The sequence below is a fragment of the Nitrosarchaeum sp. genome (assembly GCF_025699065.1).
Classification (GTDB): Archaea; Thermoproteota; Nitrososphaeria; order Nitrososphaerales; family Nitrosopumilaceae; genus Nitrosarchaeum.
The window spans coordinates 1-56312 of the sequence record NZ_JAILWF010000008.1 but is presented as its reverse complement, the minus strand read 5'-3'; the positions used below and the strand labels follow the sequence as shown (position 1 = coordinate 56312).

The 56312-nt window shown below is 31.6% G+C and carries 75 protein-coding genes, 1 tRNA gene and 1 pseudogene (1 of these 77 running past the window's edge); 47 read left to right on the top strand and 30 right to left on the bottom strand.

The window, feature by feature from the left end:
• Positions 1-120: the 5' portion of a hypothetical protein gene (locus tag K5782_RS09170; protein WP_007551290.1), read on the bottom strand. 57 nt of this gene lie to the left of the window's left edge; only the first 120 of its 177 coding nucleotides appear in the window; the start codon lies at positions 118-120; its stop codon lies beyond the left edge, outside the window.
• A gap of 62 nt (positions 121-182) precedes the next feature.
• On the opposite strand from K5782_RS09170, the gene K5782_RS09165 reads away from it, so the two are divergent.
• Positions 183-395 (top strand): hypothetical protein, encoded by a 213-nt coding sequence (locus K5782_RS09165; RefSeq protein WP_297465992.1) that lies wholly within the window; start codon positions 183-185, stop codon positions 393-395.
• A gap of 2 nt (positions 396-397) precedes the next feature.
• On the opposite strand, the gene K5782_RS09160 is transcribed toward K5782_RS09165, so the two are convergent.
• The gene (locus K5782_RS09160; RefSeq protein ID WP_007551288.1) at positions 398-658 is read right to left on the bottom strand and encodes a winged helix-turn-helix domain-containing protein; all 261 of its coding nucleotides are present in this window, start codon (positions 656-658) and stop codon (positions 398-400) included.
• 102 nt (positions 659-760) lie between these two features.
• Between K5782_RS09160 and K5782_RS09155 the strand changes: the two genes are divergently transcribed.
• Positions 761-1342 (top strand): hypothetical protein, encoded by a 582-nt coding sequence (locus K5782_RS09155; protein WP_297465989.1) that lies wholly within the window; start codon positions 761-763, stop codon positions 1340-1342.
• Here K5782_RS09155 and K5782_RS09150 read toward each other — a convergent pair.
• Positions 1339-1506: a hypothetical protein gene (locus tag K5782_RS09150; protein ID WP_297465988.1), complete on the bottom strand. Its 168-nt coding sequence runs from the start codon at positions 1504-1506 to the stop codon at positions 1339-1341. The genes K5782_RS09155 and K5782_RS09150 overlap by 4 nt on opposite strands.
• A gap of 159 nt (positions 1507-1665) precedes the next feature.
• Positions 1666-3417, bottom strand: a complete 1752-nt coding sequence (locus K5782_RS09145) for an AIPR family protein (protein WP_297465987.1) — start codon at positions 3415-3417, stop codon at positions 1666-1668.
• 75 nt (positions 3418-3492) lie between these two features.
• On the opposite strand from K5782_RS09145, the gene K5782_RS09140 reads away from it, so the two are divergent.
• Positions 3493-3906 (top strand): plastocyanin/azurin family copper-binding protein, encoded by a 414-nt coding sequence (locus tag K5782_RS09140; RefSeq protein ID WP_297465986.1) that lies wholly within the window; start codon positions 3493-3495, stop codon positions 3904-3906.
• Between the two features lie 124 nt (positions 3907-4030).
• On the opposite strand, the gene K5782_RS09135 is transcribed toward K5782_RS09140, so the two are convergent.
• Entirely contained in the window at positions 4031-4246 is a 216-nt protein-coding gene (locus K5782_RS09135) for a histone (protein WP_297465985.1), read from the bottom strand.
• A gap of 92 nt (positions 4247-4338) precedes the next feature.
• On the opposite strand from K5782_RS09135, the gene K5782_RS09130 reads away from it, so the two are divergent.
• From K5782_RS09130 to cgi121, 3 genes are read left to right on the top strand one after another with little or no spacing between them, the layout of a single operon-like run.
• Positions 4339-5094: a TatD family hydrolase gene (locus K5782_RS09130; RefSeq protein ID WP_297465984.1), complete on the top strand. Its 756-nt coding sequence runs from the start codon at positions 4339-4341 to the stop codon at positions 5092-5094.
• Between the two features lie 31 nt (positions 5095-5125).
• On the top strand, positions 5126-5443 hold the full coding sequence (locus K5782_RS09125) for a hypothetical protein (RefSeq protein WP_297465983.1): 318 nt from the start codon (positions 5126-5128) through the stop codon (positions 5441-5443).
• A 49-nt stretch (positions 5444-5492) separates the two neighbouring features.
• Positions 5493-6266, top strand: coding sequence for a KEOPS complex subunit Cgi121 (cgi121, locus tag K5782_RS09120; protein WP_297465982.1), 774 nt, complete (start codon positions 5493-5495; stop codon positions 6264-6266).
• On the opposite strand, the gene K5782_RS09115 is transcribed toward cgi121, so the two are convergent.
• The 4 genes from K5782_RS09115 to K5782_RS09100 all read right to left on the bottom strand — a co-directional run bounded on the left by K5782_RS09115 (position 6258) and on the right by K5782_RS09100 (position 8321).
• A complete protein-coding gene (locus K5782_RS09115; protein ID WP_297465980.1) occupies positions 6258-6779 on the bottom strand; it encodes a THUMP domain-containing protein in 522 nt (173 codons plus the stop codon). The genes cgi121 and K5782_RS09115 overlap by 9 nt on opposite strands.
• 221 nt (positions 6780-7000) lie before the next feature.
• Positions 7001-7288, bottom strand: coding sequence for a winged helix-turn-helix domain-containing protein (locus K5782_RS09110; RefSeq protein ID WP_007551274.1), 288 nt, complete (start codon positions 7286-7288; stop codon positions 7001-7003).
• Positions 7289-7412: 124 nt separating this feature from the next.
• Entirely contained in the window at positions 7413-8051 is a 639-nt protein-coding gene (locus K5782_RS09105; protein ID WP_297465979.1) for a hypothetical protein, read from the bottom strand.
• A gap of 60 nt (positions 8052-8111) precedes the next feature.
• Positions 8112-8321, bottom strand: coding sequence for a hypothetical protein (locus tag K5782_RS09100; RefSeq protein WP_297465978.1), 210 nt, complete (start codon positions 8319-8321; stop codon positions 8112-8114).
• 106 nt (positions 8322-8427) lie between these two features.
• On the opposite strand from K5782_RS09100, the gene K5782_RS09095 reads away from it, so the two are divergent.
• Positions 8428-8709 (top strand): Fe(2+)-trafficking protein, encoded by a 282-nt coding sequence (locus K5782_RS09095; RefSeq protein ID WP_048110517.1) that lies wholly within the window; start codon positions 8428-8430, stop codon positions 8707-8709.
• Here K5782_RS09095 and K5782_RS09090 read toward each other — a convergent pair.
• Positions 8706-9167 carry a hypothetical protein gene (locus K5782_RS09090; RefSeq protein ID WP_297465976.1) on the bottom strand — a complete coding sequence of 154 codons (462 nt, stop codon included), beginning with the start codon at positions 9165-9167 and terminating at the stop codon, positions 8706-8708. The two genes, K5782_RS09095 and K5782_RS09090, sit on opposite strands and share 4 nt — an antisense overlap.
• Positions 9168-9247: 80 nt before the next feature.
• Between K5782_RS09090 and K5782_RS09085 the strand changes: the two genes are divergently transcribed.
• Genes K5782_RS09085 through K5782_RS09075 form a run of 3 tightly spaced genes read left to right on the top strand, consistent with a single transcriptional unit; the run spans position 9248 to position 11698 of the window.
• The gene (locus K5782_RS09085) at positions 9248-10249 is read left to right on the top strand and encodes an adenylosuccinate synthetase (protein WP_297465975.1); all 1002 of its coding nucleotides are present in this window, start codon (positions 9248-9250) and stop codon (positions 10247-10249) included.
• 50 nt (positions 10250-10299) lie between these two features.
• The gene (locus K5782_RS09080; protein WP_297465974.1) at positions 10300-10977 is read left to right on the top strand and encodes a hypothetical protein; all 678 of its coding nucleotides are present in this window, start codon (positions 10300-10302) and stop codon (positions 10975-10977) included.
• Positions 10958-11698 (top strand): orotidine 5'-phosphate decarboxylase, encoded by a 741-nt coding sequence (locus K5782_RS09075; RefSeq protein ID WP_297465973.1) that lies wholly within the window; start codon positions 10958-10960, stop codon positions 11696-11698. Before K5782_RS09080 ends, K5782_RS09075 begins: the two co-directional genes overlap by 20 nt.
• Here the strand turns inward: K5782_RS09075 and K5782_RS09070 are convergent.
• The 4 genes from K5782_RS09070 to K5782_RS09055 all read right to left on the bottom strand — a co-directional run bounded on the left by K5782_RS09070 (position 11672) and on the right by K5782_RS09055 (position 14700).
• Positions 11672-12097 (bottom strand): NUDIX domain-containing protein, encoded by a 426-nt coding sequence (locus K5782_RS09070; protein WP_297465972.1) that lies wholly within the window; start codon positions 12095-12097, stop codon positions 11672-11674. The genes K5782_RS09075 and K5782_RS09070 overlap by 27 nt on opposite strands.
• Before the next feature lie 16 nt (positions 12098-12113).
• On the bottom strand, positions 12114-12887 hold the full coding sequence (gene uppS / locus K5782_RS09065; protein WP_366069615.1) for a polyprenyl diphosphate synthase: 774 nt from the start codon (positions 12885-12887) through the stop codon (positions 12114-12116).
• A 103-nt stretch (positions 12888-12990) separates the two neighbouring features.
• Positions 12991-14136, bottom strand: a complete 1146-nt coding sequence (locus K5782_RS09060) for a DUF373 family protein (protein WP_297465969.1) — start codon at positions 14134-14136, stop codon at positions 12991-12993.
• Positions 14137-14211: 75 nt separating this feature from the next.
• Positions 14212-14700: a hypothetical protein gene (locus K5782_RS09055; protein WP_297465968.1), complete on the bottom strand. Its 489-nt coding sequence runs from the start codon at positions 14698-14700 to the stop codon at positions 14212-14214.
• 252 nt (positions 14701-14952) lie between these two features.
• Between K5782_RS09055 and K5782_RS09050 the strand changes: the two genes are divergently transcribed.
• The 7 genes from K5782_RS09050 to K5782_RS09020 all read left to right on the top strand — a co-directional run bounded on the left by K5782_RS09050 (position 14953) and on the right by K5782_RS09020 (position 20292).
• Positions 14953-15096: a DUF5679 domain-containing protein gene (locus tag K5782_RS09050; protein WP_007551261.1), complete on the top strand. Its 144-nt coding sequence runs from the start codon at positions 14953-14955 to the stop codon at positions 15094-15096.
• Between the two features lie 68 nt (positions 15097-15164).
• Positions 15165-15587, top strand: coding sequence for a translation initiation factor IF-2 (locus tag K5782_RS09045; RefSeq protein ID WP_048110000.1), 423 nt, complete (start codon positions 15165-15167; stop codon positions 15585-15587).
• Positions 15587-15883 carry a DUF424 family protein gene (locus tag K5782_RS09040; RefSeq protein ID WP_297465967.1) on the top strand — a complete coding sequence of 99 codons (297 nt, stop codon included), beginning with the start codon at positions 15587-15589 and terminating at the stop codon, positions 15881-15883. Before K5782_RS09045 ends, K5782_RS09040 begins: the two co-directional genes overlap by 1 nt.
• A 112-nt stretch (positions 15884-15995) precedes the next feature.
• Positions 15996-16805 (top strand): serine protein kinase RIO, encoded by an 810-nt coding sequence (locus K5782_RS09035; RefSeq protein WP_297465966.1) that lies wholly within the window; start codon positions 15996-15998, stop codon positions 16803-16805.
• Complete coding sequence (locus K5782_RS09030; RefSeq protein WP_007551256.1) at positions 16802-17374, top strand: KH domain-containing protein; 573 nt, start codon at positions 16802-16804, stop codon at positions 17372-17374. The genes K5782_RS09035 and K5782_RS09030 overlap by 4 nt, the downstream gene beginning before the upstream one ends.
• Positions 17361-19199, top strand: a complete 1839-nt coding sequence (locus K5782_RS09025) for a DNA topoisomerase VI subunit B (protein ID WP_297465964.1) — start codon at positions 17361-17363, stop codon at positions 19197-19199. The genes K5782_RS09030 and K5782_RS09025 overlap by 14 nt, the downstream gene beginning before the upstream one ends.
• The gene (locus K5782_RS09020) at positions 19186-20292 is read left to right on the top strand and encodes a DNA topoisomerase IV subunit A (protein ID WP_297465963.1); all 1107 of its coding nucleotides are present in this window, start codon (positions 19186-19188) and stop codon (positions 20290-20292) included. Before K5782_RS09025 ends, K5782_RS09020 begins: the two co-directional genes overlap by 14 nt.
• Here the strand turns inward: K5782_RS09020 and K5782_RS09015 are convergent, their stop codons facing one another.
• Positions 20293-20748, bottom strand: a complete 456-nt coding sequence (locus K5782_RS09015) for an Hsp20/alpha crystallin family protein (RefSeq protein ID WP_297465962.1) — start codon at positions 20746-20748, stop codon at positions 20293-20295. It lies immediately after the preceding gene.
• A 70-nt stretch (positions 20749-20818) separates the two neighbouring features.
• On the opposite strand from K5782_RS09015, the gene K5782_RS09010 reads away from it, so the two are divergent.
• Genes K5782_RS09010 through K5782_RS08995 form a run of 4 tightly spaced genes read left to right on the top strand, consistent with a single transcriptional unit; the run spans position 20819 to position 22142 of the window.
• A complete protein-coding gene (locus K5782_RS09010) occupies positions 20819-21049 on the top strand; it encodes a hypothetical protein (RefSeq protein WP_297465961.1) in 231 nt (76 codons plus the stop codon).
• Between the two features lie 33 nt (positions 21050-21082).
• The gene (locus K5782_RS09005; protein ID WP_297465960.1) at positions 21083-21436 is read left to right on the top strand and encodes a hypothetical protein; all 354 of its coding nucleotides are present in this window, start codon (positions 21083-21085) and stop codon (positions 21434-21436) included.
• Between the two features lie 22 nt (positions 21437-21458).
• Positions 21459-21857, top strand: coding sequence for a hypothetical protein (locus K5782_RS09000; protein ID WP_179365295.1), 399 nt, complete (start codon positions 21459-21461; stop codon positions 21855-21857).
• A complete protein-coding gene (locus tag K5782_RS08995) occupies positions 21858-22142 on the top strand; it encodes a hypothetical protein (protein WP_366069604.1) in 285 nt (94 codons plus the stop codon). It begins immediately after the preceding gene.
• Here K5782_RS08995 and K5782_RS08990 read toward each other — a convergent pair.
• From K5782_RS08990 to K5782_RS08975, 4 genes are all read right to left on the bottom strand, one after another.
• Positions 22139-22930 (bottom strand): S-methyl-5'-thioadenosine phosphorylase, encoded by a 792-nt coding sequence (locus K5782_RS08990; protein ID WP_297465957.1) that lies wholly within the window; start codon positions 22928-22930, stop codon positions 22139-22141. The genes K5782_RS08995 and K5782_RS08990 overlap by 4 nt on opposite strands.
• Before the next feature lies 1 nt (position 22931).
• Entirely contained in the window at positions 22932-23444 is a 513-nt protein-coding gene (locus tag K5782_RS08985; protein ID WP_297465956.1) for an adenine phosphoribosyltransferase, read from the bottom strand.
• 39 nt (positions 23445-23483) lie between these two features.
• Positions 23484-25646, bottom strand: a complete 2163-nt coding sequence (locus tag K5782_RS08980; RefSeq protein WP_297465955.1) for a biofilm-associated protein — start codon at positions 25644-25646, stop codon at positions 23484-23486.
• Positions 25647-25745: 99 nt separating this feature from the next.
• On the bottom strand, positions 25746-27839 hold the full coding sequence (locus tag K5782_RS08975) for an AAA family ATPase (protein WP_297465954.1): 2094 nt from the start codon (positions 27837-27839) through the stop codon (positions 25746-25748).
• Positions 27840-27942: 103 nt separating this feature from the next.
• On the opposite strand from K5782_RS08975, the gene K5782_RS08970 reads away from it, so the two are divergent.
• Genes K5782_RS08970 through K5782_RS08960 form a run of 3 tightly spaced genes read left to right on the top strand, consistent with a single transcriptional unit; the run spans position 27943 to position 29728 of the window.
• Entirely contained in the window at positions 27943-28401 is a 459-nt protein-coding gene (locus K5782_RS08970) for a hypothetical protein (protein WP_297465953.1), read from the top strand.
• Between the two features lie 50 nt (positions 28402-28451).
• Positions 28452-29138, top strand: a complete 687-nt coding sequence (locus tag K5782_RS08965) for a transcriptional regulator (RefSeq protein WP_297465951.1) — start codon at positions 28452-28454, stop codon at positions 29136-29138.
• Positions 29135-29728 (top strand): RlmE family RNA methyltransferase, encoded by a 594-nt coding sequence (locus K5782_RS08960; RefSeq protein ID WP_297465948.1) that lies wholly within the window; start codon positions 29135-29137, stop codon positions 29726-29728. Before K5782_RS08965 ends, K5782_RS08960 begins: the two co-directional genes overlap by 4 nt.
• Here K5782_RS08960 and K5782_RS08955 read toward each other — a convergent pair.
• Positions 29701-30867: a tRNA (guanine-N1)-methyltransferase gene (locus K5782_RS08955; protein WP_297465946.1), complete on the bottom strand. Its 1167-nt coding sequence runs from the start codon at positions 30865-30867 to the stop codon at positions 29701-29703. The genes K5782_RS08960 and K5782_RS08955 overlap by 28 nt on opposite strands.
• 61 nt (positions 30868-30928) lie before the next feature.
• On the opposite strand from K5782_RS08955, the gene rnhB reads away from it, so the two are divergent.
• Positions 30929-31555 (top strand): ribonuclease HII, encoded by a 627-nt coding sequence (gene rnhB, locus K5782_RS08950; RefSeq protein WP_297465943.1) that lies wholly within the window; start codon positions 30929-30931, stop codon positions 31553-31555.
• Here rnhB and K5782_RS08945 read toward each other — a convergent pair.
• Positions 31547-32221: a fibrillarin-like rRNA/tRNA 2'-O-methyltransferase gene (locus K5782_RS08945; protein ID WP_297465941.1), complete on the bottom strand. Its 675-nt coding sequence runs from the start codon at positions 32219-32221 to the stop codon at positions 31547-31549. The two genes, rnhB and K5782_RS08945, sit on opposite strands and share 9 nt — an antisense overlap.
• Entirely contained in the window at positions 32208-33737 is a 1530-nt protein-coding gene (locus K5782_RS08940; RefSeq protein ID WP_297465938.1) for a ribonucleotide-diphosphate reductase subunit beta, read from the bottom strand. The genes K5782_RS08945 and K5782_RS08940 overlap by 14 nt, the downstream gene beginning before the upstream one ends.
• An 88-nt stretch (positions 33738-33825) precedes the next feature.
• On the opposite strand from K5782_RS08940, the gene K5782_RS08935 reads away from it, so the two are divergent.
• The 11 genes from K5782_RS08935 (at position 33826) to K5782_RS08885 (ending at position 42441) form a co-directional block, all read left to right on the top strand.
• Positions 33826-34737 carry a dihydroorotate dehydrogenase gene (locus K5782_RS08935; protein ID WP_297465936.1) on the top strand — a complete coding sequence of 304 codons (912 nt, stop codon included), beginning with the start codon at positions 33826-33828 and terminating at the stop codon, positions 34735-34737.
• Complete coding sequence (locus K5782_RS08930; RefSeq protein WP_297465934.1) at positions 34721-35533, top strand: dihydroorotate dehydrogenase electron transfer subunit; 813 nt, start codon at positions 34721-34723, stop codon at positions 35531-35533. Before K5782_RS08935 ends, K5782_RS08930 begins: the two co-directional genes overlap by 17 nt.
• Before the next feature lie 52 nt (positions 35534-35585).
• Positions 35586-37310: a radical SAM protein gene (locus K5782_RS08925; RefSeq protein ID WP_297465932.1), complete on the top strand. Its 1725-nt coding sequence runs from the start codon at positions 35586-35588 to the stop codon at positions 37308-37310.
• Between the two features lie 41 nt (positions 37311-37351).
• Positions 37352-37534: a 30S ribosomal protein S30e gene (locus tag K5782_RS08920; protein ID WP_007402857.1), complete on the top strand. Its 183-nt coding sequence runs from the start codon at positions 37352-37354 to the stop codon at positions 37532-37534.
• A gap of 85 nt (positions 37535-37619) precedes the next feature.
• On the top strand, positions 37620-38780 hold the full coding sequence (gene radA, locus K5782_RS08915; protein ID WP_297465929.1) for a DNA repair and recombination protein RadA: 1161 nt from the start codon (positions 37620-37622) through the stop codon (positions 38778-38780).
• A 127-nt stretch (positions 38781-38907) separates the two neighbouring features.
• Complete coding sequence (gene rlmN / locus K5782_RS08910) at positions 38908-39969, top strand: 23S rRNA (adenine(2503)-C(2))-methyltransferase RlmN (protein WP_297465926.1); 1062 nt, start codon at positions 38908-38910, stop codon at positions 39967-39969.
• Between the two features lie 43 nt (positions 39970-40012).
• On the top strand, positions 40013-40312 hold the full coding sequence (locus K5782_RS08905) for a 50S ribosomal protein L21 (protein ID WP_048109986.1): 300 nt from the start codon (positions 40013-40015) through the stop codon (positions 40310-40312).
• Positions 40313-40314: 2 nt separating this feature from the next.
• Positions 40315-40638 carry an RNA polymerase Rpb4 gene (locus tag K5782_RS08900; RefSeq protein WP_007551223.1) on the top strand — a complete coding sequence of 108 codons (324 nt, stop codon included), beginning with the start codon at positions 40315-40317 and terminating at the stop codon, positions 40636-40638.
• Positions 40639-40656: 18 nt separating this feature from the next.
• Positions 40657-41223 carry a DUF655 domain-containing protein gene (locus tag K5782_RS08895; protein ID WP_297465924.1) on the top strand — a complete coding sequence of 189 codons (567 nt, stop codon included), beginning with the start codon at positions 40657-40659 and terminating at the stop codon, positions 41221-41223.
• Positions 41220-41927, top strand: coding sequence for an rRNA adenine dimethyltransferase family protein (locus tag K5782_RS08890; RefSeq protein ID WP_297465922.1), 708 nt, complete (start codon positions 41220-41222; stop codon positions 41925-41927). Before K5782_RS08895 ends, K5782_RS08890 begins: the two co-directional genes overlap by 4 nt.
• Positions 41902-42441, top strand: a complete 540-nt coding sequence (locus tag K5782_RS08885; protein ID WP_297466008.1) for a methyltransferase domain-containing protein — start codon at positions 41902-41904, stop codon at positions 42439-42441. Before K5782_RS08890 ends, K5782_RS08885 begins: the two co-directional genes overlap by 26 nt.
• A gap of 8 nt (positions 42442-42449) precedes the next feature.
• Here the strand turns inward: K5782_RS08885 and K5782_RS08880 are convergent, their stop codons facing one another.
• Positions 42450-43481 (bottom strand): isocitrate/isopropylmalate dehydrogenase family protein, encoded by a 1032-nt coding sequence (locus K5782_RS08880; RefSeq protein WP_297465920.1) that lies wholly within the window; start codon positions 43479-43481, stop codon positions 42450-42452.
• A 108-nt stretch (positions 43482-43589) separates the two neighbouring features.
• Here K5782_RS08880 and K5782_RS08875 point away from each other — a divergent pair, with 108 nt between their 5' ends.
• From K5782_RS08875 to K5782_RS08865, 3 genes are all read left to right on the top strand, one after another.
• Entirely contained in the window at positions 43590-44336 is a 747-nt protein-coding gene (locus tag K5782_RS08875) for a metallophosphoesterase family protein (protein ID WP_297465918.1), read from the top strand.
• A 32-nt stretch (positions 44337-44368) separates the two neighbouring features.
• A tRNA-Ser gene (locus K5782_RS08870) sits at positions 44369-44455 on the top strand.
• Positions 44456-44663: 208 nt separating this feature from the next.
• The gene (locus tag K5782_RS08865; RefSeq protein ID WP_297465917.1) at positions 44664-45248 is read left to right on the top strand and encodes a hypothetical protein; all 585 of its coding nucleotides are present in this window, start codon (positions 44664-44666) and stop codon (positions 45246-45248) included.
• A 53-nt stretch (positions 45249-45301) separates the two neighbouring features.
• On the opposite strand, the gene K5782_RS08860 is transcribed toward K5782_RS08865, so the two are convergent.
• The 3 genes from K5782_RS08860 to K5782_RS08850 form a co-directional block, all read right to left on the bottom strand.
• A complete protein-coding gene (locus K5782_RS08860; RefSeq protein ID WP_297465915.1) occupies positions 45302-46585 on the bottom strand; it encodes a hypothetical protein in 1284 nt (427 codons plus the stop codon).
• Positions 46586-46666: 81 nt separating this feature from the next.
• The gene (locus K5782_RS08855; protein WP_297465912.1) at positions 46667-47650 is read right to left on the bottom strand and encodes a hypothetical protein; all 984 of its coding nucleotides are present in this window, start codon (positions 47648-47650) and stop codon (positions 46667-46669) included.
• Positions 47651-47664: 14 nt separating this feature from the next.
• On the bottom strand, positions 47665-47874 hold the full coding sequence (locus K5782_RS08850) for a hypothetical protein (RefSeq protein ID WP_297465910.1): 210 nt from the start codon (positions 47872-47874) through the stop codon (positions 47665-47667).
• Positions 47875-48006: 132 nt separating this feature from the next.
• Between K5782_RS08850 and K5782_RS08845 the strand changes: the two genes are divergently transcribed.
• Positions 48007-48852, top strand: coding sequence for a hypothetical protein (locus tag K5782_RS08845; RefSeq protein WP_297465908.1), 846 nt, complete (start codon positions 48007-48009; stop codon positions 48850-48852).
• On the opposite strand, the gene K5782_RS08840 is transcribed toward K5782_RS08845, so the two are convergent.
• Together K5782_RS08840 and K5782_RS08835 are read right to left on the bottom strand one after the other, a co-directional pair.
• A complete protein-coding gene (locus K5782_RS08840; protein ID WP_297465906.1) occupies positions 48849-49214 on the bottom strand; it encodes a response regulator in 366 nt (121 codons plus the stop codon). The two genes, K5782_RS08845 and K5782_RS08840, sit on opposite strands and share 4 nt — an antisense overlap.
• A gap of 32 nt (positions 49215-49246) precedes the next feature.
• The gene (locus tag K5782_RS08835) at positions 49247-51133 is read right to left on the bottom strand and encodes a sensor histidine kinase (protein ID WP_297465904.1); all 1887 of its coding nucleotides are present in this window, start codon (positions 51131-51133) and stop codon (positions 49247-49249) included.
• 103 nt (positions 51134-51236) lie between these two features.
• Here K5782_RS08835 and K5782_RS08830 point away from each other — a divergent pair, with 103 nt between their 5' ends.
• The 4 genes from K5782_RS08830 (at position 51237) to K5782_RS08815 (ending at position 52659) form a co-directional block, all read left to right on the top strand.
• A complete protein-coding gene (locus tag K5782_RS08830) occupies positions 51237-51566 on the top strand; it encodes a hypothetical protein (protein ID WP_297465902.1) in 330 nt (109 codons plus the stop codon).
• Entirely contained in the window at positions 51563-52039 is a 477-nt protein-coding gene (locus tag K5782_RS08825; protein ID WP_297465899.1) for a hypothetical protein, read from the top strand. The genes K5782_RS08830 and K5782_RS08825 overlap by 4 nt, the downstream gene beginning before the upstream one ends.
• 213 nt (positions 52040-52252) lie before the next feature.
• Positions 52253-52414 (top strand): hypothetical protein, encoded by a 162-nt coding sequence (locus tag K5782_RS08820; RefSeq protein ID WP_007551205.1) that lies wholly within the window; start codon positions 52253-52255, stop codon positions 52412-52414.
• A 74-nt stretch (positions 52415-52488) separates the two neighbouring features.
• Positions 52489-52659, top strand: coding sequence for a hypothetical protein (locus K5782_RS08815; RefSeq protein WP_297465897.1), 171 nt, complete (start codon positions 52489-52491; stop codon positions 52657-52659).
• Here the strand turns inward: K5782_RS08815 and K5782_RS08810 are convergent.
• Both K5782_RS08810 and K5782_RS08805 read right to left on the bottom strand, forming a co-directional pair.
• Positions 52656-53474: a transglutaminase-like domain-containing protein gene (locus K5782_RS08810; RefSeq protein WP_297465893.1), complete on the bottom strand. Its 819-nt coding sequence runs from the start codon at positions 53472-53474 to the stop codon at positions 52656-52658. The two genes, K5782_RS08815 and K5782_RS08810, sit on opposite strands and share 4 nt — an antisense overlap.
• 3 nt (positions 53475-53477) lie before the next feature.
• The gene (locus K5782_RS08805) at positions 53478-54692 is read right to left on the bottom strand and encodes a hypothetical protein (RefSeq protein ID WP_297465891.1); all 1215 of its coding nucleotides are present in this window, start codon (positions 54690-54692) and stop codon (positions 53478-53480) included.
• A gap of 59 nt (positions 54693-54751) precedes the next feature.
• Here K5782_RS08805 and K5782_RS08800 point away from each other — a divergent pair, with 59 nt between their 5' ends.
• The 3 genes and pseudogenes from K5782_RS08800 to K5782_RS08790 form a co-directional block, all read left to right on the top strand.
• Positions 54752-55648, top strand: coding sequence for a methyltransferase domain-containing protein (locus K5782_RS08800; RefSeq protein ID WP_297465889.1), 897 nt, complete (start codon positions 54752-54754; stop codon positions 55646-55648).
• A 129-nt stretch (positions 55649-55777) separates the two neighbouring features.
• Entirely contained in the window at positions 55778-55957 is a 180-nt protein-coding gene (locus K5782_RS08795) for a hypothetical protein (protein ID WP_297465887.1), read from the top strand.
• A 98-nt stretch (positions 55958-56055) separates the two neighbouring features.
• Positions 56056-56312: pseudogene (locus tag K5782_RS08790) on the top strand (hypothetical protein); the annotation flags it as partial.

Here is a 56312-nt window from a genome sequence, read left to right as displayed (position 1 = left end):
TGCCCCAGCAGCACATCCAAAAAATACTGGCCATCGTAACTCGTTTCCAATCATACCTATAGAAGAATAAATTGTTCCACCAATTAACCCAAATCCGATCAGTTCAAGAATTTTTATCATTGTTTTTCTATTATATCACAGTTAAATCAAAAAGATATATGGTTTTGTAAATCATACTAGTTATGGATAAGTATCTGATGGTTGTTATGATATTTTTAATTGTCACAATTCCTATAGCGTTTATCTCCCCTACCACTGGCACAATGTATGACCAACCCCTTATTCCATTATTTTATACTGCAATTGCAGGAATATCTATAATTGTAATTTATAGCTCATATAAAGAAAGAAAGCAAAAACAAAAAGATAAGTTAAATCGAAGAACTAAAAAATAAATTTAAAGTTCTAATCCAAAGGATTCTGCAATGCCTGCAAACTTTGCATAAGATTCCAAATACTGTCTTCCTTTTTCAGTTATCACAAATGTATTTTTGTTATCAAATTCTATTTTATTGATTAATCCAGAACCTGTTAAATTTTCTAAGAACTTTGATAATCTAGAATGTGATAAATTTGCCTTTGTTAGTAATGATGTTGTTTTAATGCCCTCTTGACCAGATTGCTGTGTGACCGTCAAAAGGTCTGCTACTATCTGCATGCTTGTCCTATAGGAAACCATATAGTTATAGGTATAAAACTGAGATATAAGGGTATTACCATTAATTCAGATCAGATAAATACGCTCTAATCTGGTTTTGTTATGTTGACATCATCTATTCCATGGTTTGATAATTTTATGGGCGTAGCCTATCGTTATTATGATCTCAGAATGAATATCGTTCCTTTATTTGATGATCGAAAAGAGGCTTCAGGTATTTGGCATGATATAATTCATTGGTGGTTAGATTCAACGATCAAAATTAGATTTGTTGAGATCGATGATGAATATTGGATAATAATTGGTTCAGATTCTCAGCGCCCAGAATCTAATATGTCTTTTTTTAAAGTATTACAAAAATCAGAAAATTATGAACGATTCAAAAAGGGACATGGTGGAGAAGCATATTTGAGATTGGGAATTTACACAAAGAAATCTCGTAAGGATGTAAAAAATGACGCATTATGTGATTGTGGACATGCAGCAGAAGATCATGATGAAGGTGACGGTGATGTATGCTTATACAACGATTGTAATTGTAAAACATTTTCAAGTTTTCAGGTAAATCTACTAAAAAGAAAAAAAACAATCACTGACATTATATTTCTTGAAGAAAAAGATGTCAAAGAAGATCCACTTGCTTGGAACTGTCTTTATGTTAACAAATATTCAAAATCAGACTAGTCTTTTTCTTTATTTACTCTAATATGATCTCCAGGATAATGCTTGTCGATCTTCTTTGAATAACAATCACCGCAAATAGGACCTTTGATTCCCCATTCTTCCATGGGGTTAAAACGTAAAGATATTTTGCTATTGCAAATTGTACATTTTTCTTTGATTCCCAAATCAATTACGCTCTCTTTGATCTATATAAAAAAGATTCTAGAATCTATTTGAAAAATCATGTTAAATAATACCGGTTTATATGAATTCTAGGTAGGTAGTCTGACCAGTGTAAACCTCCTGCAAATCTTTACTTGGTTAGACTTCTACCTTTTTAAAATCTAAAACAAGTTATTTGCAAGTTTTTTCAAGGCTAAGATTTCTTCCTCCTCTTGCCTTATTTTTTTATCTACTACTCTAAGCATTGAATCATTCCATACATGTTGTGAGAAGAAATTATGCTTTGTATTTGCTAACTCTATTTCATCGTCTACTACTGTATCTTCTAAAAATTTAGTTACAACCACATCTGCAATTTTCAGAATTCTAGAATTTAGTTTAAAACTACGAAATATTGGTTCCATCCTTCTCACATCACTCTTGAAATCTCCTTTAGTTTCTAGTATTTTTTTATGTAAAATTCTAAAATAAACTCCTACATAAAATAAAGTTGCATATCTTTTTGTTTTATGACCTCCTTGTTTTCCATACTTTAATGTCTTTTTTGCATATTCTTTTACTAAATATGGATATAACAAAATTCTGTAATCGTCTTTTAGATTATCATTGAATACATCATCGTATTTACTTCCTCTTGGAAGAAATTGAGCTGGAGAACTATATGCTTCTGTAGGTCTTTGTTCGATTCCGGCAACTAGAGCTTGTATGGCGTCTTTTGCAACAATAACTTTTTTGTGATTATCTGGAAGATATTCATTATATAGAGAATCTCCTTGATATTCTGATTGTTTTGATTTTGATTTTGTATCAAACGAACCTGCTTGAATCTCATAAAAATACCCACAATTTTTTAATTGTGATTTAATAGACTTATGAAAATCCATTAGCGATACAAGATCTTTCCCTCTGACTGAATTCTGTGAATTTCTGTATTTTGTAATATTGTTCTGTTCTTGTTCATCATCTGCCTTGATTATTGTTACTGTCATAGAACCATCCATGTTTTTTGTTCTCTTTGAATGATCAAGAATTGAGTTGGAAGTCTGTGCACCGTTTACAATTTGTGGTGCATGAAGTTCTATGAGATTATCTCCCAATTCTTCAAAATCACTAACTACAATTGTAATTCCGTTATTATAATAAAAAAATTTTCCTGGATTACTTTGAAGCGTTTCTCTCAATCCTTTGTTTACTGTTGTTTTAAATTGCATCCATTGTCTTATGTTTGATTCAAACACATAATCTCTGTTTTTACTAACAAATTCAGTTAATTCTCTTAATTTTAAAATTCCTAAAATTGTATTCTCATGTCTAAGCATTCTTTCTAATTTAATAGATGATCTTTTTCCAGCAGCAGGTTTTTTTATTCTCTCCCATAATTTTTGAACAATTTTTTCTATATCTATTATTTCTATTATATCATCTTGATACTCTACTTTTTGATCTGTAACATAGCAGCATTTTATTTTCAGATTTTTTTCTTTGATCTTTGTAACAAGCTGAGCTAATTCAGGCCTCATTTTTGAAACGTCTTTTCCGAGTAAACGTTTTGCATCTTCTTTGAATTTTGCAATTGCTTCAAATGAATGTGAAGTCCCGTATTTTGATTGAAATAGGCGAATAGTATTATCTGAAAAATCTACTGGTAGATATGCATCAATGCCAAGATCATTTGCACCATCTACAATTGCATCTGCAGCATCATCTTCTGTAGCCTCAAAAACTCGTGTAAGCACCCATTGAAGAAAATTATTGCCTTTTTCTACTTCACTTTTTGAATCTTCTGCATATTCTTGTATGCTAACTCTTACATTTTCTGAAAATCCTTCTAATGGCATGCTAGAATTTTTCTGAGCTAAAAGTGTATGTGAACCTGGTATGTATTCTAGTAAGCTATTTCCGTTTTGAGCCAATTGTTGTATCTATTATGTTATATATTTAGAGAATTTGGTAATTACATAATAACTAAGATCAATATGTGATGTAATTTGAAGAAAAAAATACTACTAGCCTCAATTTTTGCGATAATTATAGCCGTGATTGGCATTGTACTATTATCTCAAAATGAAAATTATGTTCAAAACACCGACGATTCAAAACCTACACTCAAAGCAGATGTTATCATGCCAACAAAAGTCTCACGTCCAGGATGTGAGAAAACTGATTCCTGTTACATTCCATCAAAAATTTCAATTAAATCTGGCGACTCAGTTACTTGGTTAAACGAAGATGCTGCATTTCATAGTGTCACTTCTGGTTATTATGGAAATCAAAGTGGACTTTTTGATAGTGAATATTTAGATCCTGAAGAATATTTTACATTCATTTTTGAAAATCCTGGTATCTATGATTATTTTTGCACTTTACATCCGTGGATGAAAGGACAAGTAATTGCTAATTGACATTAAAAGGTACCCGAGGGAGTCGAACCCCCTTGTATAAGCTTTGCAGGCTCACGCATAACCGTTCTGCCAGAGTACCGTTTTGAAAAACATGAATTGAATAATTAAACTCTTTAGATTAAAATCAAATAAATGGTTTTGATGCAAGTTTGATATCTTCTGCTTTGATCGTTTTTCTTCCTGCATGTAAAGCCATATCTACTGCACTTTTTGCAATTTTATTAGCCAATTCTTCAATTATTTCTCGTAGTTCTTCTGCTGATTCATCACTAACCCTCTCTGCACCTGATTTTTTTAAAATTCTATACATCGCTGAAATACCCAATTCTGATGATTTCATAACCTTCATTTTCTTTTTTCCGATAAAAGATTATGAGTTAAAAAATATCACCAAGGAATCGATTTATACAGACTATTTTCAAAGTTGAGGCAATGACTTGGTTATATGATTCTCATATTCATTTAACCGATTCATATTATCAAAATGATCTGGATTATATTATTCGGGGTATGGAAAATATGAAAATTCAAGCTTGCTGTGTCTCAATGGATACTATAACATCCCAAAAAACATTGGAGCTTGGAAACAAGAGTAATCTCGTCTTGCCCTTTATTGGCATTCATCCTGAGCGTATCGACGACGATCTAGAATTTATGATAGATCTAATTACTAAAAATCAACAAAATATTTCAGGTATTGGGGAGATTGGATTGGATCCTACTTATGTCAAATCTGATGAAGATAATAAAAAACAAATCTACTTTTTTGAAACCTTTCTATCCATCGCAGAAAAATTCAAAAAACCAATTTCTATTCATTCTAGAAAAAGTTTAGATCAGATTTTTTCTATAATGACTTCTTATAATACTAAACATGCATTACTTCATTGGTTTGATGGAAGTAAAAAACAGCTTCAAAAAGCAATGGATATGGAGTTTTTTGTTTCATATGGACCTGTAACGATTTATGCCAATGATAAACAAGCACTGCTATCTCAAACACCTGAAAACAAAATTCTAGTTGAAACTGACGGTCCTGTAAAATTCTCTCGGTGTTTTGAAATGAAATCTGGTCAGATTAGTTTCATACCAAGCGTTGTGTTTTGTGCCTCCAAAGTACTTGGTAAATCATATGATGAAATGGCTATGTTACTGGAAGTAAATACAAAATCATTCCTTCGAATATAGGTATAAAAAACCCCTATTCAATACACGAGGAGTGGATAGAATTAAGAGACTTTCATACGAAGTATTAGATGAGCACAAACAAAAATTTGGAGAAGATTTTGCTGATAACAAAAAAATCTTAGATCAAATAGCTATAATTCGTTCTAAAGGATTAAAAAATGAAATTGCAGGCTATATTACTAAATTTATCAAAAAAGAAATTCGTGACGAAAAAATAAAACAGTCTCAAATTGAGTCTTCTAAAGTCGAAAATCACACATTGCAAGAAAAAATTTCAGATGACGACTCTACTGAAGAACAAGTTATTGAAATTGTCTCAGAATCAAAAAGTACCACTACTGAAGAATAACTCTTAGCAAAACAGAAAATTAATCACTAGCATTTTTGATGATATCTATATGATTATGATTAAACTTGTAGGAGGTGCAAAAAAGTCATTTTTAACTGATGAGATAAAAATTGATAAATCTGATATAACTATTCAAGAACTCCTTGATTTATTACTAAACCTAAAACCCACAAATACTCCTAATCTTGATGTTGAAAATATTTTGATAGCAATTAACGGTGTTGATTCTTCTGCAATGGATGGTAAAAATACAGAAATTAAAAACAACGATGTAGTAAGTATAATTCCTATAATTCATGGCGGTTTGTCTAAAAGACTATTTTTCAATATATCAAATAAATTAATTCAAGTCGTTGAAATTAAAGGCAAAGACGACCTTACAGTTACTTTTGTTGATAATCTAAGGAAAAAATTTCCTAGTGTAAAACTTCAGGCTGTGTCCAGCAATTTTGTTTTAAACAGATATCATCTTAAAAAAATTATTTCATTATCTGTTTATTCTGAGAAGAATGATATTTTACTTTCAAATAAATTTGAAATGGATATTTTGATGCGCTTTGCTATTTCATCTCAAATTTCTACTGCAATTAATTCTGCTGGAATGAAACCAAAACAAAACTTTATGTTAATTGCGCTTGGAAATAGAAAAATATTAGACAAGCTTTACAATGAGATTGAAATTATTTCAATTCCGTTATTTTCAAAAGATCATACATTATTTTTAAAAAAATATTATAAAATAACAGATAAGCAACTTGATGCAGTTATCTCGAAAAATCCTCTTGAAGATATATTGATAGAAAAAGCAGCAATTTTACTCTGACATACTTCTCTTTGTTTTTTCTACGCTCAAAATATCTGTTTTTTTGACTATGGCAATTCCTGTCTTATTTCCCAAAATTTCAATTAATATGATTTTATCTGGAAATTCTAATGATACTTTATTTTTAACTTTATTTGCTATTCTTGAAATTAACTCCTGACTTGAAATGTCTGAATTTCTTTTTTGAATTGATATTCGGTATGAATCATGAGAAGAAATTAATTTAATTAAATCTGAAATTCCTTCTTCAATACTTTCAATCTTTGTTTCTGTAATTTTTTGAATTGGAATAATTCTTAAAGAATACCTAATACACCATGGTTCATCTAATATCATTTCTTTGATTTTATTTACTACATCAATTGGGTCTAGTTTTGTTTCCGCAGTCAATATCCCAGACATGTTTGTAATGATTATCTTTGGTTCTGAATCTCCTATTTTATCTAAAATATCTGATATTTCTTGTTTAGTTTCTAATTCTAAATGTCTGGCACACGTAATTATTAGATTCAAAGTATTTTCAGGATCTCCCCTCGTGTTAAAACTATATGTCTGTGGATTCTCAATTAGTTTACTATCTTTCTTTCTTTAATTATTCATTTACATTTGAATAAGTTTTTTAATTGACTGAATTTTCTTATCATAGATATGTCTAGTCCATCGTCAGAATATGAGGACAATGAATTTCAAGATGATTTTGATGATGATTTAGATGAATTTGAAGAAATTGAAGACTAGATAGTTAATCCAAAGTTATCTGCAAAAGATGTGAATGTATAATACGCTTGAAGAAATTCTCGTCCCGATTGACTAATTCTATATTTATTTGAACCAGTTGTACCATCTTGTTCTAATAATCCTTGAGATACAAGTGTCTTTAAAATTCTGGAAATTCTTGAATGTGAGACATTAGCTTTTCTAATGAGATAAGTTACTGAGGCTCCATCTTCATCTTGTAGGTCATCACGTGTAGTGGCAAGTATGTCGCCAATAATTTTCATATGCGTTCTGTACTCTGTCATTACTATCCCTGTATACTTTAATTGCATAATTTCTATGAGAGTCAGTTGATATTTTGCAATATACTAAAAAGATAAAAGAATTTGACAAATTTTGATTTTGAAAGTAATTTGAGCCTAATACTTGTTAATCCAGATCATCGAATTTTATCTTGGTTAGTGGGATTTTACTTACTGGAATAAACAATGCAATTAGACCTCCAATCTTGATTGCCATAGAAATTGAGTACAAAATAGATTCTGGAAATACAAATGAATACCATCCTAAAAACTCTCCAAGAGCTAATAATGCTAATCCCACAGCTACGGATATTGCTCCTTTGTTTTTGTTTTCAAAATATGATAACATTGTTTCAATTGCACCATAAGCCAATAAAATAAATGAAATAGATCTAAAGATATGTTCTATTTGTACAGATGACACTAAAAATAACGGAAAAATTCCAACTGATCTAAAGTATCTTGATTTTGGAAAAAATGATTTAATGCTATGTGAAAATGCTATAAAGAAATATCCTATTGTTTGAATAACAATTCCTAGAGTTTGAATCCATCTTTCTATGTTTCCTGATTTTGTTATAAAATCTTCCACCATATATCCTGCCCATATTACAAAAAATCCTGCACTTATTGAAAAAAATGCAATTGTTAATCGAAATAATGTAGGGCTACCGGTATTTCTAAATCCAACTAGTGACATTATCCCTATTGCAAGTCCCACTAAAAATCCAATTAAATTTAATATGTTTTCTAGTAGAAATTCCAATGATGATTAACAATTCATCAATCTAATTATTTTAATCTGCTGAATGATTTTACCATGTGGTTAATCCCATTCATCTAATGACCCTGCAGCCTGACCTTCAGTACTACCTGTATAGTCACCAAGAATATCTGAATACGTTGGTTCGTTATGAGCAACAAATTTAACATATTCACCGTAACTCATATCTAAATCACAGTTATCGCATTTTACAAAAGAAAAATCCATTGATAATTCTGCATTTTTCTTGCATTTTGGACATTTTATTTTCACAACTAATTTTGAATTTATTATTTATTATTACTTTACATTCGTAAAATGCATATCTGATGGTTTTCACTTGATAAAAGATAAAAGGAGTTCTATTTTGTTAGAATCTATGAGTCGAGCTTGTACAAAATGTAAGAACTCCATTCCAGATACAGAGCAACTTGATATGGTTGCTGAAAAATATCCAGTTTGCAACAAGTGTTGGGCTGAATGGAAGGAATACCGTGTAATGGTAATGAATGAAATGAGATTAGACATGTCCATGCCAGATCATAGAAAACTGTTAAAAAAACACGAAAAAATCTTTGCAGGCGTACTTACTCCTGAAGGAGAAATTGTAGATTATACCAATGAAGATAATAGAAAGCCTGACAAGCCACCTGGTGCTTAAAAATTCAAGTGTGTTTTAGCATTATCTGGTATGATTAGCATTAATTTTCTTTTATCTTCAACATCTAATTCACTTACTATCTTCTTAATTGATTGGACAAGGATTTCTTTTTCCTCATTCTTTAGTGTCAGGAAAATCTCTAGTATTCCATCTAAATTAAATTCAATTAATTTTTGAGGTGATTTTGAGACCTCATTGATGTACCCTGAGAATAATCCATTTCTTTGTTCTTCAGGTAGTGTAGTTAGAATTTCTAACCATGTTTTGAATAGTTTAGCAAAATTTGGAAATGGAATTGTAGGTCCAGCTTCAAGTGCATTATTTATGATCTCCATTTTTTCTACATCACTCATTGAAAAAAATTCAACCATTCTTTTTTTCAAAACAGGTATTCTGAGAAAATCTGGAAGATTTGCTAAAATTACTATGATATTTCCTGCATAATTAGGTCCTGCCAACGATCAACTCTGTTTTTAATTGAATATTAAATCATCTGACAACACTTTAGCTTAAATAAACGAAATTTGAGTTCGAGAATATGTCTTCTACTGTTGTTGTTGGTGGATTTTTTGGTGATGAAGGTAAAGGAAAGATTATTTCATATTTGGCAATAAAAGATAACCCAAAAATTATTGTTAGGGGTGGAGCAGGTCCAAATGCAGGTCATACAATTAGAGATGGTGATAAAACATACAAAGTCAGAATGTTGCCAAGCGGATTTTTAAATAAAACTGCAAAAGTAATGATTGGCCCAGGCGTTGTAATTAATCCAAGTGTTTTATTAAAAGAGATTCAAGATTTTGACGCATCTGGTCGTGCATTTATTGATAAACACTGTGGAATTATTGAAGAAAGCCATCTTCTTCGTGATTCTAAAGGAGAATTAAAAGAAAAAATTGGTAGTACTGGTTCTGGTACAGGCCCAGCAAATGCCGATAGAGCCATGAGAATTTTAAAACTTGCAAAAAATATTGATTCATTATCTTCATTGATTGTAGATGTTCCTGAAGAAATTAACACTGCCATTTCTTTAAATCAAAATGTTCTAGTTGAAGGAACACAGGGAACTTTCTTATCTTTGTGGCATGGGACATATCCTTTTGTAACTTCAAAAGATGTTACTGCATCAGGAATATGTGCGGATGTTGGGCTCGGACCAAAAAAAGTTGATGAAGTAATTGTTGTTTTCAAGGCATATGTTACACGTGTTGGTACTGGACCATTATCAAAAGAACTTTCTCTTGAAGAAGCTGAAAGAAAAGGCTGGTCTGAATTTGGAACTGTAACTGGACGACAGAGACGTGCAGCTGATTTTGATTTTGATTTAGCTAGGCGTGCAATTATGCTTAATAGTGCAACACAAATCGCTATCACAAAATTAGATGTGTTATTTCCAAATTGTGCAGGTAAAACCTCATTTGAGGAACTTTCTACTGATGCTCAATCATTTATAAAAAATATTGAAGAAAAATTAAACACGCCTGTAACTATAATTGGAACAGGACCAAACGTCAATGAAATTATTGACAGAAGAAAATAGCCTGAAAAATTTTAGGGTAAGTTTAATTTAGTATTACACAAAAATTATTTGTGGAAAAATTAATTGTGGATAAATTACCTCGTTACATTGAGGTTTCTTCTACGTTAGAATTTTCTAGGCTCGTTTGTGCACTTGAGCGTGCTCCACGTGTATCATTTCTTCATGAGCATAATGGAAAAAAAGTTTTATCAGTTCAAATGGATATACTAAAAGAAAAACCAATTGTGTATTACACTCCATTTGAGAATGATGGCCATTACATCTGTTATGGATTAAAAGGTGGAAAAGAGGAATCTGATATTGTAAATTCTACATCTGATGCAAGCAAACTATATTCTCCAATTGTTAGAATAAAATCACTTCCTGATGCATTAAAACCTGGAAATGGAACTGCTGATAGATATTTGCCAATTGAACTCGAAGATCTAGCTAGTCTTGCAAAGCTTACTTGGGGTTTTGAAGAAATACCATTTCCGTTATTTTTATTCCCACATGCAAATAAATGGCTAGTAGGAGTTTTTATGAATTTTAATGAAGAAGGTGCATCTTATTTTTGTCATGTTGTTCTTGCTTCAGATCCTGGAAAACCATTTTTAAAATTCACCACTAATAATGGATCTGAGCCTTCGTTTGTCGATAATCCTTCTGAACATGGTTATTCTTACATCAAAATTATAAAACTAAAAGAGACGCATCCCTTAGTTGATTATGGCCACCTTCAAAACTAGACTTTCTCAGATATCAAAAAAGAATGGCAAAATTATTCTTGCTAATGATTATGATTCATCTGAAAAAAATTTAATTACCAAAACCATACAAAATATCAAAACATTACATCCATATCTATGTGGAATAAAATTAAACTTTCATCTATTACTGCCATTAAGTTTTAAAGAAATTTCTAAAATAAATAAAACTGCCCATAATTATGGACTGCAAACAATTGCTGACATTAAACTAAATGATATAGGTAATACAAATAAAGTTACAACCGAGCATCTTTGGAATTTAGGTTTTGATGCAGTGATTGCCAACCCCATAATGGGATTAGATAGTCTAAAACAATTAGTGAAATCATCTCACAAGGAAAACAAGGGAGTAATCACATTATGTCATATGAGCGCACCTGAAGCAAAACTATCATACGATATGGAAATCAAAATGGGTAAATCTCAGAAACTATATCAATTATTTTTGGATTGGGCAATTACTTCAAAGGTTGATGGAATTGTAGTTGGGGCAACATTTCCGGATATTATTCAATATTGTCACAAAAAAGCAGGTTCTAAATTAGATATTTTTTCACCAGGAATTGGTACTCAGGGTGGAAGTGCAAAAAATGTGCTCTCTGCAGGTACTGACTATCTTATCGTTGGTCGAACTATAATCAATGATAAAAATCCTATATCTGTTTCTAAAGAATTACAACTGCAAAGTTTTTCCAAGTAGTTCTTTTGATTTAGTTAAAATTGATTTTGCATTGTCAAACGTTGTTTTCTCCATTGCAGTTTCATAATCTGCCCAAATATAGTCAAGGTGTTCATGAGAAATTATAACTTGTTCTGTTTTTGTTTCTGCCAAGAAAAAAACAACTTTCTTATTTACTAATTCCCCATGATATTGAAAATTATATTTTATCCATTCTTCAAAATCATCTAAAAATACAATGTCTGTAATTCCTGTCTCTTCTCGAGTTTCTCGTATTGCTGTCTGATGAGTTGTTTCACCCTCTTCCATCTTTCCTTTGACAAAATCCCAATGCCCAGATGGATAATTTAATAATAAAAATAAAATTTTTGAATTTTCTCTTCTAAATAATACTACTCCTGCAGAAGTTTCTTCAATCATTTCAATATTCTCCCAATTATTTACCTAATCTTCGTTTTCTTTCTTGAAATGTTCTGATGGCTCTCATCAAATCAATTTTCCTAAACTCGGGCCAAAATATATCCATGAAAATTAATTCGCTATATGCACTTTGCCACATTAAAAATCCACTCAATCTTTTTTCTCCCGATGTTCTTAAAATCATATCTGGTGATGATTGTGGTAAATGAGATGTGTATAAATTAGATTCAATTTCTTTTTTAGTTATATCATTTACATCAATTGAGCCATCTTTGATCTTTTCAGCTATTTTTTTAACAGCATCAACTAGCTCATTTTGTCCTCCATATGCTAGTGCAATATTTAGAAAGTGGTTATCATAATTTTTTGTTGCATCATCTAATCGTTTTAAAACATCTTTAATTGAATCTGGTAATAGTTCTATTCTTCCAATTCCTTTAACTCTCATTTTGTTTTTATGAATTCTTGAATCATTGTACAGTTTTTCCAATCTAATTCGAATTAATTCATAAAGATGGCTTAATTCTTCATCATCTCGATCTAAATTTTCTGCTGAAAGTGCATACAAAGTAATTATTTTTATATCAAATTCCTCACACCAGTCCAGAAGATTTTCTACTGCATCTGCTCCTTTCCAATGTCCTGTTTTAGGAATAGTTAGATGTCTTTTTGCCCATCGTCTATTTCCATCTAAAATTAAAGCAAGATGATTTGGTATATCTCCTCCACGTATTTCAGTTTCAAGTCTTTTTGAATAAATTCTATATAATCCTGATAATTGAAATACCATATCCTTTATTTTATTAATTTCCAATCACCATTCATAATCAATAACCCTAGATGATATCAGTGTTTTTCAGGAATAAATCTATTGTAAAGAATTTCTTACTTTTTTAGTCTACGATCATTTCTTGATGCTTATGTTTTCTATATTTTCTAAATAGAATTGTGGCTGATACTAATGTAGCTGCAAGTCCTGCTAATAATGGTGGCACTAGTGTGATTGATTGAACATCACCATTCATCATTATGAGGATAAATTGTGATGTTATGGGGTATAATGCTGCAAGAACTATGATTCTTAAAATATCTGTAATTTGTCTTGGAACTCCTCCAATCCAATTACTAAGTAATATTCCTGCAAAAATTGCTCCAAGACCCATCCATAGAATTGGTAAAGCTCCTGTGATGAATTGACCAATTATTATTTTATCGGTAACTATTCTGAGTATTTCTGTCTCATCACCTAACACTTCTGGATCAATAGAGCTTATTCCAGTTGGAATGGATGATAAGATTAACAATATACCTGCGACCATTGTAAAGATTCTGATAAAACCCATCGGCGTAGGTCTTGTCAAGTTCGACCATGCTCTATCTACGTCAAATGCTCTAATTAAAAATGAAATACCTAAAATACTAACTAACACTGCAAATATTTCTTCAGTATAGCCAAATACTGTTGCAACTCCACCAATTAGCAAAAGTATACCTGGAACTCCTAAGAAAAATTTAGAATACTTTGAATCATATGCTAACATTTTTAGATATTTTCCAAAAACTGCATAGGAATATTCTACACTTCTACTTACTTTCATTACAACTCTTTGTACTGAAACTACTGGTAATACATTTTGAATAACTGGAATTACACTCTCATCGTCTTCTCCATCGGATACAATAACTGCTCCATTTGCAGAAAATACTTCTAATATTTTTTTAATTTCTTTAAGGATTTTTTCATCAGCTTGAACTCCCCTTTCTTTTACTCCTGCAACAATTACTACTTCGACTTGGTAACCCTTACTGATCAAATCTTCATATGTTTTAATTGCAGCAAACATTGAATTTGAATCTGCATCTTCAGGATCCTCTAACGCTAGTCTTTGTGCAGCATCAATACAGGCATCTCTTCCAATTATTGGAGTAGTTATACCTGCCTTTTCACCCACATCATTGTCTCTATCTACACAAATTACTAATAATTTGTTTGAAGTTGAAGCATTGACATCTTTTTCTATGTCAGATCTCTGAGACATTCTTTTTCTAATCGTTGAATTGCTTTTTAACGATTTCCAACTTTTATAAATATTATAATTATGTTTTGAGCCTGACTATGGTCTTAACTCGTCTGATTTTTTGATTAACTCTTGTGTTTCTAATCTTAATGATTCAATGTTTTGTAAAGTTTCAGCATCTATTTGACCTGCTTTTAGCATATTTGCTGCAACCTTGGTTTCTATGATGTATTCATTAAATTTTTTCAGAGCTTCCATATATGTAATGTAGCTATTTTGCCATTCTTCTGTTGGTTTTGATGTTACAAACTCACTAATTTGAGCTGTAACTTGTGAAGTCGTTACTTCTGTTATGGAAATATACTCATCTGGAGAAGTATTTCCATCTAACAGATTTTGAAATTCAGTTTCTATAGATTCTTGTAATACTTGATGAATTTTCTTTACTCCTTCAAGATAGTTTTCATAGTCTGAAACGATCAAAGTTGCTGGATTTTCTTGAGGTACAATCCATAGGAGAAAACTGGCAGCTGTAATAGACACTAAAATGATTATTGTTACTATGATCCCTTTTTTAGATGCCATATTTTTTATTCTAGAATCATGGTGTTTATAACTGGTAAACCTTTCAAAATTTAGTCTAATGTTGAATAAATAGTAAAAAAAATCCATTCATGTATAATTATTATGATAAATATTAAAAAAATTACAATATTTCTTATTATTTTTTATAATCTTTGATTATTGATGTATGAGAAAATTTACGCCCATCTAGTCTATAGTTAAATAATTTTCACAGGCTCTTCCTAAATACCACCACGTGAGACATTTTTCATAATGGTAGAAGCATATTGCGTAAAATGCAGAGCTAAAAGACAAGTAAAGGATCCCAAAGAAACTAAACTAAAAAATGGACGCCCTGCTGTAAAAGGCACTTGTCCAACATGTGGAACTAACGTCTTCCGAATAGGAAAGATGTAGACCAACAAAATCCACACGATTTCTCTTTTTCAAAAACCAATATAGGGTACAGTATACACAAATTTTCAGTGGCTAAATCCGATTACGAAACATTGCTCAAGAGAATTCAAGATAAACTAGGCGATTCTAAAAAAGTATCTACTACTAGATTTGAGCTTCCTGTAGTAGACGTTATGTGGGAAGGCCAAAAAACATTTCTGCGTAATTTTTCAGAATTTCCTAAAGTACTTCGTCGGGATCCAGATAAAGTCTTACAATATCTTTCTAAAGAATTTGCAGTTCCAGCTGAGCGCCTAGGTGATAAGGCTATGTTTGTTGGGAGAAGAGCTCCTGATGACTTTACCCGTCTTTTCCAAATTTATGTTAAAGATTATCTTGAGTGTCATACTTGCAAAAGTCCTGATACAAAAATACTAAAAGAAAACAGAATCTCTTTTTTGATTTGTGAAGCTTGCGGTGCTAAATCTACTCTAAAAGGTAAATATGCGTAATGCGATTCTCAGTTAAAATTACTGAATATCAAAAAAATTTAATGTTAAATATATGCGATGCAGAACTTCTTGGAAAAAGTATTTCTGAAAATGAGTTGACCATGAAAATTAGTGAGAGCTATTATGGTAATGAAATAATTGAAATTGATGAAGCTAAAAAATTGCTAGAAAGTTCAAATATAATTAACATGGTTGGTAAAGATACTATCTCTCTTTCTTTAGAACTTGGAATTGGTTCTGAAAATGGAGTCAAAAAAATTTCTGGCGTACCTTTTTTGATCGTTTTTAAAATGTAAATTCATTCAATGAAAAACTATGAAGTTATTTTATCTATCAACATCTAATATATTTTTTAAATCAAATTCACTAAAGGAAATCTCTTTTATCTAGTAAGTGTGATGATATTCATTGTCAGATGATCTAATGTCCGATGATTTGTTATATGATGATCTAAGTAGAAAGCTAGAATCTAAAGTTGATCATAAATTAACTTCAAAATCAAAAAGAGGAGGATTAGATGATGGATTCAAAAAAGGTAAAGTGATCAATGAAGTCTTAGACAAACCAACTGTTATGACACTATACAAGATGATAACTGATCATATTATTGCATATGTTAATGGTCCTGTAAGTGCAGGAAAAGAATCGGTTTTATTTTGGGCTGTTGATGAAAAAAATAATGATGTTGCATTAAAAATTTATTTGATCAGTGCTTCAAATTTTAAGAAACGTGAACAATACATTACGGGTGATCCAAGATTCTCAAAAATAAAAAGAGGAACAAAAAATCTGATTTATTTATGGGCAAAAAAAGAATATCGAAATTTAACACAAGCTTACAAATGTGGGATTCCCGTCCCTCGACCTCTTTATTTATCAAATAATGTTCTTGCCTTAGATTTTATTGGTGAGCACGGTTCACCCGCAAAAATTCTACTTGAATCAGAAATTGATGAAAATGATTATGCCCAATCAATTTCTATAATTACCAGACTTTATCAAAAGGCACAATTAGTTCATGGTGATTATTCAGAATATAATATTTTTAAAACTCCTAACGGATTGGTTCTTTTTGATCTAGGGTCTGCAGTTGATCTTAGGCATCCTAATGCTCAAGAATTTCTTAAAAGAGACATTAATAATATAACAAGATTCTTTTCAAAAAGAGGAATTTCAGTTGAAGATCCAATTAAAATATTTGAGGATATTGTAGGATGAGTTTTGAAAAAATACTTAGAATTCCAAATGAACGTATAGCCGTATTAATTGGCAAATCTGGTTCAGTAAAATCTAAGATTGAACAGCTATGTTATGTTACTTTAGATATCGATGGTGAATCCGGCGAAGTTTTTATCAAATCTAACGGTGATGTTGAAAGTATTCAACCTTTCAAAGCTATGGAGATAGTAACTGCAATAGGTAGAGGTTTTTCTCCTGATAATGCAATGAGTTTACTAAAGGGTGAAAATGCATTACATGTGATAGATTTGAGGGAGTTTGCCGGAAAATCAAATGCAAATATTGAAAGGATAAAAGGGAGAATTATAGGAGAAGGCGGTAAGGCAAGAAAAAACATGGAAAATTTAACTGGGACTCATATTTCTGTATATGGAAAAACTGTTTCAATAATTGGAGATACTAGTAAACTAAAATTAGTTGTAGATGCAATATCCTCAATATCAAATGGTAGTATACATGGTGCCGTTTACAACAAATTAGAAGCAGCAAATAGAAAAAGTAAACAAGAAAAAATGCAATTGTGGGAAAATCAAGATGTCTTCTATTAAAGAAAAATTTAATCAGATCTCACCAAGTGAGTTTTTTTATAGGAATAGGGATTTAGCCGGATTTAGTAATCCTACTAGATCACTTTATACCGCTGTAAGGGAGTTTGTAGAAAATTCTTTAGATGCATGTGATCAAAAAGGAATCTTTCCTGATGTCCATCTTTCAATAAAGGCTGTTGATCCAGATGCTCCGGATCCTAAACCATACATCCTAACTGTAAAAGACAATGGCCCTGGAATAGAATCTAAACATGTTCCATTAGCGTTTGGAACTGTACTTTATGGCTCTAAATTTGGATTAAAACAGGCACGAGGAATGTTTGGTCTGGGAGCTACAATGGCGATTCTATATGGACAAATTACCACAAACAAACCGGTTTATGTTAAAAGCTCCACTGATGGAAAAATTCAAGACGAGTTTGAATTGTTGTTGGATATTCAAAAAAACAAACCCGTTATTTTAAAACATAATACCAAAGAAGTTACAAAAAGAGGTCTTTCTGTCAGTATTTGTCTTGAAGGCGATTATGCAAAAGCAGGTTCAAAAATTAAAGATTATGTTTATGAAACCTCTTTGATTACGCCATATGCAACAATAACTTTTGATGATCCTAAAGGAGAAAAATTTCATTATTCTAAAATTGTAAATGAGATGCCACCTGCACCGACAATTATTAGACCTCATGCCCATGGTATTGATGTTGAAACAATTAGACGTATGATGGTTGAATCTCAATTCGAAATTCCAAACATTGATGATATAATGATTGAAAAAGTTAGGAAAGATTTAGGACTGGCAAAAAAAAATCTCACCTTTACTGGAATTATGGATAAAGCAGCAAAACGTTGGAAAACTCTTTCCAGACCTGTAAGAGTTGTTATTTCTTTGATGTCATTTCTTGAAATGGATTTTGATAAACTTAGTAAAGTTAGAATTGATGATATTGATGTACCAAATAAAAAATTATACTATTGGGATTTTGGTGATTCACAAGCAAAAACAATTGATCTTGATTCTGATAATCCTTACTATAAACAATTAACTGGCACGGTTCAGGGTGAAACACTAACTGCATTTTTGACTAAACGATTTCAAAGAATAGGGCCTTCAACTGCTGTAAAGTTTGCAGAGTTTGCAGGTTTCAAACCTGAAAAACGGATGGGATCATTGACAAATGAAGAACTTGTAAAACTAAGTGATTCATTACAAAAATTTGAGGATTTTCTTTCACCTGATCCTAGCTGTTTAGCTCCCCTAGGGGAAGAACCCCTTGAGAAAGGCATGAAGAAATTCTTCAAGCCTGATTTCTGCGCAGTGGTTCAGCGTCCAGCATCTGCCTATTCTGGCTTTCCCTTTGTTGTGGAGATGGGTATTGCTTATGGTGGTGAAATTAGACCAGGCGGTCCACATGTTTACCGTTATGCTAATCGAATTCCATTACTTTATGATGAAGGAAGCGATGTAGTTCTCAAAGTTGTAAATGATACTGATTGGAGTAGGTATAAAGTCAAAGGTGATCCTCCGTTTGTTATAGTATCTCATATTTGTTCAACTAGAATACCTTACAAAACAGTTGGAAAAGAAAATGTTGCTGATAGACAAGAAATAGAACGTGAATTAAGACTAGGTTTACAGTTTCTTTCTAGGAAACTTGCAGCATACATGTCAAAACGTGGTCAAGCCGAGATGGCAAAAAAGAGAGCAAATCTATATGCAAAATATCTACCACTCATCTCGCAATTTTGTACAGAACTTTCCGGAAAGACTAAAGAACCAAATTATAAGAAATTATTAGAAGAGGAGATTACAGTTGACGACAAATAAAATTAAAGATCGTAAGCAAAAAGCAAAAGTAAAACAGCAGAATATCATTGATGCACTAAAAGATCATGGTGCTAAAGTTTATGGTGACTTAGATAATGGACAATTTCCAAAATTTTCAATACCTAGCAGATCAGTCAGTAATATTGTTTATGATAAAAAACTTAGACAATATATCTTGGGAAACTCTGCCGCTGTTAGAAGTTCTAGAAACTCATCTCAATTAAGGTCATTTACACAATTAATGTGGTTGGCATTTTTTGCTAACAGATTAACACAAGAAAAAAAATCATCCACATTAAGAGATGTGTATTATTCATCTCAGGCATTCGCTATTGAATTTGAAGATCAATCTGAATCTGATAATATTATAGTTGATCTTGAAGCTGTATTATCAAAACCCAGAGAAGATTTTCATATTTTTCCTGAAGAAAGAAGCTCAATTTTTGGAGATTTGAATATAGAATATACAATTCCTGGATATGAAGGTAAAAAAATGAATCTTTCAAACCATCCTGATGGCTACGCTATTGGTCCTAGTCTTACTACTGCTGAATTATTAGATACAAGTGCTGAAATTGTAATTGCCATTGAGAAAGGTGGTTTGTTTACACGATTTGTTGAAGAACAGGTTGATAAGAAGTTCAAATCTATTATAATTAATACTGGAGGGCAAGCTCCTCGTTCTACTAGAACTCTTTTAAAAAGACTTCATGATGAATTAGGACTTCCAGTAATTATTCTGACAGACGGTGATGTGTATGGAGAACATATTGCAATGGTAATAAAATCTGGTTCAGCAAACGCTGCACATCTTCGAGAACTCACTGTTCCTGATGCAAAATGGGTAGGTGTATGGGCTACTGATATTGAAAAATTCAAACTTCCTACAATTCCAATGACTGAGTCAGACATTAAACGATGTTATGATTTACAAAATGATCCAAGATATCAGGAAGGTATTTGGAAAAAAGAACTAGATGTATTTCTTAAAATTAAAAGAAAAGCTGAATTGGAAGCATTTTCAAAATATGGTTTGACAAACATTACTGATAAATATCTTCCACAAAAATTAGAACTTGCAAAAAGTCTCTAGTTATTTTATTCTTAGTGTAAGTACACCGTTTCTATATTTAAAATCCTGAATTTGCATTTCATTTGAACCTGTTATTGGAACTTCTTTTGAAAATCCTCCAGAACCACGAATATACAATACACCGTCAATTAATCTAACTGCTATCTTGTCTTCTGGGCCAGGAACTTCTGATACAAATACAAAATCTGCATCTCCTTTGATCAAATCATAAACCCAATTTTTAGTCTCTTGTTCTCTAGCATTGTATACTGGTTTTTGGTCCTTGGTCATTTTCTTTAGAACATGAATCCAATAAAACATTGTAATTGCAGCAGCCCCAATTAGGATAAAACTAACAAAACCTGAACCTGCTCTTTGGGTCATTATGTAAATAATTCCTAGAAATAAAATTACCATTATTGGAATTACAAAGTTTAAAGATTGTTCATTTGAATATGTTCCCTTATAACTTGCCAAGTAATTCAATTTGAGTCTGACCAAATATAAAGTATCTTTGATTTTTATTACCATTTTTTGAAAATTGTTTATGTCCAGCGATAGTAAATCCAGTAAACTTACTATGAAAGAGATTATTTTGAAAGGCTCAATTATCGCTGTAATTGTTACTGTTCCATCAATTACAACTTTTGCAATATCTTGGTTTGTTCTTGATAATTTGATGCAAGCTGCAATAATAGGTGGTATAATTCACTTTATTGCTATGGGATTCTCATTAAAAATATCCAAAAAACTGTTGGTAAAAAGGAAATCAAAATAATTCTTTATTTGCTTAGATTTTATTTTAAAAATGATGGAAATTTCTAGAATTGAAAAGGATCTAATTTCAGAAATAAAACTAATTCCATTACAAGCTAAGGTGTTTCTCTTAATTACATGTCATGGAAAAATGACTCCGACAACTATTGCCGAAAAACTAAACATTTCAACTGAGGATGCTTTGAAAACTGCTAAGGAACTAATGACATTGGGTGCTTTCATAGATATTTCTGAAACTGAGTTTGAGGCAATGCATCCTAGATTTACTGCTGTAAACATGTATAGAAAATTCTGTGAACGTGAAAATATTGAATTTAAGCGAAATAAGATTGTCGACAATATAGGTGTGGTTCTAGAAAAACCATATGATGATGCAAGAACTAAATAATCCTAATGTTTTGTGAACAACATTGAGTATTGATACCGAATCATGTAAACATCAACCAGTGTATTTTGGGGTAGTTAACATCAACATTGACGAGAGAACCATAGGTTCAGTTGATGTCTGGAGATGTGGTGTGTGTAAAAAACGATTTTGTGAGGAAAAACAGCTCGGAATTGAAGAATTAGCAGATTTGGTAGGGATGCCAAAAATTGATCCAGATGCAAAATGGGGTGTTACTGTATGTAAATTACAGCAAGGAAAATACAAATGGAAATTAGTTAGACTGAAAGAAAATTCTGAAATAAAACATGAATGCTTAGACGAACAAATAGTCTCTCTAAAAGTAAATAATTTCAAAGTTGAAGATGATAAACACTGGAGCTTTTTGGTTGATGATAATATCAACAAAGCAGTAGAAATCTAAATGAATCTTAAAGTTCATATTAATAATGTTCATGGAAGCCAGATGGCAGCAAAAATAACTGGTACTTTTACAATCGATGCTCATTCTTTTAGATTTAATGCAATAGCATTTGGTAGAATTGGAGGTCAAAATATAGGTGCAAAAATTTCCAAAGTCACAGAAAGAGAATTGGAAAAATTAGGTTATAATGTTGATGAAGTAATAAATTCATTACAGCTGAACCTTCTTCAAGGAGATCTCACGTTACCTGAGGGTTTGAAAAGAGAGTCTTTTGTTGATGACTAAAATTCAGCTTCTGCCAAAGCCTTAGAGCAAGAACAACTTCTTGTTTTTGGAATTTGATTAATTAAATCTGTTAGGACTTTTTTTGTTCGCTCTACATTTTTTGATAACGTTTCTAAGACTTCTTTAGCTGTTACTGGTTTTTCTGCCCATACATCATAATCTGTAACTGTTGAAATTGATGCATAGCACATCTGAGCTTCTCTAGCAAGCTGACATTCTGGAACTAATGTCATTCCAATAATGCCTGCGCCCGTACTTCTGTAGAATTTTGATTCGGCCTTGGTGGAAAATCTCGGTCCTTCAATGCAAACATATGTGCATTCTTGATGAATTTGAAAGTTTTTTTCCTTTACTACTTTAAGAATTGATGATTGTAATTCAGGACAAAATGGATCTGCTACTGAAATGTGGATGACCCTTCCAAGTTCTGAAAATGAACCATTTCTTGATTTTGTGAAATCTAAAAACTGTGTAGGTAATGCAAAATGCCCTGGCTCTATCTCTTCTTTCAAACTTCCAACTGCAGAAGGTGCAATTATTCTAGTCACTCCTAACTCTTTGAAAGCCCAAATATTGGCTCTATAGTTTATCATGTGTGGAGGAATTGTGTGTTTTTTTCCATGTCTTGGTAAAAATGCAATCTTTCTTCCTTTGAAAATCCCTACTGTGATTGAATCTGATGGTTTTCCATATGGTGTATCCATTGTAACTTCTTGAGGGTTTTCTAGTATTCCGGAATCATAAATTCCAGTTCCTCCAAAAATTCCAATCTCTGCATCTTTTTCCATGTTAATACTTGACCAATGATTTACAATTGTATTGATTTATTCCTTTAATTCCATTTAGTTCTGTTAACTCAATTATGAATGCAAATCCTGCAATTTTTCCTCCTACTTTTTCTATTAATTTTGCAGAAGCTTTTGCAGTTCCTCCTGTCGCAAGTAAGTCATCACAAATTAGGATCTTCTGTCCTTTGCTGATTATGTCTTTTTGAATTTCAATTGTATCTTGACCATATTCAATTTTGTATGATAATTTGCTAGTTTTACCTGGTAGTTTTCCTGCTTTTCTAATCATTACCATACCTTTATTGTATCTTGTAGCCAAAATACATGCAAGTAAAAACCCTCTTGATTCTATACCTGCAAACAAATCTATATCTTTTGGATGGAAATGTTTTGCAAATTCATCTGCAATAAATGATAATGCTGATGGATCTTTCAATATTGGACTAAAATCTCTAAATAATATTCCTTTTTTAGGGAAATTTGAAAATTCAGATATTTTTTCTTTAAGATTCATATATTGAATTTAAAATAGGTGGAATAAAATTGTTTGAAGTTATTCTATCGTAAAGGTTGTTTCGGCAGTATTGTATGAATCAGTTACTTTGATAGTATATGTTCCTGGTATTGTGCCTTTTGGAATAAACCATGGTTGTTTAATTTCACCTTCTTTATTAGATGGGAATGATAATGTTTCTATTTTTTCACCATCTGAATTTAGGATTATCATTTCTACTGTTTGTTCTGCATTTATTACTTTAATGTTAAGACTTTTTCCATATCCTGAAATTTCTATACCTTTTTCTACTGTGACTACAAGTCCTTCTTCTTTAGATGTTATTACCTCAATCTCAGTATTGTCAAAATTTGAACCACTTTTTGCATTAACCTTCCATATGCCTGGTTCTGCTGCTGATGGTAATCTTAAACTATCATCTGCAATCTTTCCATTCTTATCTGAAAATATTTCCTTTGTTTTCCATACTGTTCCATCAGGGTCACTTAGTGTGAGTGTTAAAAGTGAGTTTTCTTTTGTATCTCCCAAAATTAAGATTGCTTCTCCTGGTCTATAATCTAATTTTGTGCTACCAATTTTAATTGCACCAGAACCTGTTTGTAATCCTACTGTGAATACCTCAGAACTTTTAGAAGCACCTTTGTTGATAATAGCGGTATATGCTCCTGATGAATATCCACTTAGTCCTAATTCATATGTCTTTTTTCCGTCTTGACCTAATGTGATGGAAACAGTATTTTTATTATCTGCAATTATTTTTGGTTTATCTGATGGATCAACAATTAACATGGTTATTTTATCTAGAGGTTTTCCAGTTAGTGATATCTTTGCAGTTTCTGTTGATTTATAATTTAATTTATCAAATTCAATGTTAATTGGTATTGATGGGATCTCTCCTAATCCTGCGTAAATGAATTCTCTTTTTCCATCCTGTTCTGCAATTAATGTCCATGTACCTTCTTTGTCTACATTTGCTATTGTTGGATATTCAAATTCAACATTTCCTGTCTCATCTATCTCAATGATATCTGAGGTTTTTTCAATTCCAAGTGGATCTTCTAAAATTAACTCTAGTGATTTATTTGGCAATGCGGTACCATTAAACTTCATTGTCTCTCCAGGATTAAATTTCAAGGTTATTGGTTTTATGAGAATTACTTTTGATGTTTCTATCATCCATGTAGTTGTCTTTTCCTCTCTACCATCTGAGATAGTGGCGCTATATCTTCCAAATGGCGCATCTAATGGAACAATTATTGGTTCTGCTAATTTCCAATTTCCTTTTGCATCAGCTTTTGCTGTTCTTGTGTTGATGATCTTCCCCTCAGGATCTTTTACTGATGCTGTTATAGCGCTATTTGGCTGTGCCGTCCCTGAAATTTCTAAAAAATCTGTTCTATGTAATATTTCTGGTAGTCCGACAATTGTTAGTGGGATGTTATCTGATTCTGGAATTCTATTCATTGGTTCTTCTAATCTTAAACTGATCTTTTTTTCTTGATTGTCTTTATCTTTGATTATGAAATCTACTCTGTCCGCATCAATATTTTCTGGAATTTTTACTGTAGTAATAAAATAACCCGCATCATTTGTGACAAAGCTAGAAATTTTATTAGAATTTATAAAAAAATCTAATTCTTGTACTGCACCAAAATTATCTCCAGTCACTCTTATAGTTGATCCCACATTTGGTTTTTCTGGAATAATTCTGAAAGATGAATTTGCTAAAACTCCTTCCTTTGAAACTATTGTATCCGATTTTGCTACTGGTTTAGAACTTGTTACCGGCTTTGGTAATTCACCTGCAATCGTTTTTCCAATTTCTATTTGTTGGTCACTTTTATCAAGTGCTTTCCAATTTATTCCTGAAGATATTTTATCTGTTTTAATTCCAATCTTTATTGATTCTCCTGGTTTGATAACTTCTGATGATGAAGTAAATATTATAACTCCTTGAGGAGTTTTTTCACCAATCCATCCATTTTCTGTTTTAAATGATTTAAAATTATTATCACTACCTAACCAAATTCTAAATGCACTTACATCAACATTTCCGGTATTGGTAAATTCAATAATCGTGGTTTCTTCAAATGAAAAACTTTTTGCATCTACCGTTCCTTCAGCATACGCTGGAATGATGATTGCCACTGTTAAACATAAGATTATGGAAAGGAAAACTCCTCTGATTGAGGGTTTGCTCATAATTTCAAACAATTTCATATATCAATTAAACCTTAAAGGGTATTTTACTGCTTTTGTATTTGTTGATGAAGTATTTTTCATCAGTAAACTTCTTTAATCCTAATTTCTTGCTCTCTGAAATTTGGCTAAATCTGCCTTTGTAGTAACGTTTTGATATTGTCTGATTCTTTCAGCAATTAATCTATACAATGTTCTAAATTGGTCTTTAGTTTTATCTGATAAGAAATCAGTTTCTTCTAAGGTAATTTTTTCACAAATATACCTAGTAATCTCCTCATTATCGAACTGACCCCAATCATCATCATTATGTTCTTCCCAAATTTTTCTTAAATTCTCTAAAACACCTTTCTTTCCCTTTGAAGTTACATCAAGTGGTTTAAGATTTGAATAGCCTTCTTTTCTCAATCTGATCTCATAAGTTTGATTGACTGCATGAAGATAATCTTCTAAAACAATATAATCTTCAATTGATTCCAAATTCTTACCGTCTCTCTCAAAAAGTATTGTCTGTATGGGTGAAAAATCATTTGATGTTAGTTGAGCTGAAATCTGTTTAGATTCATCTGAATCATCCAATAAAATAAATGTCCTATATCCGTGATTTCTATAAAATATTGCCAGAGGTAATACTGAATTTTTATTATAAGCAGCTACTACATTAAGTGGATTCATTGATATGTTTGGATCCTGTAAAAATTTATCAAAAGCATTAAGATACATTGCATCTGACATTGTCTCAACAATAATCACTGGTCTTGAGTTAGTTCCAATTTCTCTATCTACAATCGATTCGACCAACCCTCTTGATAATCCATATAGAATTGGGGTTAGTGTTTTATCATCGGCATTCCAGTAATCATAAAAAATTTTGCTAAGGTGTTTTCTTTTATCTAATTCTACTACCAACAAGTTTCCTGGAGTATAATCAAAAATCATAAATGGTGAATGTGTTGCATACAAAACCTGATTTGAGCCTGCAAGATTCTTTAACAAATCTGAAATTCCTCTTTGTTGAGTAGGGTGAAGATTTCTTGCTGGTTCATCGAGAAGTAATATTGCTTCTTTGAGTTCTGCTCTCTGTGTTTCTGCTGCAAAATTTACAATAAAAGAAAATGTCCATTTGAAACCTTCTGCTCTTCTATTTAGCAATCCTGTGTTGGTTACTGTTCCATCACGATGAATATCTGAAATTACTACACTCATGATATTTCCTGGATTGTATCTTAATTCAACATGGATTGGGTCGCCTTTCCATGCTGGATTTAATTTCTTAGTTAATCTATTGCTTGCCGTATTCAATAATTTGATACATTTTGATGGAGTTTCTTTTACGTCATCTAATGTTTTAATGTCTAATTCTGCCAAATAGAAAAGATTTCTTACTGTTTCGGCCTTGTCAAACTCTTCAATAAATTCAATTGAGCTTGCCCTGACCCCTTTTTCTTCTCTAAGATATTCATTGAGATTGATATTGCCATAGATTTTTTTGTAATCAGAAAAATAAACAAATCGAGGATGTAATTCAGATGCAATGAAATTCTCTAACGCTGATTTTTCACTACTACCACTAAGAAGTTTATGATATTGATTTTCTGGATTATGGTATATTTTTTGCCATTCTTCTATTACTTTAGGCTCTTGAACAGCTATTACGTGAAATTGATTGCTAAATTCAGCCATTCCGCTATTGAATATCTGTTGATTCTTTGGTGGAGGACCGTCAAATAATTCAGTATTGATTTGAATTTTAAGATGATTTGGTATTGTATCTAAAAAATTCTTAATCTGTCTTGAAAAATTCTCCCAAGAGTTTATTTCATTATTTCGCTCATCACTAAGTTGAATATTTTCAAACTCATATTGTACTCTAGGTATTTTATTTGTTCTAAATAATTTTATTTTTCTTATGTCTGGTAAACCTGGAAATGCTTCTTTGATTAATTTAATCTCGTTTGAACTTAATTCAAATTCTCCCTCAGCAAGTGTAACTTCTCCTTTTAACTCTTCTGATAATTCATCGCAAAGATCTAAATCTGAAATTTTTTCATCTTTATTTAATAATGTTAATGCTTGTAGAATTGTTGTTTTTCCACTTTCATTTCTTCCAACAAATGCTGCTAAATCACCAACAGTAATTTCGCCAGAATCATGAATGCAACGATATGCTCTAACTCTAAATTTTCTAAGTCGCATCTAGCAATATTTAGTCGGGTCCGATTTAACTCATTCGTCAAATTCATCATGCGTATTGGAATTTTGCTAAATAGATATAAGGGATTTACAGGTGAAAAACGAAATGGCAACAAGTTTAGTATATGTTGTATTTGTTTTGCCAATTGTACTTTCAATTGCTTTTGGTACTGTTGTTATGGCTGATGTTCTTCAATCGCCGGATCGTGAACTCAATATGTGGCCCATGGGCAATTCTGAAATCATAAAAAATGATGAAGATATATCCATCATTGGGTTAGAAAATCAATATTCTATTTCATCCCCTATTCAAATTCAAGTAAAAATTGATGATTCTCAGTTTGACTGTGGAGATCTATATGTTACTGTTTATTCTGGAAAACATATAGTTACACAAAGTGGATTTTTAAAACAATGTTTTGATGAAAACAACTCTTTTTTACCTATTGATGATGATTTCTCTGAAATAATAGATAAACCTGGACAGTATGATCTAGTCGTGAAAATGACCGATCAGAATCAAAAGAGTAGTATAACCACAAGTGAAAAATTTACCATTAAATAGGAATGAATTATTGTATGATTAGGAGTTATATTAAAAATTAAGGTGATTTGATGACAAAAAAACAAGATAAAATATCTGAAGTTCCTTTAAAAAAAGCAGCACCTAAAGAAAAGAAACCAGCAAAAAAAGAAGCAGCACCTAAAGAAAAGAAACCAGCAAAAAAAGAAGCAGCACCTAAAGAAAAGAAACCAGCAAAAAAAGAAGCAGCACCTAAAGAAAAGAAACCAGCAAAAAAAGAAGCAGCACCTAAACCAAAAAAGCTTACTAAGAAAGAATTAGAAGAAATCAAAAAAGAAGCAGAAAAAACATTAGAAGAAGAATTAGAAGAACAACTTACCGATGAAGAGATTGAAAATTTCCAAATTGAAAAAGTTGACATGGAAAGACTCACAAATAAAATATGTGATGTTTTAGCTGAGCGTGAATCTAGTGGAATGTTTCAAAGTGAACTTTGGAAAAAACTAAAGCTAACTAGTAGAGATGGTTCTAGATTGGCATTAAAGTTAGAAAGAATGGGAACTATTTACAGAGAAAAAATTCTCGATAAAGGTCGTTGGACGTATAAATTAATTCTAAAGAAGACTCCTATCAGTACTATGTCAATTGAAAATGCCCCATGTCTTGTTTGTCCAGTCGAACAAAAATGCTCACTTGAAGGAGAAATAAGCCCACGTAATTGTCAATTCATTGAAGACTGGGTACTATCAGAGATGAAAAAACCTACGAAAGCCAAATGAAGTTAATAGATGCACGTCGAGATCAATACAGAAAATTAGCGCATGAACAGGGTTATCGAAGTAGAGCTGCATACAAGCTCAAACAACTTAATCAATCTTATCGAATCATTGGACCTGGATTTTATGTTCTTGATTTGGGATGTGCCCCTGGAGGCTGGACTCAAATGGCAGTAAAACTTACTGGAAATAAAGGTAAGGTGATGGGTATTGATACTTCATATGTTGAGGAAATACCTGGAGCTCATATAATTAGAGAAAATATTGAAAATGAGTTTGTAGTTGACGAAATTATGTCTTATTTTGAAAGAAAAGTAAATGCAGTGATATGTGATCTTTCTCCACAAGTAACTGGGAATTGGTCTGTTGATCATGCAATACAAATTTCACTAAATTATGAATGTACAAAAATTATGGATAAGGTTCTAATGCATAAAGGTAATGCAATTTTCAAAGTTTTTGATGGAGAATATTCTATGGAATTTAAAGACTATGTTAAAAAGAAATTTGCTAGAATAAATCTTACAAAACCTGAAGCTAGTAGAAAACAAAGCAGTGAGTTGTATTATGTCTGTTTGGGATTTACTGGTTGATCTGAAAAAACACTGATTATTTCATTTATGTTTGCATTTGTTCTAAATCCAGTAGGGCTAAATGACGTACAGCTAGCAAGATATCCGTTTTTTCGTAAATTTATAATTGCATCTTCTAATTTTGGAGGTGAGGCTTTCATTTTGGATGCAATTTCATCTAATGTAAAATAAATTCCAGGCATTTCTGATTCTATTAAACATTTTTGTAATGTTTTTTCACAAACCTTTCCGACTGATAATTCTGGTAGTTTTAAAATCATATCATTTACAAATTCTTTGTCAAAAATTTTATCTATCCATAAAGGTCCTCCTATATTTAATTTTGAATTACACAATTCACATTCATTAATTTGTTCTAATACTATTTTTCTATGTCCGCAATTTTTACAATGTATAATATATCCAATATTTTCTTTTTGATCCTGTCGAATAAGTACTCGCACATATGTTCTGTAATAATGCATATTGCTTTCTGCAAATATTGGAACAATCTCAACGCCTATTCTTCCTGCAACCCTTCTGAGACATCCTAGAATTAATCTAATTGCCATCTCATTACCATATTCTACTCTTATTGGCACTCCGCCGTATTTTCTCTTGCATGCGCTTTGATAAAGACCATTTAATACCTGAAGATCTGTTGCAGTTATCGAAAGAATTCCTCCATGCATAGTAGCTCTAAGACAACAATCAAAAAATTGTGACGGTGAACCAAATGGATCTATATCTACAATTGAACCTCTTTGACCTTTTGTAGAATATTTGCTAAAAAATCTACATACTTCCATTTCTGAATATTCGATATTCTTTAAATCGTTTAATCGTGCTGAATACTCTGCTAATTTTAATGCGGATGGATTTAGATCATTAATTATTACTTTATCTGTTTGTAATTCGTTTGCAACCCGTAATCCTCTTACTCCAAGACCTGATAATCCTTCTAAAAATATTTTTGGACCTTTAAATTTTTTTAGAAATGCTCCATATGCAATTATTGAAAAATCTCTACTCACTTTTGCTTTTGGATTAAAAAATGCTGGTTCTTTAGGTGGAACTTTATCTGTCAATGATTTTTTTGGAACAATGATTTTTGTTTGTCCTTCTATTATCTCTTGTAACGTTTCATCTGGGATCTGCAATTCTTAATCTATATTTCATTTACCTATAACGGTTTAATACATGTGTTTTAAGACAGAATCAATGCTGATTTGTGGAATTGATGATGCTGGACGTGGTTCTATGCTTGGTCCCCTTGTAATCGCTGGCATTATTATATCAAAAAAAAATATTTCTAAGCTATCTAAATTAGGTGTAAAAGATTCAAAACAATTAACTCCAAAATCGAGAGAAGAACTTTATAAAAAAATAATCCTATTAGTTGATAATTACTATGTAGCAAAAATTTCTCCAAAAATAATTGATGCCAATGTGTTCAAACACAATCTTAATCATTTGGAGGCTAAATATATGGCAAAAGTCATTTCAAAATTAAATCCTGATACTTCATACGTTGATTCATGTGATGTAAATCCAAAAAGATTTGGAAAAGAAATAGCAAAACTATCTAAACATAAAAAAATTCGTTCATATCATCATGCTGATAGTAGATTTATTGTGGTATCTGCTGCATCAATAATTGCTAAAGTTACTAGAGATAGGGCTATACTAAAACTTAGAAAAAAATATGATTTAGGAAGTGGATATCCATCTGATTCAAAAACAATTGATTTTGTTGCATCTTATTATAACCTCAATCAAGTACTTCCTATTTTTGTGCGTAAAAGTTGGAAACCTACTCAACAAATATTGAGTAAAAAATCACTTTAGGAACTTTGCAATTACCATTGCATGGTCTTTGTCATAAGGATGAAGATCTATTACTTGTAGAATTTCAAAATGAACTTCCATTCTTTGTATCTCTTCTTCAACAATTCTTTTTGGAGATTTTGTTACATCTATACTTCTGGTCTTTATTACTAAAAAGAAATATCCGTCTTTCTTAAGATACATTTTGCAGTTTTCTATAGCTATGTTTGTTTGATCAGGCTGTGCAATGTCTACATAAACTACATCAACTTTGCCAAATACTGAAAAATACTCTTTTGGTTTTCTTGCATCTTGTAAAATTGGAATTATATTTGCTCTATGTGATGCAACTCTGTCTAAGAAATCTCGTGCTACTCTACTAGCATGTTCAACTCCAAAAATAATTCCTGATGGTCCAACAATATCTGAAATGTGACTAACTGTTGTACCCGTTGATACTCCAAGATATAATATGGATGATTTATCTTTAAATGGAAATATTTCTAATCCATTCATTATTGCGGCAGCTAATTTGCTTCTAAAAGGATCCCATAACCTATATTCTGTCCCTTTTTTTGTAATTAATTTTTCATTATATACTTGATTACCTATGACTAAATTTTCAGTAGCTAGTTTTTTTTCACCATCTGAATTTATCCAAAAAAATTCAAAATTATCTTCTTTCAAACTTGGATCTCTTTTTATTTTTATTTGATTTTGAATCTGTTCTTTCTCTGTAATTTTTATTTTCTCTTCTAGATTCTCCACCTTCTCTTCTAGAATCACTTCCCTCTCTTCTTCTGAAATCTCCACCTTCTCTTCTTCTAGATTCTCCACCTTCTCTTCTTCTAGATTCTCCACCTTCTCTTCTTCTAGATTCTCCACCTTCTCTTCTTCTAGATTCTCCACCTTCTCTTCTAGAATCACTTCCCTCTCTTCTTCTGAAATCTCCACCTTCTCTTCTTCTAGATTCTCCACCTTCTCTTCTAGAATCACTTCCCTCTCTTCTTCTGAAATCTCCACCTTCTCTTCTTCTAGATTCTCCAGTATGTTCTCTGAATAATTCGGGTTTTCTGGTTTCTCTTTCAGTAGGTGTTTCATATTTTTTACTAATCTCGTTTACTCTTATGTTTAATTTTTCTAATAACATTTTATTGATACCCTCTCCATAAACATCAACTCTAGCAGCTATCACAGCCTTTGCAGCAATTGCTCTGGCAATTTTTCCTCTTTGCCATCTGGGTGCTGCATGAACCATAGCATGTTGGAACAATAATCCATGTTTTGGTGGCTGAGCACCAGTCTTTAATGATCTAAACAATGCTTTTTCAGCACCAATTATCTGAATAGTACTTGCTGGCATAGATGCTAATTTTTTTAGACTTCCTGCTTTTCCTAATATTCTGGCACCTACGGCAGCTCCTAGAATTGCTGAAAGATTTGGTGCTACAGTTTCCATTTCTAGCTCTACATGTGCTTCTAATTTTTTTCGTAAGTCATGGAAATTCAAAATTTGTTTTGCAATTGATTGCACAATTGCTAAATTGATATCTGAAATATCTCCTCCTCTACTTTTTGATGCAAGCAAAGCAATCATATCTGCTTTAGAATCTGGAAATCCTGCTTCTTCATACACTTTTTTTGTTAATGATTCTCGCTTTCCAGCCAAAACAATTTGAGAATAACCATTAATGCTATCAATAATGTTATCCAGTTCTGGAAAATGTAAACCATACCACTCTCGTAATCTTGAGCTAAGTCCATTTGCAATTTTATCAATCTCATCTAAAGAATTTATTGCTTGAATGATATGAAGATCTGGACTCTCAGAAACTTCTGTAACTTTTGATGATGATAATCCCATTGCAAATTCTCTTAGCTTTGATAATGCTTCTGAAATATTTTTTGCAAATCCTGAATCAACAATAATTTGTGGTTTTGTGGACTGAATCTCTTCTAATTCTAATTCTTCCATCATTTGTGCATCTATGGAATTTTTTTTCAGTAATGTCATCAATGATTCATCACTAACTGAAATTCCTCTTTGAAGAGGACCAAGGTAATTCACAAGTTCATTTAATTTTGATTCCTTTTTTTTCACAGAAATATAATCTCGAACTGCATCTTTGAAAGGAAATGCTTTTTCGAGTTTCTCATCTTTAAAAACCACGATTCCAAATTCTGTTAAGATTACAGAATACATGAATAGTTAATTTCAGGTCTCCTTTTAAAAAGGTACTAAAAACACGGTGAATCAACTATTATATTCGAAACCACGTACATGATTCAAAGTGGAACCCAGCCTGGTTACTTCTATAGGAAAAATTCAGCTAGAAAAACCTGCAATGCTGGCCTCCGGAATATTGGGTATTTCATTAGATGTCTTTAATCGACTTTATCGTTCAGGTGCAGGAGCAGTTGTAAGTAAATCCCTAAGTACAGAACCTTGGGATGGATATCCAAATCCTACAATATTTGGAATAAATGGTGGTGGATGGATTAATGCAGTAGGATTATCAAATCCAGGTGCTCCAAATTTTGCCAAAATGATAGAACCTAACAAAGATGTTCCAATAATTATCAGTCTTGTAGGCTCTATTCCTGAAGATTTTTCAACAATGATTAAACAGTTTAAAAATTCAAAAGTTATTGCATATGAATTGAATTTATCATGTCCTCATGTTGCCAAAGTTGGATTAGAAGTAGGTGATGATCCTGATTTGGTCAAAAAAATTGTTAGTACTGTAAAAAATTCTACTCATGTACCAGTAATTGCAAAAGTAGGGCTGGGAACAACTCATTATCTTAATACTGTAAGTGCTGCAGTTGATTCTGGTATTGATGCAATAACTGCAATTAATACAATACGAGCTATTGCAATTGATGTTGAAACCCAAAGACCAATACTTAGTAATAAATTCGGTGGACTATCTGGTACTCCGATTAAACCTATTGCTTTACGATGTGTTTATGAAATATCTTCAAAATATGATATTCCTATAATTGGATGTGGTGGGATATCTACATGGGAAGATGCGATTGAATTTATTTTGGCAGGTGCATCTGCAATTCAAATAGGAAGTGCAATTGGTGATAATTGGATACATGTTTTTAATGATATTAACAATGGAATACTTCAATATATGAAAAGAAAAGGATATTCAAAAATAAATGAGATGATAGGACTTGCAAAGAAATCTTAATCATACAAAAATTTGTGTAATTGAAAAAGTAATTGATGAAACACCTACTGTTAGAACTCTGATTTTTTCTGACGATGTAATGTCAAGTGTTCTTCCTGGTCAATTTGCAATGGTATGGATACCTGGAATCAATGAACTGCCAATGAGTGTGATGATTGCTCAAGAATCTGGTAAAGCTGCTTTTACTGTTAGAAAACACGGTCCAGCATCTACGGGTTTGTTTAATGTTAAGGTAGGCCAGCAAATTGGTGTAAGAGGACCATATGGAAATTCATTTGATCTTAAACAAGGTAAACTTTTGCTAGTAGGTGGTGGGACTGGACTAGTTCCTATGATGCGTTTATTGACACACATAAAACCTAATGACGATGTCACAGTTCTAATTGGTGCAAAATCAAAGAATGAAGTTTTCTTTGAAGACTTGGCAAATGATTTATTGAAAAACAATCCTCACCGTGTAATTATCACTACAGATGATGGAACTTATGGAGAGAAGGGGTTTGTTACTAGTATGGTTGAAAAACTTGTAAATGAAACTCGTTTTGATGGTATCTACACATGTGGCCCTGAAATAATGATGTACAAAACTGTCCAACTAGCTCATTCTAGAGGATTGTTTGTTCAAGCAAGTCTAGAGCGTATGATGAAGTGTGGTGTGGGAATTTGTGGGAGTTGCTGTGTTGGAGAAGATTTGGTTTGTAAAGATGGTACAGTGTTTGATGGTGATCATTTAATTTTAAACATGGAATTTGGTCATTTTCATAGGAATAAGGCTGGAATACTAGAAAATTATTAAGTTTGGTCAGCAAGGTTTAAAATAAATCATGAAATTATTGCGTTGAAGAGTATTGGGTACCCCAAAGATAGTATTAACAGCAGATCGTACATTAATGTCTCCGTATCGTGGTTTATCTCTAGCTACGTTTTTCGGATGTGCTCCTGCAGTAGACCCAAATCGTGATAAGAAAAGTCTTTTGTATAAGATTCTAGGAAATCAGGTTACTCCAAAGATTTTATTTGATTTTATTTGTAATTACATTCCTCACACAAATGGTGTGGCAAACTACGCTCCATATGGATTACGTAAAGTAGAGGCAGGTTTACTCCGTGATGGATTTAGACGTGAAGATGTTGTTGTTGCACATCCAGATCACATTGAAAAATTCATTGGACCTGATACACAAGTTGTTGGTACATATGAAATGGATCCATTAGGAATGGGTCCTGTTACAATGACTTTCACATATGGACGTAAACAAACTTCTTATGATGAATTTTACAACACAGAATTACATCGACGAATTAAAACTGCAAAACTAAAAACCGGAAGTAAAGCTAAAGTTATTTCTGGTGCTTCTGGTACTTGGCAATACAACTATGATCCCGAAAAAATTGAAGAATTTGGTATCTATGCTATATTGGAAGGAGAACTTGGTGGTATTGCTCCAGAAATTGATGGACACGCGGGCAGATTTTTCAATTATCTAATTAATGGCGACTTTGAAAATATGGATCCTTTTAGAAAACGTAGTGACTTTAAAGTAAACATAAAAGAATTTGAGAGAAATGGAAAAAAAATTCATGGGAGATTTGTAAATTTTTGGGATAGACCAGATTTAGATGAAATTCCTGAAATTGTAGAACCAAGCATGCATGGAATGGTTGAAGTGATGCGAGGATGTGGTAGAGGTTGTAAATTCTGTGATGTTACATTAAGATCATTGAGATATTATTCACCGGAAAAAGTCAAACGTGAAATTGAAGTTAACATCAAAAAAGGTGGTGCAAAATCTGCCTGGATTCACAGCGATGATATTTTTGTATATGGAATGGATCCTCGAACTGCAAAAGGAATGGAACCTAATAGAGAAGCACTTGAAGAACTATTTACTGCTATCATGTCAACTGGTGTAGGCCATACAAACCCAACTCATGGTACTTTGGCAGGTGCAATAGCTGATGAAAAACTAATTCCAAACCTTTCACGAATAATCAAATCTAGTCCTGATAACATGATTGGAATTCAAGCTGGTTTTGAAACAGGAAGTTTGAGATTAATTGGAAAATATGCCGATAGAAAACTTGCTCCATATGATCCAAGTGAATGGCATTGGGTAGTAAAAGAAGGTGTAAAAACTCTGAATAAAGATTATTGGATTCCAGCATTTACTTTGATTATGGGACTTGACAATGATGAACAACCTGAAGATTCTTGGGATACTATTCGTTTAATCACAGAATTAGAACATGAACAACCAGATTCAATGTTTACTGCTACAGCTCTTACCTTTGTTCCAATTGGATTATTAGAAAAATCTGATTTCTTTAACATTGGAAACGAAATGACACCTGCACAACTAGGTGTACTCTATAAAACTTGGCAACATAATTTCAAATACGGAATTCAAAAATTCATGACAAAAACCGGTGCAAAAGGACCACAAAGATATTTCTTTAATGCAATTGCAAGATCATTGGGAGGCATTCCTTTAGGCGCAATGGAAAGATATGCACGTCATAAAAGTAAAGAACATGAACACGTCATTGAAACAATTAAGACAAAATACTGGTAATCATACAAATACATAAATTTGCTATTTTAGATGATTAAATTATGGCAACTCACGGTTCACTTACCAAAGCAGGTAAAGTAAGAGGACAAACTCCTAAAGTTGAAGGAAGAAAAATTGTTGGTACAAACTCTAGTCTTAGAAACAAGAGTAACTTCAAAAAACGATTTGAATTGGGTAGATTTCCAGGACAAAATAAACCTGGACAAAGAAGAAAGAGACGTTAGATCAAAATTGTTATAACAAGTTATCTTTTTGCGATCATTTTTCAAAACAATAACGTTATAAAGTACTAGTACCGTACCATACGGTATGGTAGAAGATTTAAGATTAGATAGTTTGGAGGGCGTAGGTCCTGTAACTACTAGAAAATTATCCGACGCAGGAGTACACAATGTTATGGATCTTATCGTAAGAGGTCCTGTGGAAATTGCAGAAATAACTGGAATGGAAAAAGACACTGCAGAAAAAATTGTAAACAAAGCAAGACAACATCTGGTTGAAACTGGATTGATCTCCAGAGATTTTGTTACTGCAAGTGAAGTGTACAAACGCAGACAAGATATTGGTAAAATTACAACTGGTACTAACTGTCTTGATACCCTATTTGATGGAGGTATTGAAACCCAGGCTCTTACAGAAGTCTATGGTGAATTTGGTTCAGGTAAAACACAATTTGCGCATACACTAGCTGTAATGGTTCAAAAACCAAAAACAGAAGGTGGATTGGATGGTGGTGTTTTGTATATTGATACAGAAAACACTTTCAGACCCGAAAGAATTGTATCTATTGCACAAGCACATGAAATGGATCCAGAAAAAGTTCTTGACAGAATAATTGTAGCACGTGCATATAACAGCGCACATCAAACATTGATCCTCGAAGAAGCTGGTCCTATAATCGAAGAAAACAATATTCGACTAATCATTGCAGATTCTGCAGTTGGATTGTTCCGTGCCGAGTATCTTGGTAGAGGAACATTGTCAAATAGACAACAAAAACTAAATCATTTTGTTCACATGTTGTCTAGAATTGCAGAAACTTACAACTGTGCCGCAATTGCCACAAATCAAGTAATGGCATCTCCTGATGTTTTCTTTGGTGATCCAACTAGACCAATAGGTGGAAACGTAGTTGCTCACACAAGTACATACCGAATATACTTTAAGAAATCAGGCAAGAAACGAATTGCCCGAATGGTAGATAGTCCACACCATCCAGAAGAAGAAGTAATCTTTGCATTGGGTGAAGCAGGAGTGATGGACCTAGAAGATACTGAGAAAAAGCCAGGTAAAAAGGCAGCCAAAAAAGCAACCAAAAAAGAGAAAGAACCTGAAACCATGACCGAGTCTACTGTTGATTCTACACCTGATACACTGGTTGAATCTACATCTGGAACTACCGAACTAGAGATGGTTCAAGCCACTGAAGATCTTGACTCTGATGATGATTTAGAGTCATTAGAAGAGTAATTTTCTTTTTCTTCTTTTTATTTTATTTTCAGAAATTTTATTTTGTTTTAAAAATTGAGTCTCGATTAAATTATAATATTATAACAGTGCCTTAATTGTTGAATATGAGAGGTATCGTGAAAATATAATGACTGATCTTTATCGTTTGTTACCTGAGGAAATGGAAAAATTAGTAAATGATATGGGGCAACCGCGATATAGGGCAGATCAAATACTATACCCATTATATTATAAATTTCCAAAAAACATCACCGAGTTAAAACAACTACCGATTACAATGCGAGATAAATTAATTGCAGATGGATATACAATTGGTTCTGCAACTGAAACTCATAGAGTAGTAAGTGATGATGGTGATACTACAAAATTATTGCTTAATCTGACTGATGGAACTCCAGTTGAAACAGTTCTGATACAATATGAACCCACAAAGATTGGTGGCCATCCTAGATCTACTATTTGTGTTTCAACTCAGGTTGGGTGTGCAATGGGATGCATTTTTTGTGCGACTGGACAAATGGGTTTTGAGAGAAATCTAAAGGCAGAAGAGATCGTAGCCCAAGTTATTCATTTTGCAAATTTACTTCAGCAACGAGGTCAGCATATCACAAATTTGGTCTTTATGGGAATGGGTGAACCTCTTGCAAATTATGATGAAACAATTCGCGCAGTTCGTTTACTTACACATCCACGAGGTTTTGGAATTGGACAGAGAAACATCACAATCTCTACTATTGGGATAATATCTGGTATTGACAAACTTGCAGAAGAAGATCTTCAAATTGGATTAGCAATATCATTACATGCACCAAATGATAAATTACGCAAAAAATTAGTTCCTACAGCTGGACCTCATTCAGTAAATGAACTAGTTGCAGCAGGAAAACGTTACTTTAAACGAACTGGACGACGTGTTACATTTGAATATGCTTTAATTGAAAACATTAACGATTCACAAGAAATTGCAAACGAACTTGCACTTCTTTTAGAGGGAAATGGATCTCATGTTAATCTAATTCCAATAAATTCAACCGCAGGAAATTTTCAGCGTCCATCCAAAAAGAATATCCTTGAATTTGAAAGAATATTGCTAAAATCTCATGTAAATTGTACAGTAAGAGTTGAGAAGGGATCTGAAATTTCAGCTGCATGTGGACAACTCAGAACCGACATTATCTCTAATGCATGACTAGAAACTGTTAAAATAGGGTCACTGGGGAATCTACTCAGATATGGCAACTAAGAAATCTCATGGTCGTTCACACGGATTTAAGCACAAAGCAAGATCTGTGATGACTAAAACTGCTCCTAGAGGCGTATCATTCTTACTTAGAGAATATCATGAAGGAGAACAAGCACTTGTAATTATAGATCCTAGACAACACAAAGGTTTGCCTCATAGACGCTATCATGGGAAAGTAGGTAACATTACCCATGTAGGCAGACGTGCTATTACTCTAGATGTAAAATTAGGGAATAAAACAAAAACCTTAATCACAAGATTAGATCATATCAAACCATTCGGTGTATAATCATGGAAGAGATAAAAAAGAAACAAAGCATTTCTCTATCCGAAGTTAAAGAGATTTTAGGTAAAGTTGATGTTGAAGAAATGGATCAAATTCAACGATGGACATACGATTATGTCTCAAAATTTGTGACCATTGATCCAAAAGATGCTAAAGAAATGAAGAAACAACTAATGAAAGATTGTGATTTAACTGAGGAAGAAGCAGTAGAAATTGTAAATATTAGACCAACTAGTTTGGCTGAACTACGTTCATTTACATTTGGTTGGAAGAAACTTATTCTTGCTGAAACTCTAGAAAAAATGCTCAAGATAATCAAGGGGAACTAAGTTTCAAGGAGATTTATTTTGCACAGGGCACAATCCCCTCCTAGAAAATATGAGGAATATGCATATGTTTTAGATTTTAATCCGCGTGGTAAATCATCTACAGTACGTGGACGTGACGGAATTATTATCACTGCGATTGGTGAGGATAGACTTACTTTACTTGAAGTTCTTGGAGTTCCAAATTCAACATTTGATGTAGGAGAAAGAATCTACATTGGAAAAGAGGGAAGAACAAAAGTTCTTTCTGTTTTAGGAAAGCTAGAATATGAACATATTTCATCATCTGCTCAAAGTGAATTACGAGGAGTTGTTGAAAATATTGTCACTCATAATGAAAGTAGATTCGTAGATTATCTTAATAATGCAAGACCATTGACACCTAGAATTCATGCACTGGAATTAATTCCAGGAATTGGAAAAACATACATGAAAATAATGCTAGAAGAAAGAGAAAAGAAAGCATTTGAAAGTTATGCTGATTTGCAGGAACGTGTGGGATTCAAAGAACCAATCAAACATATCTCAGAGAGAATCATGGATGAGATTACTGGTGAAAGTAGAATGAATCTCTTTGTCAAAAAATGATCAAACGAAAACGACTAGGTCAACACTTTCTAACCTCAAATACAATCGCAAAATCCATTTCTTTAGAGGCTAATATAACTAAAAATGACATTGTTTTTGAGTTAGGAACAGGGTTAGGCATATTGACTCCATTACTATGTGAAAATGCAAAAAAAGTGATTTCAATTGATGCTGATAGAGAATTATACGAAAAAGCAAAATCTCGTTTTTCCAAAATTTCAAATCTTTCTTTAGAGTTTGGTGATGGATTCAAACAAAAGAATATTTTTTCTATTTTTGTATCTAATCTGCCTTATTCAAAAAGTAAAGATGCTATTGAATGGCTTGCAAACACTCCTTTTTCTCATGGTGTGATTATGGTTCAAAAAGAATTTGCAGAAAAATTACTTGCAAAATCTACAAAGAACAGAAGATCTGTAAGTATTATTGCAAATTCTGCTTTTGAAATTGAAAAAATTCTAGATATTGGAAAACAAAATTTTTCACCTCCTCCAAAAATTGATTCTGTAGTTCTTAAAATCACTAAAAAAAAATTACTTGAAAAAGATCTCATTCATGTTATAAACAAAATGTTCTCTTACAGAAGAAAAACACTTCAAAATATCTTTAAACAGTTTGGAAAAGAAACTGTTATTGAGAAACGATTAGATGATCTTTCAGGTGATGAAATAGTTGAACTTGCAAAAGAAATTCTTAAGGGATGAGGAATATCCTCCCTCTGAAGATACTTTCTTCATATCTGATTATATTGAAAAAGAGAAAGGTTTCTCAGCTTTAGATGTTGGAAGCGGTTCTGGATATTTAACGAAACTTTTGTGGAAGAATTTTACTTTTGTTGTTGGGACTGACATTAATTTTACTATATTAAAAAATCAAACATATCCTACGCAAAATCTAGTCTGTTGTAATGGTTCTGATGCATTAAATCTGGAATTTGATCTAGTTGTGTGCAATCTTCCATATCTTGCAACTGATAAAGTATTAGATGCTGCAACTGATGGAGGAATTGAAGGCTTTGAAATTCCAAAAAAAATATTTGATTCAATTTATAAAAATATCAAAATTGGCGGAAAATTTCTTTTTGTAACCACATCTCTTTCTAATTACCAAAAATTAATAGAATACACACAAAAATTATGCCTGAAACCACGAATTCTTGCCAAAAAGAAATTATTTTTTGAAGAGTTAATTCTAGTTGAAGCCGTCCGACAAAAGTAAGATTTTCTTTATTTTCGGAGTTTCTGTTTTGCGTATGATATAATAGCATCCGTCATTTGTGTTGTAGTTGCATTACCACCAATATCCCATGTTACAATTTTGCCTTCGTTAATTACTTGTTCTGTTGCAGCAAAAATTGCATTTCGTATTTCTGTCTCTCCAAGATACTCTATCATCCAAGCTCCTGATAGGATCGTTGCAGTTGGATTTACCTTATTTTGTCCTGCAAACTGTGGTGCACTTCCATGAGCTGCTTCAAACATGGCATAATTATCTCCCATATTTGCAGAATAAATCAATCCAATTGATCCTACTAGTCCAGATGCCAATTCTGATATTATATCCATAAACAAATTGGTACTTACCAAGACTGATCCATTGAATTGTTCTGGAGCAACTACCATTTGTTGTGCCATGTTGTCAATGTAAATTTCAGATAATTGTATGTCTGTACCTTTGATAGAATTTTGCACTTCATCCCAAAATATGCCATCTGTCTGTTTTAGGATGTTTCTTTTAGTAATTGCAACCATTTTCTTCATATTGTATTTGTTTGCCCAATTTACTGCCGAATTCATAAATCTACTACATCCTTGTCTAGTAATCTTTCTAATTGCAATTGCTGCATCATCTGTAACTTTTACTTCTAAACCTGTGTAGAGTCCTTCTGTTGCTTCTCTAAAGCAAACACAATCTAGTTTTCGATTAGGTGTTAATCTATCATATGTTTTAGTTGGTCTAATGTTAGAGTATAATTCAAATTTTTGACGTAATGTAACAGCTACACTTCTTGGTGCATCTGGTACCGGTATTGTTGTTGTAGGCCCTTTAAAGCAAGCATCTGAATCTTCTAGAGTCTTCATTGTGGCATCTGGGATGTATGACTTGTCTTTTCTTCCATTTTTATCCCACTGTTCTGAGCCTGCTTCGCATAGAATAATTTCTGTTTGGGAATTACATTCTTTTAAAACTCTGAGCATAGAATCAACTACTTCAGGACCTATTCCATCTCCTCTCATTACTGCAGCTTTTTTGCTCAAAACTGCAAAAACTTGCTATGTTTATTATTTAATCCTACCTTGGGTTTGAAATATTTACATAGATACTATAGAGATAGTTTAATAGCGGAATTTACTAAATTAAGAAAAATGCTAATTGTACAAATTTCTGATCTTCATGTAGGTTCACAATTTCTTCAAAATAAATTTGATCAACTAGTTGATGAGATAAATCAACTTAACCCTGACGTTATTGTTGTTACTGGTGATCTTACAAATGAAGGGCTGGTGCAAGAATATGAGGAATGTAAGACATTATTGAAAAAATTTAACACGAAAAAAATTATTACTATTAGCGGAAATCATGACTATAGAAATACTGGTTATCTCTTATTCAAAAAATTTTTCCCCTTTGAAGCAATAAATGAATTAAGTGATGATGTTGTTTTGGTAACGCTTGGAACTGCTCGTCCTGATAGAAACGAAGGTGAAGTAGGATACCGTCAAAACTTATGGCTTGAGAGAACAATGAAAAAATACAAAAACAAAATAAAGATCTTGGCAATGCACCATCATTTAATAGCAATTCCGGATACTGGTTCTGATCAATTAACTGTAGTAGATGCAGGAGATGTTTTAAGAACTATACTTGATACTGAAGTTGATCTTGTTTTATGTGGTCATAAACATAGACCATGGGAGTGGAATTTCGGAAAACTAATGGTAGTAAATGCTGGAACTGCTACATCTGAAAGAGTTAGGGGATTGTTTGAAAACACATACAATATCATTACTATTTCCAACAAATCTATTCATGTTGAACTAAAAATTGTGGGTGGAAAAAGAATGAAACTTGATGATATCGTGACTAACTACCACCAATTTGGCGAAGAATGAATTTATTTACAGATTAATTCAAGGCAGTCTGTGCGGGGATCGCCTAGCTTGGTAGGGCGTGGGATTGCTAATCCCATGTCAGCAATGACCCGTGGGTTCAAATCCCTCTCCCCGCGCCATAGAATTCGTTATCTAAATGAGAAATATTTTCTATGATAGTTTATGGCATGCCACAAACCAATAATTATGTAATAATACTATTGATTTAGCAAATTAAATACGAAAATACCCAAAACCGAAGACATCAATCGCACACAGATATCTCTTACATCTCAGGATGTCTTATCTTCAATAATTGTAATTTTTTCTTCAAATTTTTTCAGTGATTTGATAAAAACTAAAAATAATCTAAATCGATTGGGTATTTTTTCCGTTCTTTTACTTTTGCTACCTGTGATTATTGTTCCGTTATCCTTTGCTGAGGTAAAAGTTGATGAAAATATGTGTAAACAAATGTATGTTAGATACAAGGAGATGGGAAATCAGAAATTTCAAGAAAAATATAAGGACAGAAAATCTATATACAATTGTATACAACTTTACAAAAATTCAGATTGGAATTTTGTCGGAAAAAGTAAAATTGATAAATATTATTCAAATCTTGAATTATTATCTCACAATAAAATGGGTAAAAAGGCAAATGTGAATATACTATATTCAATTTCTATAGACTCTGAAAAGTTTTTAGTTAAATTCAAAGCATGCGCAGATACCACAATTCTAAAACCATCTTTTCTAATACAATCAAAATCTGAACAATACATTGGGATTACAGACAAAATTCTAAAAAAGGATACATGTAATGATTACAGAACATATGTAAACGCCAAGTATCAATCAGATATTAAAATAGAAAATATTTTAGATTTATCAAAATATAAACATGTTAAATCTGGTAATCTTAGAATCTAATTTTCTTTAAAAATTTATTATTTTTTACCTGAATTAATTTTTCACACAAGAAATTACTCAGTACTTAATATTTTATATTTTAAAGACTTTGTGTACAAAATTTCATCTCTTAATTTAATGATGTCTTGAGATATATTATCTGCCTTTTGAGCAAAGTCTGCAGGACGAGGTTTAAGATTGATTAACTCATTAAGCGATTTTTTCACATCTGAGAATTGTTTATTTAATTCATCGAGTTTTTTATCTAAATCATCTATTTGTTGTGCTTTTGCACCGCTATCTTGATATCTTATTTGGATAGTATTTGGATCACTGGCACTTATCTTAGTTCCAGAGATCAAACAAGAATTTGGAGATATTTTATCGCCTAATTGAGTTGTTTTTGATTCTAAATCTGAACTTACTGTGATTATTGGGATTCTCAAAATTTCTTTTCCTGAACATGCTTCAAATGCAATATCATAATTATTTTTTATTGGATTATCGTATTTAGAAATAATTTTAACCATCATTCCTTCTGATGCTTTTCGTGGCGTTGGTGGTGGTATCTTTAAAGTATCTTTAGTAGTTGTAGGTGTAAGATTCAATGATAATAGATATGAATTAAGTTCATCACGTACATCATTAGTCTGTTTTCTTAGTTTAGAAATCTGTTCAATTGTTGAGCTTACTTCAGGTGATTTTTCCGATTTATTCTTAATTAATTCTGAAAGATTTTTTCTTTGAGTTTCAAGCTCAAGTTGTAAACTGTTAATGGTTAACGTTAAATCACTAATTTTTTGAGAAACTGTTCCCTTGTTGATTAGCTGTATTGATATTGATTCTGGATTACTGGACTGAATTTGTCCTACGGATATTTGGCATGATTTTGCTTCAATACTATTTGCAAGTTGGATTTGTTTTTTCTCGGCATTTGATTTTAGTTCAATTACTGGTGATTCAATAGATTGTGATATAGAACAAACATTGAATATTACATCATATACTGGAATCTGTGATTTACCCGATTTTGAAAGGGATTGGAAAGTAGATTCTATTTTAACAGAACCAACTTCTTGAAGTGTTGTTTTTTCTTTCTTTTCAAACTGCTTTAGATCAAAATCTGAAATCATATATCTCTGTACTAATTTTTTTACTGATGAAATCTTTATGCATGAAGGCGTTTCATGTTCTAGTAAATATACACGCATAAATCCTTCTTTGCATGATATATCTTCTAGATCAATTCCAAAAGATAACTGTTTTTTTGGTGATACTACATCAGCGTATGATGGTGAAAATACTAATCCTGCAAAAGTAAATATTGTAACAATTAGAAATAATATCTTTAAATTCAATATTTTCTTATACTATGTTTGATTATTAAAAGTTACATTTCAATTATTCATGTATTTTTATTTTTTAACTATTTGAATTACCTAAGTTTGAATTGTGATTATCTTTTTTTCAATAAGAAACTGTAATCCGAGCAAAAAATCGTCTTCTGTAATTGTTTCATTTGAATACCAAGTTGCAGTATTTTTAAACCATGATGGAATATTGTTATCTGAATTCTTTGTTTTTATTATATCGTCACTAAGTATGAGTATCTTTTTTTGAATTAACTCTGTAATTCCTGAAATAAATTGCGAATCTGTTATCTCTCCTGTGGACCATAGCTGAACGTATTGTTTAATCCAGCTGGGCATCGTAGGTCTAGTTTTTTCAGACATGCCTACGATATCATAAATTGTTTTGTCAGGAAATTGTGAATCAAACCATACTCTAAATCTTGGCTCATTTGAATATCTGTCCACATAATATTGTGGAGATAAATCATTATCAGGGAATCCTGGAATTTCTGTTAATTCATATCCTACTAATTCTTGAATTTTGTACTCAGGGAATGATGTATCAAATAATTTTTTAAAATCGGAATCCGTATTATACAAGTTGATGTAGTAGTTTGGAGAAAGTGTGGGATTTGGAAAATCTGATATTGAAATTTTTGATTTAGGTTTTTGAGATTGGATTATTTCTTGAGTATGTTTTGTTTGTTCAGATTCTTTTTCAGATGTATTGATAGTAGAAAAACTAAAAATCTTTTCAAATTTTTCATTACCGTATGAAATAATTATAGTATATGATCCTGACTGTGACCATTTAGGACCGATTGCATCAATATCTGTTGAAAACGATCCTGATTTTAAAGGGAAAAATTGTTTTATTGCAACCATATCTGAAATACTACGAACCTGAATCACAATAGGTATATTTTCTTCATAAATAACTCTCCCTGAAATTTTAATTTTATCCCCAACTATGTATGATTTTTTATCTAAACTGACAGATGATTCTGCAAAACTATCTACAGGATACATTATAATTCCTATCACTAAAAATATTGTAAAAATAAACTTCATACTAAAAACATCTTTTATTTTCCATGTGGCACTAAATCTGAAATATTTGTTGTCAATAAAGTAAGTGGTGTTGATTGTTTTAATATTATTTCCATCTCTAATACTGCATAATTTTTGATAAGTGGTTTGATAATTATTTTCTCTAAACCTAAACTAAAAAATATTGCAATAATTATGATGATACATCCTGATATTGCTAATACATACATATTCCTTGATTCCATGACCTATATCATCTAGTTATAATATTGTCAAAATTACACGTTGAGCTAAATTCCAAAATATGCATTTTTATGGTTTTTATCATAAATTTGCCTTTGTAGATTATTATATGCTGATACATATTGGTTTGTGGCATGCCATCAATAAAAGAACAAGGTGCAGTTTATGGGAATCTTTCAGCATACAAACAATACACTAGACCTACTGCACATCGTATTTTTGGACAATATTCATACCGAAATAGAAAAGGTCCAAAACATCATGAAAATGTACAAAGATTACTAGAGATTCTAGCAGTAAATGGCAAACTCACTACATGGGGTATGGCAAAAACACATCTTTCAGATTCTTCTAATATAAGAACACAAGAAAAAGACTATCGTAGACTGTTAGTTGGAAGAATGGCTCGAGGAAAACATACTATGGGTTTGCTAGATGTTGGTTTAGTAGTAAAAGATGGAAAAAATATTCAAAAAGCACCGTCGGATCTTTACAGATTATCTCTTCATGGAATTTTGTATTGTCTAGATGTCATGAATCTATCAGAAAAAGATATTGAAAAGATGGCAGAAAAATATGCTAATGTATTACCACAAATTTTTGGAAAATGGAATTATATAAAATCCATCATTGGAAATGATACAGACAGATTAAAAACATTGGCAACTGGAATGTTTATGGATAATATTCAAATTTCTAATATTACAGCTTTGCCAATTTATGAATTGATGACATACATTAATGTAAAATATCAAAATAATTTTGAGCAGATAAATGAAGAAGATCTTGCTAATCAGATATCTTATTGGTTTTATACTAATCTTTTGATCTCATCAAAGAAATCAAATAATAGTACTAAACAATGGAAAAAATTACTAGACAATGATCTCGAATTAAAAAAATGGTACTACAAATTTGTTGATGAAGCAATATCATTTTATACAAACAGATTCAAACAAATAAAGAAGCTTAAATCCTAAACATTTTTTGAGATGACATCTTCAAGCTGTTCAATAGTATAAGGTTTTGAGATTGTATCAATTAGATTAAGGCTTTTTGCTTTGGTATGTTTTTTTTCATCATGTGCATATGCTGTTATTAAAATTACTTTGGCATTAGAATCATATTGGTTAATCTTAAAAAATGCGTCATACCCATCCATAATAGGCATCCTTACATCCATTAATACTAGATTTGGATTAGTTTCTTTGTATTTTTGAACAGCTTCGACACCATTTTGAGCCATTACTACATCATATCCTGCACTTTTTATCAAAAATGCAGTATTTTCTAAAAGATCTACATCATCATCAACGATAAGAACGATCTTTTTTTTATCCATTACAAAGTGTGTTGGTTTTCTGTTAAAATCTCTTACTGATTCTTTGTCTTTTTTGGAAGTATTATTGTAAATGTAGTTGGATTGTTATGAGCTGAGATGGTTCCTCCGTGTTGTTCTATGATATTTTTACATGATGAAAGACCTAAGCCTGTTCCTTTTTCTTTGGTTGTAAAAAGTGGCTCAAACACTTTATCTAATATTTCAGAAGGTATTTTTGGTCCAGAATCCGATATTTCTATTTTGATACTGTCATCTATGATCTGTGATTTTACATCGATACTTCCATCTGCTTTACCAATTGCCTGTATCGCATTTAAAATGATATTTGTAAAAACAATTTCAAGTTTTTTTGTATCACATAAAATTGTGAAATCTGAATCTGTCATTTTTAATTTAATATTATTTGGTATTTCTAAAGAATCAATTGACTCGTTTATGATGTCTGATATTCTTTTTTCAGATAAATTCAACGGAGTAGTTCGTACAAAATTTAAAACATCATCTATTTGATGTGACATGCGGAATATAGCTCTATCCATTCTTTGCATCGCTTTTTCTATTTCAGGATCTTTGCTGCTCACCTGTTTTTGAATTATGGTTGCTGATGTCTTAATTGTAGCAAGTGGGTTTTTTAGATCATGTGCCATGCTTGCTGAAAGTTGACCAATTGCTCCTAATCTTTCATTTTTCATCATTGCGTGGGATTCAGCTAATTTTTTTTCAGTTTCAATTAATTTTTTAAGAGATTGACCCATTGAATTAAATGAATTACCAATCATATTGATTTCCATAATTTTTGAACCTTTGAAATTAGAGTCAAAATCTCCTCCTGAGAATTGTTTTGCCATTTTACTTAACAGACGTAATGGATTTGAAATAAAATATGATAAAATAAGTCCAATCATTACTGATGATATCATTCCCAAAATTGATATTACAAGGAAAGAATTTTTCAGATCAACAAATTCTGCAGTAAATGAAGAACTAGACTGATCAACTATTGATGTCCATCCAAAGCCTTCGAATTGCTTATACCCTGTAGATTTTGCATATGAAATGAAACTAGGTTCGTCTGGATTGTCAGAAATGTTTATGGTTCCTACATCCTTCAAAGGTTGAATTAAATCAAAATATGGAACAGCTTGAGATTCTCGGAAATCTTGAATTCCATTTGAGTATATTGTTTGCCCTTTTTCATTAATTAATAATATTGATCTGTTTTGTACATTGAGAATTTCGGCATCATTGATAAATTCATGAATTAAATCGTTTAATGTTAATGAAACTCTAAGTATTCCTAAAAACTCTCCATTTTGATCATCTATTCTCAAACCTATTGATGTGATGTAATTTTTGGATTTTTCATCATATTCTGTTTCTCCTATGTATGTGCCTTTTGACTTTGCTTCTTGCCACCATTTTTCATTGTCGTGTCTATAGTCTGATGTTACAGTATCTATCGCAACATTTGCACCATGGATATTTGTAATGTATAATTCTGATACCACATCATAATCATATTCTGATTTATAGAAATCAATTACTTCAGTTAATTCTGATATCAATTCAGTATTTACAGTTGGTGAAATAAATGGTTGATTTTCAATATTCGTAAGAGGATCTTGCTCTTTCATTATTTTTTGCACTTGTTGTCTATGTAGAAATTCTTGATTTGATTTCATTAAGGACTCTTGAATAATCGGAAGTTTTGTCAGCTGTCTAAAATCTTCAATTCTTTTATCAACATACTCATCAAGATCCTGCATCATGTTAAATGCAAATCCTTCATTTCTTGTTGTGAGTAGCTTATTTACCTCTTGAATTGATATTGAAAATGAATAATATCCATAAATTCCAAAAATTAAAAAAATTCCAAAGGTTCCTATAATTAACATTGTAGATAATTTCAATGAATTCATATCAAGTCATTCAGTGATTTAAACTGTTTTAAAAATAATCTAAATTAAGGCATGCCACAAACTCTAAGTTATTGTCTAATAACAAACTATGAAATATGATTTAATGAGTCACATAGAAGAGCAAAATCAAAGTCTGATTTCAAAGAATCGTCATTCCCCACGTTTACCAGACTCCAATGCAATTGAAAACAGAGCAGAAAATAATTTTGTTTCTTCTAATTTTCCATGTAATTTTTTATATGCATGTGAAAACTGTGATGGACCTTTGGCTCCTATTGCTGTATGCTTGGTTTGTAAAAGAGCATCTGTTAGAAAATGTCTTCATTGCCAAAGGGATGTCATCACAGGCACTCATTTATCATGTGATACTTTGATTTCTTTTGCCAAGAGCAAATTTCACACTCATCAATTCTCTGAGGAGGTGAATTTATGAATAAAAAAATAATATTCTTTACATTAGCTGCATTAGTAGGTTCGTTAGTTATAGCTCCTCTACAAAGCACACAAGCTGCACCATATGTTGGTGGTGATGGTTCTGTAAGTAAGTACTTGACTAAAGCAAAAGTTGAACAATACAAGAAGGGTTCTCCGTATTGGAGCTATATTGTAAAGGCATGTGCTACAGATTACCCATTAGCTGTTGCTATGATTGATCTTAAATCGGATGTAGAGAAAGTAACACTTGGTGTAAACAACGTCATTCCAAAAGGACAATGTTCTTTCTATGGTGCTGTGATGAAAGCAAATGATGGTAAAACACTTGGGGCAACAATGATTCTCAAAACTGATGCATTAACAGAGGCCCAAAGTATACTAGCTAAATTACCATCTACTAACCAAAAAGATGCATCGATAAAAAGACTAATGGAACTTTATAATTCACTTGGATTCATTCCTAAATTATAAATTTCTTGAATTTTTTTCTTTTTCTAATTTTTTATTAATTCTTCAATTAAGAATATGATCAAATTGAAGAAAATCATATATTTTACTTGAATCTTCGATTAATTGGCATTTTTCATAGATGTCTGATCGTTTTTGTATTAAATTCAGGTCGATTTTGTATTCATTTAGGCATTGAAAAATTAAACTTAATAGACCGATTTCAGAGGTAAATGTATGGGACGTAGAAAAACTCAGAAAATCATTCGTAGTGGTCCGAAAAATGCAACTACTGGAATGTGTCCTTTATGTAAGACAATTGGTAAGGTATTCCTTCTTGGTCCTCCTGGGCAAGAAAGAGGAAAATGTGAGAAATGTCGCCAGGAATTTGAATTGTAGTTACAAAAAACTAACTAGCTCATCAAAATATTTACCCATAACTTTTTAAGACAATTTTTTTATGATAGATAATCATGAGTTCAGAAGCAGAAACAATCTATGAAAGAGTGGCAAAATTAGAAGATGAAATTGCATTACTTAGAAGCGAAGTTGATATTCTTAAAAGAGCATTAAGAAACAAGATTGCCAGACACGAGATATCGATGATCAAAAATGGCCAAGATGTTAGTTCAATTATTGACTAGTTTTTTGTTTTAATACTTCTTATTAATTCTAAAATAAAGTCTACGTCTTCTGCGTTTGGATTAATTTCTAAATATCGGTTTAAATATTCTAGTGCTATGTCTGAATTCAAAAGCCTTTCTTCTAGTATTCCTTTATCTCTGATGTCATCTGGTGAATTTGGTTCAACAGCTAACACCATATTTGTACATCTTAGTGCTTTGTCATAAACAAAAGATTGAACATATGAATTTTTTAAATTTCTTGCCAATCTGACAAGAATTTGCTCATGACTTATTTCATCAAGAAACTCTGGTTTGAATTCCAGTTCTCCGCCAAAATTTTCATCTAAAATATCTTGAAGGTCATCTACATCTAATAGTATTCCATCATTAAAAGGATCTAAAATCATTTCTTCATTATATTTTACCAATACATGGCTTGGAAATCCAACTATCTTAAGCTCTAATCCAATAAATTTTGCAATTTCAACATATAATATTGAGATTGTTATTGGCAGTCCTGATTTTTTATCAATTACTTCATTTAAAAAATTATTTTTTGGATTATAGTAATCATCAATATCGCCACCATATCCTAAATTTTGAAAAAGATGCTCATTTAAAATTGAAACCTGATATGTAGGATTTTTTACATCACTGATTGATTCTTTTAATGATTTTCCAATTAGTGCAATCTTTTGAATGTATTTTTCAATTTCTAGATCAGGATATTCTAGAATTTGGGCAAATTTAAGACACTTTTCAACTAAATTGAAATTTGGGTTTTTTGCAAATGAAAGCCACTCAGCTACTAAGGGATCAAATTTTTCTGGCAATTGTTACTGTTTTATCCTGTTCAGGTATAATTGTGGCTCTTTTAGCTCTCTTGTATTTGGTGGATATTCAATTAATTTTTTGAATGCATTTTTTCCTAATCTTTCATAGATTATTCTTGTAAAGTCTTTTCCCATACTTTTTCGTACCTGATATGACGAGAAATCTGTGCCCATAAAGGTGGTTAAATAATTCTGAAAGTCTTGATCGTTTTTTAGGATATTTTCTATTGCAAATCCTGCCATTCCTTCCATTAGAGTAAAAGCTGCATGATGTTGCTGAATTGGATTTAACCATTTTTTATAAATGTCTAATAATTGAGGAATTGCATTTGAAATTTTAGGATCAATTTCCACATGTGTAAATGTCATAACATCCGGACCAATTTGCTCAATTAAGAAGTGATCAGGATTTAAGAAGAAAAACAGATTTGCTTTTTTTGCAAATGGAAAATCATCTGGGACAGCTTGAAGTTGCAAATACTCTGATAGATTATTTACCGTTTGATTATCTAATTCTAAGATTATTGTTGCTAATTCTTCATTAATTAGATTAACTTGGGTTGCGGCATTTTTGTTTAATTGATGTAATTTTTCTTGGGTTGAATGGATTAATTCTTCAAGTATTGTCATTTTAACAGCTCCCAAATACCCTGAATTTACATTTGTGAATCTTGATTCATATGGTTCTCCTTGTTTGTGTAATATGATTTGTGGGTATCTAGAAAGTATGAATTTGTTAAGGTAAATTATAGAATCTAGATAATCTCCATACGTTGTAGATATTTTTGAGATATATTGTATGGCATAAGTAGAATACACAAGATATTTTGCAGTATCTTTTTTCATCAACTCTGCAATTTTATTAAGATCCTCATTTGCAACTGCATCAAATAATTCTCTTACAAAAGCTTTTGATTTTTCATCTGAAAATACCTTTTCACCTTTTAATTTTTTTAGCTCAATCAATTCTGGAAATTCTATTTTTAAATTCTCTGCAATTTTAATTCCTATGAATTCCTCAACCTTTTTCTTTAAAATTGGATATGTCTGATTAACTATGTCTTCTAGTTTTTCAAATATAACTTTCTGTGAGAGGTCTTCACTTGCCAAGTTTGCAAGTTTAGCAATCTCTTTTTCCTCGTTGATTTCTACAGATAATTGACCAAATAATGCCTCTGCAAACTCTTCAAATTCTCCCAAATCGCATAAAATCTTCAAAATACTCCATTTAACATTATTCCTCTTATATCTAAAAGAAATTATTAGTTCCAAATTGTTTGGATTGGTATACAAAAATGCATGAATTTAGTCTTAATTTTCTTAGATGTATTAGATGTAGCTCAAAGTTAGATCTTGATGTATTTAAAAAAGAAAATGAAATTGAAGAAGGTCTTTTGGAATGCAAAAAATGTTCGTTATCATTTCCAATAATTAATAAAATTCCAATTTTATGGGATGATTTTTCAAAATATCTATCTGAACGAATTATGCTAGGGGGGAAATTATTTAATTCTGCATCTGATGAAAAAATGAAAAAATTTCTCAAAAATTCATTATCAAATTGTGTACGAAAAACTGAAGATAGAACATCACTTGAAGAGAGATGGAGTAGAATTTATCAAAATAGCCAAAAATCAAAATTTTATTCTAACATTAAAAATGAATTAGATGTATTGCCAAAATCAAAACTTGTGTTAGAATATGGGTGTTCTATTGGAACTATGAGTAATTATCTTGCAGATTCCAATCAAATTGTATTTGGAATTGATAGATCTTTTAGTGCATTAAGTATGGCAAAAAAAACATCTAAAGATAATTTGGATTATTTTGTAGCTGATTTTCTATCTAATATTTTTGGTAAGACAAAATTTGATTTAATATTGGCATTAAATGTTTTAGAATTAGTAGAGCCAATAGATTATCTAAAACAAGTTTCCCGCCAAATTCATGTAGGTACATTTGTAATGTCTGATCCTTATGATTTTGACAGAGGCAAAAATTCCGTTAAAAAATTCCTTGACGAATCAACTTTAAGATCAATCTTGGAGGAGTTGAGATTTTCTATTACTAAAAAGACAAAAAAGCCTTCTTTTCTTACTTGGAATTTAAAACTCAACTCACGCTCAACTTTAACCTATAAAGTAGATTTGATAGTGGCAAAAAAACTATCATGATATAACATTTCAGAACAAATCATGAATTTGTCTTAAACATATCTATCACCTATTTGATTTTTAGATACATTTGAAAATCTGGATTTGAAATTCTTACCTTATATTCCAGTTATGATCTAATTGATTAGTATGATTGGGTTATTAGGTGATAAAAAAACTAATCTTGTACATCACTTAGATAACTTGAAAAAAGAATGTAAAATAAGTGAGATGAAAATAACTGATAGACAATATTTCACTCCTGATACTTTGGAAAATGCAAAAAGTAAAAACTTCTCTCCATGTGAGCGATGCATTTTAAAACAATAATGCTTTCAATTTTTTCCTATTTCCTTTAAAATCATATTAAAAATGATTTGGATATAATTTGGAAAATTGGTTTTATACTTTCAAGAAAATTCTATATTATGAACAAATTGATAATTGTTGCATTAGTTGCAATAATTGGAATGGGAGTGGCATATGCAATTTCTCCGTACTTTACAAGTAGTACCGTGAATGAAGCACTGCCTAATTCTGCAATTCCATTAAAAATGGAAGATGAATCCATGATGAAAGATGAATCCATGATGAAAGATGAATCCATGATGAAAGATGAATCCATGATGAAAGATGAATCCATGATGAAAGATGAATCCATGATGAAAGATGAATCCATGATGAA

Bases quoted from the DNA above. Each gene is read 5' to 3' on its own strand.
- K5782_RS09165 (WP_297465992.1), top strand. From the start codon at position 183: ATGGATAAGTATCTGATGGTTGTTATGATATTTTTAATTGTCACAATT.
- K5782_RS09160 (WP_007551288.1), bottom strand. From the start codon at position 658: ATGCAGATAGTAGCAGACCTTTTGACGGTCACACAGCAATCTGGTCAA.
- K5782_RS09155 (WP_297465989.1), top strand. From the start codon at position 761: ATGTTGACATCATCTATTCCATGGTTTGATAATTTTATGGGCGTAGCC.
- K5782_RS09135 (WP_297465985.1), bottom strand. From the start codon at position 4,246: ATGAAATCATCAGAATTGGGTATTTCAGCGATGTATAGAATTTTAAAA.
- K5782_RS09130 (WP_297465984.1), top strand. From the start codon at position 4,339: ATGACTTGGTTATATGATTCTCATATTCATTTAACCGATTCATATTAT.
- cgi121 (WP_297465982.1), top strand. From the start codon at position 5,493: ATGATTATGATTAAACTTGTAGGAGGTGCAAAAAAGTCATTTTTAACT.
- K5782_RS09110 (WP_007551274.1), bottom strand. From the start codon at position 7,288: ATGACAGAGTACAGAACGCATATGAAAATTATTGGCGACATACTTGCC.
- K5782_RS09095 (WP_048110517.1), top strand. From the start codon at position 8,428: ATGAGTCGAGCTTGTACAAAATGTAAGAACTCCATTCCAGATACAGAG.
- K5782_RS09085 (WP_297465975.1), top strand. From the start codon at position 9,248: ATGTCTTCTACTGTTGTTGTTGGTGGATTTTTTGGTGATGAAGGTAAA.
- K5782_RS09075 (WP_297465973.1), top strand. From the start codon at position 10,958: ATGGCCACCTTCAAAACTAGACTTTCTCAGATATCAAAAAAGAATGGC.
- K5782_RS09070 (WP_297465972.1), bottom strand. From the start codon at position 12,097: ATGATTGAAGAAACTTCTGCAGGAGTAGTATTATTTAGAAGAGAAAAT.
- uppS (WP_366069615.1), bottom strand. From the start codon at position 12,887: ATGGTATTTCAATTATCAGGATTATATAGAATTTATTCAAAAAGACTT.
- K5782_RS09060 (WP_297465969.1), bottom strand. From the start codon at position 14,136: ATGTCTCAGAGATCTGACATAGAAAAAGATGTCAATGCTTCAACTTCA.
- K5782_RS09055 (WP_297465968.1), bottom strand. From the start codon at position 14,700: ATGGCATCTAAAAAAGGGATCATAGTAACAATAATCATTTTAGTGTCT.
- K5782_RS09050 (WP_007551261.1), top strand. From the start codon at position 14,953: ATGGTAGAAGCATATTGCGTAAAATGCAGAGCTAAAAGACAAGTAAAG.
- K5782_RS09040 (WP_297465967.1), top strand. From the start codon at position 15,587: ATGCGATTCTCAGTTAAAATTACTGAATATCAAAAAAATTTAATGTTA.
- K5782_RS09030 (WP_007551256.1), top strand. From the start codon at position 16,802: ATGAGTTTTGAAAAAATACTTAGAATTCCAAATGAACGTATAGCCGTA.
- K5782_RS09025 (WP_297465964.1), top strand. From the start codon at position 17,361: ATGTCTTCTATTAAAGAAAAATTTAATCAGATCTCACCAAGTGAGTTT.
- K5782_RS09010 (WP_297465961.1), top strand. From the start codon at position 20,819: ATGTCCAGCGATAGTAAATCCAGTAAACTTACTATGAAAGAGATTATT.
- K5782_RS09005 (WP_297465960.1), top strand. From the start codon at position 21,083: ATGGAAATTTCTAGAATTGAAAAGGATCTAATTTCAGAAATAAAACTA.
- K5782_RS08995 (WP_366069604.1), top strand. From the start codon at position 21,858: ATGAATCTTAAAGTTCATATTAATAATGTTCATGGAAGCCAGATGGCA.
- K5782_RS08990 (WP_297465957.1), bottom strand. From the start codon at position 22,930: ATGGAAAAAGATGCAGAGATTGGAATTTTTGGAGGAACTGGAATTTAT.
- K5782_RS08985 (WP_297465956.1), bottom strand. From the start codon at position 23,444: ATGAATCTTAAAGAAAAAATATCTGAATTTTCAAATTTCCCTAAAAAA.
- K5782_RS08980 (WP_297465955.1), bottom strand. From the start codon at position 25,646: ATGAGCAAACCCTCAATCAGAGGAGTTTTCCTTTCCATAATCTTATGT.
- K5782_RS08975 (WP_297465954.1), bottom strand. From the start codon at position 27,839: ATGCGACTTAGAAAATTTAGAGTTAGAGCATATCGTTGCATTCATGAT.
- K5782_RS08970 (WP_297465953.1), top strand. From the start codon at position 27,943: ATGGCAACAAGTTTAGTATATGTTGTATTTGTTTTGCCAATTGTACTT.
- K5782_RS08965 (WP_297465951.1), top strand. From the start codon at position 28,452: ATGACAAAAAAACAAGATAAAATATCTGAAGTTCCTTTAAAAAAAGCA.
- K5782_RS08960 (WP_297465948.1), top strand. From the start codon at position 29,135: ATGAAGTTAATAGATGCACGTCGAGATCAATACAGAAAATTAGCGCAT.
- rnhB (WP_297465943.1), top strand. From the start codon at position 30,929: ATGCTGATTTGTGGAATTGATGATGCTGGACGTGGTTCTATGCTTGGT.
- K5782_RS08940 (WP_297465938.1), bottom strand. From the start codon at position 33,737: ATGTATTCTGTAATCTTAACAGAATTTGGAATCGTGGTTTTTAAAGAT.
- K5782_RS08920 (WP_007402857.1), top strand. From the start codon at position 37,352: ATGGCAACTCACGGTTCACTTACCAAAGCAGGTAAAGTAAGAGGACAA.
- radA (WP_297465929.1), top strand. From the start codon at position 37,620: ATGGTAGAAGATTTAAGATTAGATAGTTTGGAGGGCGTAGGTCCTGTA.
- rlmN (WP_297465926.1), top strand. From the start codon at position 38,908: ATGACTGATCTTTATCGTTTGTTACCTGAGGAAATGGAAAAATTAGTA.
- K5782_RS08905 (WP_048109986.1), top strand. From the start codon at position 40,013: ATGGCAACTAAGAAATCTCATGGTCGTTCACACGGATTTAAGCACAAA.
- K5782_RS08900 (WP_007551223.1), top strand. From the start codon at position 40,315: ATGGAAGAGATAAAAAAGAAACAAAGCATTTCTCTATCCGAAGTTAAA.
- K5782_RS08890 (WP_297465922.1), top strand. From the start codon at position 41,220: ATGATCAAACGAAAACGACTAGGTCAACACTTTCTAACCTCAAATACA.
- K5782_RS08875 (WP_297465918.1), top strand. From the start codon at position 43,590: ATGCTAATTGTACAAATTTCTGATCTTCATGTAGGTTCACAATTTCTT.
- K5782_RS08855 (WP_297465912.1), bottom strand. From the start codon at position 47,650: ATGAAGTTTATTTTTACAATATTTTTAGTGATAGGAATTATAATGTAT.
- K5782_RS08850 (WP_297465910.1), bottom strand. From the start codon at position 47,874: ATGGAATCAAGGAATATGTATGTATTAGCAATATCAGGATGTATCATC.
- K5782_RS08845 (WP_297465908.1), top strand. From the start codon at position 48,007: ATGCCATCAATAAAAGAACAAGGTGCAGTTTATGGGAATCTTTCAGCA.
- K5782_RS08840 (WP_297465906.1), bottom strand. From the start codon at position 49,214: ATGGATAAAAAAAAGATCGTTCTTATCGTTGATGATGATGTAGATCTT.
- K5782_RS08835 (WP_297465904.1), bottom strand. From the start codon at position 51,133: ATGAATTCATTGAAATTATCTACAATGTTAATTATAGGAACCTTTGGA.
- K5782_RS08830 (WP_297465902.1), top strand. From the start codon at position 51,237: ATGAGTCACATAGAAGAGCAAAATCAAAGTCTGATTTCAAAGAATCGT.
- K5782_RS08825 (WP_297465899.1), top strand. From the start codon at position 51,563: ATGAATAAAAAAATAATATTCTTTACATTAGCTGCATTAGTAGGTTCG.
- K5782_RS08820 (WP_007551205.1), top strand. From the start codon at position 52,253: ATGGGACGTAGAAAAACTCAGAAAATCATTCGTAGTGGTCCGAAAAAT.
- K5782_RS08815 (WP_297465897.1), top strand. From the start codon at position 52,489: ATGAGTTCAGAAGCAGAAACAATCTATGAAAGAGTGGCAAAATTAGAA.
- K5782_RS08795 (WP_297465887.1), top strand. From the start codon at position 55,778: ATGATTGGGTTATTAGGTGATAAAAAAACTAATCTTGTACATCACTTA.